Source organism: Mesorhizobium sp. C089B (assembly GCF_030323125.1).
Classification (GTDB): domain Bacteria; phylum Pseudomonadota; class Alphaproteobacteria; order Rhizobiales; family Rhizobiaceae; genus Mesorhizobium.
In genome coordinates this window covers 1,232,875-1,289,008 of record NZ_CP100469.1, presented here as the reverse complement: position 1 = coordinate 1,289,008, position 56,134 = coordinate 1,232,875, and the positions used below count along the sequence as shown (strand labels likewise).

Annotated in this window: 57 protein-coding genes and 3 pseudogenes (2 of these 60 running past the window's edge); 17 read left to right on the top strand and 43 right to left on the bottom strand. The window is 62.3% G+C overall.

Annotated features, from left to right (window positions below):
• From glpK to NLY44_RS06510, 17 genes and pseudogenes are all read right to left on the bottom strand, one after another.
• Positions 1-1,010: the 5' portion of a glycerol kinase GlpK gene (glpK, locus tag NLY44_RS06590; RefSeq protein ID WP_023806044.1), read on the bottom strand. It extends 484 nt beyond the left edge of the window; only the first 1,010 of its 1,494 coding nucleotides appear in the window; its start codon is at positions 1,008-1,010; the stop codon falls past the left edge of the window.
• Between the two features lie 89 nt (positions 1,011-1,099).
• Positions 1,100-2,827: an ABC transporter substrate-binding protein gene (locus NLY44_RS06585; RefSeq protein ID WP_023670978.1), complete on the bottom strand. Its 1,728-nt coding sequence runs from the start codon at positions 2,825-2,827 to the stop codon at positions 1,100-1,102.
• 77 nt (positions 2,828-2,904) lie between these two features.
• Complete coding sequence (locus NLY44_RS06580) at positions 2,905-3,192, bottom strand: DUF2160 domain-containing protein (RefSeq protein ID WP_023693410.1); 288 nt, start codon at positions 3,190-3,192, stop codon at positions 2,905-2,907.
• Positions 3,193-3,259: 67 nt separating this feature from the next.
• A complete protein-coding gene (locus NLY44_RS06575; RefSeq protein WP_023670976.1) occupies positions 3,260-4,174 on the bottom strand; it encodes a carbohydrate ABC transporter permease in 915 nt (304 codons plus the stop codon).
• Between the two features lies 1 nt (position 4,175).
• Entirely contained in the window at positions 4,176-5,042 is an 867-nt protein-coding gene (locus NLY44_RS06570; protein ID WP_023670975.1) for a carbohydrate ABC transporter permease, read from the bottom strand.
• Positions 5,043-6,134: an ABC transporter ATP-binding protein gene (locus NLY44_RS06565; protein ID WP_023730147.1), complete on the bottom strand. Its 1,092-nt coding sequence runs from the start codon at positions 6,132-6,134 to the stop codon at positions 5,043-5,045.
• A 10-nt stretch (positions 6,135-6,144) separates the two neighbouring features.
• On the bottom strand, positions 6,145-7,224 hold the full coding sequence (locus NLY44_RS06560; RefSeq protein WP_023684650.1) for an ABC transporter ATP-binding protein: 1,080 nt from the start codon (positions 7,222-7,224) through the stop codon (positions 6,145-6,147).
• Positions 7,225-7,262: 38 nt separating this feature from the next.
• Positions 7,263-8,783, bottom strand: a complete 1,521-nt coding sequence (gene glpD, locus NLY44_RS06555) for a glycerol-3-phosphate dehydrogenase (protein ID WP_023806043.1) — start codon at positions 8,781-8,783, stop codon at positions 7,263-7,265.
• Positions 8,784-8,900: 117 nt separating this feature from the next.
• A complete protein-coding gene (locus NLY44_RS06550) occupies positions 8,901-9,668 on the bottom strand; it encodes a DeoR/GlpR family DNA-binding transcription regulator (protein WP_023742487.1) in 768 nt (255 codons plus the stop codon).
• Positions 9,669-9,783: 115 nt separating this feature from the next.
• Complete coding sequence (locus NLY44_RS06545; protein ID WP_023693406.1) at positions 9,784-10,230, bottom strand: hypothetical protein; 447 nt, start codon at positions 10,228-10,230, stop codon at positions 9,784-9,786.
• 14 nt (positions 10,231-10,244) lie between these two features.
• Entirely contained in the window at positions 10,245-11,660 is a 1,416-nt protein-coding gene (locus tag NLY44_RS06540) for a pyridoxal phosphate-dependent decarboxylase family protein (protein ID WP_023806042.1), read from the bottom strand.
• 89 nt (positions 11,661-11,749) lie between these two features.
• Positions 11,750-12,481, bottom strand: coding sequence for a proteasome-type protease (locus tag NLY44_RS06535; protein ID WP_023684646.1), 732 nt, complete (start codon positions 12,479-12,481; stop codon positions 11,750-11,752).
• A gap of 32 nt (positions 12,482-12,513) precedes the next feature.
• Positions 12,514-13,307, bottom strand: a pseudogene (locus NLY44_RS06530) (transglutaminase family protein).
• An 85-nt stretch (positions 13,308-13,392) separates the two neighbouring features.
• Positions 13,393-14,334: an alpha-E domain-containing protein gene (locus tag NLY44_RS06525; RefSeq protein WP_023693403.1), complete on the bottom strand. Its 942-nt coding sequence runs from the start codon at positions 14,332-14,334 to the stop codon at positions 13,393-13,395.
• Between the two features lie 133 nt (positions 14,335-14,467).
• On the bottom strand, positions 14,468-15,880 hold the full coding sequence (locus NLY44_RS06520; RefSeq protein WP_023670964.1) for a circularly permuted type 2 ATP-grasp protein: 1,413 nt from the start codon (positions 15,878-15,880) through the stop codon (positions 14,468-14,470).
• A 273-nt stretch (positions 15,881-16,153) separates the two neighbouring features.
• Positions 16,154-16,390 (bottom strand): Lrp/AsnC family transcriptional regulator, encoded by a 237-nt coding sequence (locus tag NLY44_RS06515; RefSeq protein WP_023670963.1) that lies wholly within the window; start codon positions 16,388-16,390, stop codon positions 16,154-16,156.
• Positions 16,391-16,458: 68 nt separating this feature from the next.
• Entirely contained in the window at positions 16,459-17,070 is a 612-nt protein-coding gene (locus NLY44_RS06510; protein WP_023696513.1) for a DsbA family protein, read from the bottom strand.
• Between the two features lie 192 nt (positions 17,071-17,262).
• Between NLY44_RS06510 and NLY44_RS06505 the strand changes: the two genes are divergently transcribed.
• Positions 17,263-17,685: a DUF4864 domain-containing protein gene (locus tag NLY44_RS06505; protein WP_023696512.1), complete on the top strand. Its 423-nt coding sequence runs from the start codon at positions 17,263-17,265 to the stop codon at positions 17,683-17,685.
• Positions 17,686-17,691: 6 nt separating this feature from the next.
• Here the strand turns inward: NLY44_RS06505 and tgt are convergent, their stop codons facing one another.
• The 7 genes from tgt to coaD form a co-directional block, all read right to left on the bottom strand.
• Positions 17,692-18,822: a tRNA guanosine(34) transglycosylase Tgt gene (gene tgt, locus NLY44_RS06500; RefSeq protein ID WP_023696511.1), complete on the bottom strand. Its 1,131-nt coding sequence runs from the start codon at positions 18,820-18,822 to the stop codon at positions 17,692-17,694.
• Complete coding sequence (locus NLY44_RS06495) at positions 18,815-19,084, bottom strand: hypothetical protein (protein ID WP_023684641.1); 270 nt, start codon at positions 19,082-19,084, stop codon at positions 18,815-18,817. Before NLY44_RS06495 ends, tgt begins: the two co-directional genes overlap by 8 nt.
• A complete protein-coding gene (queA, locus tag NLY44_RS06490) occupies positions 19,074-20,162 on the bottom strand; it encodes a tRNA preQ1(34) S-adenosylmethionine ribosyltransferase-isomerase QueA (protein ID WP_023806041.1) in 1,089 nt (362 codons plus the stop codon). Before queA ends, NLY44_RS06495 begins: the two co-directional genes overlap by 11 nt.
• The gene (locus NLY44_RS06485) at positions 20,162-20,611 is read right to left on the bottom strand and encodes a DMT family transporter (protein ID WP_023688623.1); all 450 of its coding nucleotides are present in this window, start codon (positions 20,609-20,611) and stop codon (positions 20,162-20,164) included. The genes queA and NLY44_RS06485 overlap by 1 nt, the downstream gene beginning before the upstream one ends.
• Positions 20,612-20,623: 12 nt before the next feature.
• Positions 20,624-21,136, bottom strand: coding sequence for a peptidylprolyl isomerase (locus tag NLY44_RS06480; protein WP_023696509.1), 513 nt, complete (start codon positions 21,134-21,136; stop codon positions 20,624-20,626).
• A 44-nt stretch (positions 21,137-21,180) separates the two neighbouring features.
• A complete protein-coding gene (locus tag NLY44_RS06475) occupies positions 21,181-21,765 on the bottom strand; it encodes a peptidylprolyl isomerase (RefSeq protein WP_023688625.1) in 585 nt (194 codons plus the stop codon).
• Positions 21,766-21,840: 75 nt separating this feature from the next.
• Complete coding sequence (coaD, locus tag NLY44_RS06470; protein WP_023670954.1) at positions 21,841-22,341, bottom strand: pantetheine-phosphate adenylyltransferase; 501 nt, start codon at positions 22,339-22,341, stop codon at positions 21,841-21,843.
• A gap of 194 nt (positions 22,342-22,535) precedes the next feature.
• On the opposite strand from coaD, the gene NLY44_RS06465 reads away from it, so the two are divergent.
• A complete protein-coding gene (locus NLY44_RS06465; protein ID WP_023670953.1) occupies positions 22,536-22,682 on the top strand; it encodes a hypothetical protein in 147 nt (48 codons plus the stop codon).
• Between the two features lie 56 nt (positions 22,683-22,738).
• Here the strand turns inward: NLY44_RS06465 and gyrA are convergent, their stop codons facing one another.
• Together gyrA and NLY44_RS06455 are read right to left on the bottom strand one after the other, a co-directional pair.
• Positions 22,739-25,528, bottom strand: coding sequence for a DNA gyrase subunit A (gene gyrA, locus NLY44_RS06460; protein ID WP_023688627.1), 2,790 nt, complete (start codon positions 25,526-25,528; stop codon positions 22,739-22,741).
• 223 nt (positions 25,529-25,751) lie between these two features.
• On the bottom strand, positions 25,752-26,603 hold the full coding sequence (locus tag NLY44_RS06455) for a helix-turn-helix transcriptional regulator (protein ID WP_023806040.1): 852 nt from the start codon (positions 26,601-26,603) through the stop codon (positions 25,752-25,754).
• 87 nt (positions 26,604-26,690) lie between these two features.
• Here NLY44_RS06455 and NLY44_RS06450 point away from each other — a divergent pair, with 87 nt between their 5' ends.
• Together NLY44_RS06450 and NLY44_RS06445 are read left to right on the top strand one after the other, a co-directional pair.
• Positions 26,691-27,227, top strand: coding sequence for a hypothetical protein (locus tag NLY44_RS06450; RefSeq protein ID WP_023806039.1), 537 nt, complete (start codon positions 26,691-26,693; stop codon positions 27,225-27,227).
• A gap of 413 nt (positions 27,228-27,640) precedes the next feature.
• Positions 27,641-27,835: pseudogene (locus NLY44_RS06445) on the top strand (MarC family protein); the annotation flags it as partial.
• A gap of 24 nt (positions 27,836-27,859) precedes the next feature.
• Here the strand turns inward: NLY44_RS06445 and NLY44_RS06440 are convergent.
• The 4 genes and pseudogenes from NLY44_RS06440 to NLY44_RS06425 form a co-directional block, all read right to left on the bottom strand.
• Positions 27,860-28,284 (bottom strand): annotated as a pseudogene (locus tag NLY44_RS06440) (OsmC family protein).
• A gap of 23 nt (positions 28,285-28,307) precedes the next feature.
• On the bottom strand, positions 28,308-28,706 hold the full coding sequence (locus NLY44_RS06435) for a DUF2306 domain-containing protein (protein WP_023806036.1): 399 nt from the start codon (positions 28,704-28,706) through the stop codon (positions 28,308-28,310).
• Positions 28,707-28,743: 37 nt separating this feature from the next.
• Positions 28,744-29,280: a single-stranded DNA-binding protein gene (gene ssb, locus NLY44_RS06430; protein WP_023746156.1), complete on the bottom strand. Its 537-nt coding sequence runs from the start codon at positions 29,278-29,280 to the stop codon at positions 28,744-28,746.
• 342 nt (positions 29,281-29,622) lie between these two features.
• Positions 29,623-29,889 carry a hypothetical protein gene (locus NLY44_RS06425; RefSeq protein WP_023806035.1) on the bottom strand — a complete coding sequence of 89 codons (267 nt, stop codon included), beginning with the start codon at positions 29,887-29,889 and terminating at the stop codon, positions 29,623-29,625.
• A 133-nt stretch (positions 29,890-30,022) separates the two neighbouring features.
• On the opposite strand from NLY44_RS06425, the gene NLY44_RS06420 reads away from it, so the two are divergent.
• The 8 genes from NLY44_RS06420 to NLY44_RS06385 all read left to right on the top strand — a co-directional run bounded on the left by NLY44_RS06420 (position 30,023) and on the right by NLY44_RS06385 (position 38,305).
• Positions 30,023-30,337, top strand: coding sequence for an ArsR/SmtB family transcription factor (locus tag NLY44_RS06420; RefSeq protein WP_023670944.1), 315 nt, complete (start codon positions 30,023-30,025; stop codon positions 30,335-30,337).
• Positions 30,334-30,801, top strand: coding sequence for an SRPBCC family protein (locus tag NLY44_RS06415; RefSeq protein ID WP_023696505.1), 468 nt, complete (start codon positions 30,334-30,336; stop codon positions 30,799-30,801). The genes NLY44_RS06420 and NLY44_RS06415 overlap by 4 nt, the downstream gene beginning before the upstream one ends.
• A 29-nt stretch (positions 30,802-30,830) precedes the next feature.
• Complete coding sequence (locus tag NLY44_RS06410; protein ID WP_023806034.1) at positions 30,831-31,439, top strand: ATP-dependent Clp protease proteolytic subunit; 609 nt, start codon at positions 30,831-30,833, stop codon at positions 31,437-31,439.
• Positions 31,440-31,585: 146 nt separating this feature from the next.
• Positions 31,586-31,807 carry a hypothetical protein gene (locus tag NLY44_RS06405; RefSeq protein ID WP_032893286.1) on the top strand — a complete coding sequence of 74 codons (222 nt, stop codon included), beginning with the start codon at positions 31,586-31,588 and terminating at the stop codon, positions 31,805-31,807.
• A gap of 785 nt (positions 31,808-32,592) precedes the next feature.
• Positions 32,593-35,514 carry an excinuclease ABC subunit UvrA gene (gene uvrA, locus NLY44_RS06400; RefSeq protein WP_023736557.1) on the top strand — a complete coding sequence of 974 codons (2,922 nt, stop codon included), beginning with the start codon at positions 32,593-32,595 and terminating at the stop codon, positions 35,512-35,514.
• Between the two features lie 34 nt (positions 35,515-35,548).
• Positions 35,549-36,013 carry a GNAT family N-acetyltransferase gene (locus NLY44_RS06395; protein WP_023806033.1) on the top strand — a complete coding sequence of 155 codons (465 nt, stop codon included), beginning with the start codon at positions 35,549-35,551 and terminating at the stop codon, positions 36,011-36,013.
• A 28-nt stretch (positions 36,014-36,041) separates the two neighbouring features.
• Complete coding sequence (locus NLY44_RS06390) at positions 36,042-36,845, top strand: DUF72 domain-containing protein (RefSeq protein ID WP_023693383.1); 804 nt, start codon at positions 36,042-36,044, stop codon at positions 36,843-36,845.
• Between the two features lie 314 nt (positions 36,846-37,159).
• Entirely contained in the window at positions 37,160-38,305 is a 1,146-nt protein-coding gene (locus NLY44_RS06385; RefSeq protein ID WP_023670937.1) for a GGDEF domain-containing protein, read from the top strand.
• A 91-nt stretch (positions 38,306-38,396) separates the two neighbouring features.
• Here the strand turns inward: NLY44_RS06385 and NLY44_RS06380 are convergent, their stop codons facing one another.
• From NLY44_RS06380 to urtA, 6 genes are all read right to left on the bottom strand, one after another.
• Positions 38,397-38,573, bottom strand: coding sequence for a hypothetical protein (locus NLY44_RS06380; RefSeq protein ID WP_023670936.1), 177 nt, complete (start codon positions 38,571-38,573; stop codon positions 38,397-38,399).
• Positions 38,574-39,104: 531 nt separating this feature from the next.
• Positions 39,105-39,800 carry an urea ABC transporter ATP-binding subunit UrtE gene (gene urtE / locus NLY44_RS06375; RefSeq protein ID WP_023806032.1) on the bottom strand — a complete coding sequence of 232 codons (696 nt, stop codon included), beginning with the start codon at positions 39,798-39,800 and terminating at the stop codon, positions 39,105-39,107.
• Positions 39,801-39,869: 69 nt separating this feature from the next.
• Positions 39,870-40,616, bottom strand: a complete 747-nt coding sequence (gene urtD / locus NLY44_RS06370; protein ID WP_023696501.1) for an urea ABC transporter ATP-binding protein UrtD — start codon at positions 40,614-40,616, stop codon at positions 39,870-39,872.
• Between the two features lie 4 nt (positions 40,617-40,620).
• Complete coding sequence (gene urtC, locus NLY44_RS06365) at positions 40,621-41,853, bottom strand: urea ABC transporter permease subunit UrtC (protein WP_023806031.1); 1,233 nt, start codon at positions 41,851-41,853, stop codon at positions 40,621-40,623.
• The gene (gene urtB / locus NLY44_RS06360) at positions 41,850-43,466 is read right to left on the bottom strand and encodes an urea ABC transporter permease subunit UrtB (RefSeq protein ID WP_023806030.1); all 1,617 of its coding nucleotides are present in this window, start codon (positions 43,464-43,466) and stop codon (positions 41,850-41,852) included. Before urtB ends, urtC begins: the two co-directional genes overlap by 4 nt.
• A gap of 114 nt (positions 43,467-43,580) precedes the next feature.
• A complete protein-coding gene (gene urtA, locus NLY44_RS06355; protein WP_023684621.1) occupies positions 43,581-44,891 on the bottom strand; it encodes an urea ABC transporter substrate-binding protein in 1,311 nt (436 codons plus the stop codon).
• Positions 44,892-45,205: 314 nt separating this feature from the next.
• On the opposite strand from urtA, the gene NLY44_RS06350 reads away from it, so the two are divergent.
• Together NLY44_RS06350 and NLY44_RS06345 are read left to right on the top strand one after the other, a co-directional pair.
• A complete protein-coding gene (locus NLY44_RS06350) occupies positions 45,206-45,601 on the top strand; it encodes a hypothetical protein (protein WP_023706180.1) in 396 nt (131 codons plus the stop codon).
• A 118-nt stretch (positions 45,602-45,719) separates the two neighbouring features.
• A complete protein-coding gene (locus NLY44_RS06345) occupies positions 45,720-47,633 on the top strand; it encodes a PhoX family protein (protein WP_031356138.1) in 1,914 nt (637 codons plus the stop codon).
• 64 nt (positions 47,634-47,697) lie between these two features.
• Here NLY44_RS06345 and NLY44_RS06340 read toward each other — a convergent pair whose 3' ends face one another.
• The 3 genes from NLY44_RS06340 to NLY44_RS06330 form a co-directional block, all read right to left on the bottom strand.
• Positions 47,698-49,269 (bottom strand): GMC family oxidoreductase, encoded by a 1,572-nt coding sequence (locus NLY44_RS06340; RefSeq protein ID WP_023684618.1) that lies wholly within the window; start codon positions 49,267-49,269, stop codon positions 47,698-47,700.
• A gap of 51 nt (positions 49,270-49,320) precedes the next feature.
• On the bottom strand, positions 49,321-49,845 hold the full coding sequence (locus tag NLY44_RS06335; RefSeq protein ID WP_023712396.1) for a twin-arginine translocation pathway signal: 525 nt from the start codon (positions 49,843-49,845) through the stop codon (positions 49,321-49,323).
• 80 nt (positions 49,846-49,925) lie between these two features.
• Positions 49,926-50,321, bottom strand: coding sequence for a VOC family protein (locus NLY44_RS06330; protein ID WP_023684616.1), 396 nt, complete (start codon positions 50,319-50,321; stop codon positions 49,926-49,928).
• Between the two features lie 220 nt (positions 50,322-50,541).
• Here NLY44_RS06330 and NLY44_RS06325 point away from each other — a divergent pair, with 220 nt between their 5' ends.
• Positions 50,542-50,844, top strand: coding sequence for a ribbon-helix-helix domain-containing protein (locus NLY44_RS06325; protein ID WP_023670924.1), 303 nt, complete (start codon positions 50,542-50,544; stop codon positions 50,842-50,844).
• 5 nt (positions 50,845-50,849) lie between these two features.
• On the opposite strand, the gene NLY44_RS06320 is transcribed toward NLY44_RS06325, so the two are convergent.
• On the bottom strand, positions 50,850-51,560 hold the full coding sequence (locus NLY44_RS06320; RefSeq protein WP_023736554.1) for a purine-nucleoside phosphorylase: 711 nt from the start codon (positions 51,558-51,560) through the stop codon (positions 50,850-50,852).
• 84 nt (positions 51,561-51,644) lie between these two features.
• The gene (gene cckA / locus NLY44_RS06315) at positions 51,645-54,215 is read right to left on the bottom strand and encodes a cell cycle histidine kinase CckA (protein WP_023688649.1); all 2,571 of its coding nucleotides are present in this window, start codon (positions 54,213-54,215) and stop codon (positions 51,645-51,647) included.
• A gap of 205 nt (positions 54,216-54,420) precedes the next feature.
• Between cckA and NLY44_RS06310 the strand changes: the two genes are divergently transcribed.
• Positions 54,421-55,137: a flagellar biosynthetic protein FliO gene (locus NLY44_RS06310; RefSeq protein ID WP_023806027.1), complete on the top strand. Its 717-nt coding sequence runs from the start codon at positions 54,421-54,423 to the stop codon at positions 55,135-55,137.
• 175 nt (positions 55,138-55,312) lie between these two features.
• On the opposite strand, the gene dksA is transcribed toward NLY44_RS06310, so the two are convergent.
• Both dksA and NLY44_RS06300 read right to left on the bottom strand, forming a co-directional pair.
• Positions 55,313-55,729, bottom strand: a complete 417-nt coding sequence (gene dksA / locus NLY44_RS06305) for an RNA polymerase-binding protein DksA (RefSeq protein WP_023673491.1) — start codon at positions 55,727-55,729, stop codon at positions 55,313-55,315.
• Between the two features lie 5 nt (positions 55,730-55,734).
• Positions 55,735-55,914 (bottom strand): hypothetical protein, encoded by a 180-nt coding sequence (locus NLY44_RS06300; protein WP_023696495.1) that lies wholly within the window; start codon positions 55,912-55,914, stop codon positions 55,735-55,737.
• A gap of 68 nt (positions 55,915-55,982) precedes the next feature.
• On the opposite strand from NLY44_RS06300, the gene NLY44_RS06295 reads away from it, so the two are divergent.
• Positions 55,983-56,134 carry the beginning of a SixA phosphatase family protein gene (locus NLY44_RS06295; protein WP_023806026.1) on the top strand. 352 nt of this gene lie beyond the right edge of the window, so the window shows 152 of its 504 coding nt (coding positions 1-152); the start codon lies at positions 55,983-55,985; its stop codon lies beyond the right edge, outside the window.

The window sequence follows — 56,134 nt, the reverse complement described above, 5'->3', positions numbered from 1 at the left end:
GTGGGGTCGGCGGTTGCAGCCAAAACGCCGCTATGCTCGGCCTTGCCGATCACCTTGATGCCGTCGCGCAGCCATTGCACGGCGGCACCGGCGATGAAGATCGAGCCTTCCAAGGCATAGGTGGTCTTGCCGTTCAGCCGATAGGCGATGGTGGTCAACAGCCGGTTCTTCGAGCGCACCAGATCGGCGCCGGTGTTGAGCAGCGCAAAGCAGCCGGTGCCATAGGTCGATTTCATCATGCCTGGCTCGAAACAGGCCTGGCCGATGGTCGCTGCGTGCTGATCGCCGGCCACGCCAAGGATTTTGATTTCGGCGCCAAACAGGCTTTTTTCCGTCACGCCGTAGTCGTCGGCGCAATCCTTGACCTCAGGCAGCATCGCCACCGGGATGCGCAGGATGGAGAGCAGCTCGTCGTCCCAGACATTTTTCTCGATGTTATAGACCAGCGTGCGCGAGGCGTTGGTGGCATCCGTCGCATGCACCTTGCCGCCGGTCAGCCGCCAGATCAAAAAACTGTCGATAGTGCCGGCGAGCAGTTCGCCCTTTTCGGCGCGCTTTCTCGCACCGTTTACCTTGTCCAGCATCCAGGCGATCTTGGTGCCGGAGAAATAGGGATCGAGCAGCAGGCCGGTCTTTTTGGTGAACTTTTTCTCCAGGCCGTGTTTTTTCAGCTTCTGGCACAGCGGCGCGGTGCGGCGGTCCTGCCAGACGATGGCATTGTGGATCGGCTTGCCGGTCGCCTTGTCCCAGATGACGACGGTTTCGCGCTGGTTGGTGATGCCGATCGCCGCCACATCCGAGGCCTCGCGGCCGGCGGCCTTCAGCGCGCCTTTGACCGTCGCGACGACGCTTGCCCAGATCTCTTCCGGATCATGCTCCACCCAGCCGGAGGCAGGATAATGCTGCGTGAATTCCTGCTGCTTGCTGCCGGCGACCTTCATCGCGCCGTCGAACAGGATCGCCCTGGTCGATGTCGTACCCTGGTCGATTGCAAGGATGTATCCGGTCATTAGTCCTCCCGGTAGCTCGCCTATACAAACAGGGGAGACGGCAAGATGCCGCCTCCCCGTTCACTATGATCCTGGCGCGTACGCCAAGATTACTTCTGCCAGCTCTTCACCAGTTCGTCGTAGTTGATGGTGATCGGCTTTTCCTTCTCGTTCTCGATCTTCAGCTGAGGCGCGAGATTGCCGTTCTTGACCGCGTCGGCGTTCCAGTAGGCGAGGTCATGCTCTTCGGCCATCTTCGGGCCAATATCGCCCTGGACGCCCGACTTCTCGATGCGGGTCATGACTTTTTCCTGCTCGGCGCAGAGCGAGTCCATGGCTTCCTGCGCCGTCTTGGCGCCGGACGAGGCATCGCCGATCGCCTGCCACCAGAGCTGTGCCAGCTTCGGATAATCGGGCACGTTGGTGCCGGTCGGCGACCACTGAACGCGGGCCGGCGAGCGGTAGAACTCGATCAGACCACCGAGCTTCGGCGCACGTTCGGTGAAGCTCTTGTCGTGGATCGTGCTTTCGCGGATGAAGGTCAAGCCGACATGGCTCTTCTTCACGTCGACCGTCTTCGAGGTCACGAACTGCGCGTAGAGCCAGGCGGCCTTGGCGCGGTCGGTCGGCGTCGACTTCATCAGCGTCCAGGAACCCACGTCCTGATAGCCGAGCTTCATGCCGTCCTTCCAGTAGACGCCATGCGGCGACGGGGCCATGCGCCACTTCGGCGTTCCGTCGTCGTTCAGCACCGCCTTGGCGCCGGCGTCGACCATCGAAGCGGTGAAGGCGGTGTACCAGAATATCTGCTGCGCGACCGCACCCTGTGCCGGCACCGGGCCGGATTCGGAGAAGGTCATGCCCTGGGCTTCGGCCGGAGCGTAGGCCTTCAGCCAGTCGAGGTATTTCTGGATCGAGTAGACGGCAGCCGGGCCGTTGGTGTCGCCGCCGCGCGCCGTGCAGGAGCCGACCGGCTGTGATTTCTCGTTGACCTTGATGCCCCATTCGTCGACCGGCAGGCCGTTCGGCAGGCCCTTGTCGCCGTTGCCGGCCATCGACAGCCAGGCGTCGGTGAAGCGCCAGCCGAGCGACGGGTCCTTCTTGCCGTAGTCCATGTGGCCATAGACCTTCTTGCCATCGATCTCGCGGCCGGTGAAGAACTCGGCGATGTCCTCATAGGCCGACCAGTTCACGGGAACGCCGAGGTCGTAGCCGTATTTCGCCTTGAAGTCGGCCTTGTTCTTCTCGTCGTTGAACCAGTCGTAACGGAACCAGTAGAGGTTGGCGAACTGCTGGTCGGGCAGCTGATAGAGCTTCTTGTCCGGCGCGGTGGTGAAGGAGGTGCCGATAAAATCCTTCAGGTCGAGGTTCGGATTGGTAACGTCCTTGCCCTCGCCCGCCATCCAGTCGGTCAGGTTGCGGACCTGCTGGTAGCGCCAGTGGGTGCCGATCAGGTCGGAATCGTTGACCCAGCCGTCATAAAGGTTCTGGCCGGTCTGCATCTGGGTCTGGATCTTCTCGACGACGTCGCCTTCCTGGATGACGTCATGCGTGATCTTGATGCCGGTGATGGCGGTAAAGGCCGGCGCCAGCACCTGCGATTCATACTGGTGGGTGGCGATGGTTTCGGACACGACCTTGATGTCCATGCCGGCGAAAGGCTTCGCGGCATCGATGAACCACTGCATTTCTGCTTCCTGGCCGGCGCGGTCGAGCGTCGACAGCGGGCCGATTTCCTTGTCCAGAAACGCCTTGGCCTCATCCATTCCGGCGTAGGCGTTGCCTACCCCGAGCAACAGGACAAGGGCAGTTGTTGATGTTAAAAATTGCCGTCGCATAGGTTTCCTCCACATTTAGGTTTCAAGTGCGATCTGGAACGGCCGCCGGCACGCGGTCGATCCAACAGTTTCCCCCTCTATACGTAGCGGAACACGCCGACGGCGTAGACCACGGAGAGAGCGAGAGCCCACCACAGGTTGGATCCGACAAGACCCAGCCAAGCGAGATGGATAAAGGCGCTGCCAAGCAGCGACAGAAAAAGACGGTCGCCGCGCGTCGTCTCGAAGCGCAGGACGCCGACGCGCGGATTGCCGCCCGGCGAGGCAAATTCCCAAAACGCCATGCCGCACAGCAGCAGAAGAATGGTGCCGAAGAACGCCGCCGTCGGCCACGTCCACGCCATCCAGGTGAGGTCGAGATTCATGGTGACACCCTCCCCAGGGCAAAGCCATTGGCGGTGGTGGTGAGGATGAACCCGTGCTTTTGTTTCATCACACCCTCCCCAGGGCGAAGCCCTTGGCGATGTAGTTGCGGACAAACCAGATGACGAGCGCGCCGGGGATCAGCGTCAGCACGCCGGCGGCGGCGAGCAGGCCCCAATCCATGCCGGCGGCCGAAACGGTGCGGGTCATGGTGGCGGCGATGGGCTTGGCGTCAGTGGTGGTCAGCGTGCGGGCGATCAAAAGTTCGACCCATGAGAACATGAAGCAGAAGAAGCAGGCGACACCGATGCCACTGGCGATCAGCGGCATGAATATCCTGACGAAGAAGCGCGGGAAGGAGTAGCCGTCGATATAGGCTGTTTCGTCGATCTCTTTGGGCACGCCCGACATGAAGCCTTCGAGGATCCACACCGCCAGCGGCACGTTGAACAGGCAGTGCGCCAGCGCCACAGCGATGTGGGTGTCGATCAGGCCGAAGGCCGAATAGAGCTGGAAGAATGGCAGCGCGAACACCGCCGGCGGCGCCATGCGGTTGGTCAGCAACCAGAAGAACAGATGCTTGTCGCCGAGGAAGCGGTAGCGCGAAAAGGCGTAGGCCGCCGGCAGCGCCGCAGCCACGGAAATCACCATGTTCATGACAACATAGGTGATCGAGTTGATGTAGCCCGAATACCAGGACGCATCGGTGAAGATAGTGACGTAGTTGGCGATCGTAGGCTGATGCGGATAGAGCGTCAGCGAGGAGACGATCTCGGCATTGGTCTTGAAGCTCATGTTGATGAGCCAGTAGATCGGCAGCAGAAGCACGATGATGTAGATCGTCGGCACGATCCACCACCAGCGCGATTCCTCGCCGCGCTTGCGCATCAGCCGGGCGACCTGATCCTGCGAAAGCGTGCTCGCCAATTTTCCCGAAGCGGTGGTTTCGCTCACTCTGTCGGCTCTTTCGTTGGCGCCGCTCATCTCAGCGCTCCGCGTCGTAGTTGGTCATCACGGTGTAGAACACCCACGACAACAACAGGATGATCAGGAAGTAGACCAGCGACATGGCGGCCGCCGGACCGAGGTCGAACTGGCCGAGCGCGGTCTTGACGAGGTCGATCGACAGGAAGGTCGTCGAGTTGCCGGGGCCGCCGCCGGTGACGACGAAGGGCTCGGTGTAGATCATGAAGCTATCCATGAAGCGCAACAGCACGGCGATCAAAAGCACACGCTGCATCTTCGGCAGCTGGATATAACGGAACACCGCCCAGCGCGAGGCGCCGTCGATCTTGGCCGCCTGGTAGAAGGCATCCGGGATCGAAACCAGGCCGGCATAGCAGAGCAGCACGACAAGGCTGGTCCAGTGCCAGACGTCCATGATGATGATGGTGACCCAGGCGTCGAACGGATCCTGAACGTAATTGTAGTCGATGCCGAGCGCGTTGACGTAGTAGCCGAGCAGGCCGATGTCGTTGCGGCCGAAGACCTGCCAGATGGTGCCGACGACGTTCCACGGAATGAGCAGCGGCAACGACATAAGCACCAGGCAGACCGGCACGCCCCAGCCCTTCTTCGGCATGTTGAGCGCGATGAATATGCCGAGCGGCACTTCGATGGCCAGAATGATGAAGGAGAAGATCAGGTTGCGCACCATCGCTTCCCAGAAGCGGCTGGACGACAGCAGTTCCTCGAACCACTGGGTGCCTGCCCAGAAGAAGACGTTGTTGCCGAAGGTGTCCTGCACCGAATAGTTGACGACCGTCATCAGCGGAATGACGGCCGAGAACGCCACCAGCACCAGCACCGGCAGCACCAGGAACCAGGCCTTGTTGTTCCAGGTCTTTTCCATCTATGCCCCCATCTCGACACGCCCCATCTCAACCAGCCAGGAATCGGCATAGATGTTGATGCCGGCCGGATCGAAGCGAACCTTTGGGTCGGCCGGCACGCTCTCGTCCTCGCCGATGACGGCAGCGATCTCGCGGCCTTCGAGGCTGGCGCGCACCACCTTGTGGCGGCCGAGATCCTCGACCTTGCTGATTTTAACCGCCATGCCGTCACGGCCGAGCCTGACATATTCGGGGCGGATGCCGAGTTCGATGGCGCCGGAGCTCCCAGCGGCGGTCTTTGGCGCGCCGGGCAGCTCGATGCGTTGGCTGCCAATGGTCGCGGTCTTGCCGTCGATCGCCACCGGCATGACGTTCATGCCGGGCGAGCCGATGAAGTAACCGACGAATGTGTGGCGCGGGCGCTCAAACAATTCAGCCGGCGTGCCGATCTGGACGATGCCGCCATCATACATGACGACGACCTGGTCGGCGAAGGTCAGCGCCTCGGTCTGGTCATGGGTGACATAGACCATGGTGTAGCCGAAGCGGCGGTGCAGTTGCTTCAACTGCGATCGCAGCACCCACTTCATGTGCGGATCGATAACCGTCAGCGGTTCGTCGAACAGGATGGCATTGACATCCGAGCGCACCAGGCCGCGGCCGAGCGAGATCTTCTGCTTCTGGTCGGCGGTCAGGCCCCTCGCCTTCTTCTTCGCCCACGACGCCAGGTCGATCATCTCCAGCGTCTCGCGCACCTTGCGGTCGACATCGGCCTCCGGCACGCCGCGATTGCGCAGCGGGAAGGCAAGATTGTCGTAAACGGTCATGGTGTCGTAGATGACCGGGAACTGGAACACCTGCGCGATGTTGCGCTCCTGCGTCGACAGATTGGTGACGTCCTTGCCGTTGAACAACAACTCACCGTGCGAGGGGTGCAGAAGTCCCGAAATGATGTTGAGCAGCGTGGTCTTGCCGCAACCCGAGGGCCCAAGCAGCGCATAGGCGCCGCCATCCTCGAATGTGTGGTGCACTTCCCGCAGCGCAAAATCGGCATCCTTCTGCGGATTGGGCAGGTAGGAGTGCCTGACATGGTTGACGTCGATGCGCGCCATCTCTTCCCCCTCAGGCCGCAAGCTTCGGCGCGGCGACGGCGCTGCCGTTGCTGTCGAAGACCATGATGTGGCGCGGATCGATAAACACCTCGATCTCGGCGTCCGGCTCGAAATCCCGGATGCCGTGGGTCAGCATGACCCAGCGCGCATCGGCAAAATCGAGGTGGATGAAGCTTTCCGAGCCGGTGATCTCGGTGATCGTCACCTTGGCGCGCACCGGCACCGCGGCAGCGTTGGGCCGCTCCAGCGACAGATGATGCGGCTGAAAGCCGATCGTGTAATTGGCGTCGGCAATGCCGGCGAGTTCGGCCGGCACCGGCAGCTTGACGCCGCCCTCGAGCAGGAAATCCGGGCCCTTCTTGGCCAGCACGATGGTGTTGAGCGGCGGATCGGCAAAGGTTTTCGCCGTCACCAGGTCGATCGGCTTGCGGAAGACGTCGATGGTCGGCCCGAATTGGGTGATCCGCCCCTCGGACAGCGTCGCCGTATTGCCGCCGAGCAGCAAGGCTTCATGCGGCTCAGTCGTGGCGTAGACGAAAATGGTGCCGGCGGCGGCAAATATCTTGGGCAGTTCGGCGCGCAGCTCCTCGCGCAATTTGTAGTCGAGATTGGCGAGCGGCTCGTCGAGCAGCACCAGGCTGGCATTCTTGACGATGGCGCGGGCCAGCGCCGTACGCTGCTGCTGTCCGCCGGACAGGCTGAGCGGCGTGCGGTCGAGATAGGGTGTGAGCTTCAGAAGCCCTGCCGCGTTGCGGACTTCCTTGTCGATCTTGGCCTGGTCGGTGCCGGCGACGCGCAACGGCGAGGCGATGTTCTCGTAGACGGTCATCGCGGGGTAGTTGATGAACTGCTGATAGACCATGGCGATCTTGCGCTGCTGCACCGGCATGCCGGTGACATTCTGGCCGTCGAACCAGACTGAACCGGTGGTCGGCACGTCGAGCCCGGCCATCAGCCGCATCAGGCTGGTCTTGCCCGACAGTGTCGGCCCGAGCAAAACGTTGAGCGAGCCGTGCTGAAGCGTCAGCGACACGTCGCGGATATGCTCCACCGCGCCGACCATCTTCGTCACGTTTCTCAGTTCCAGCATGATGCCTCCTCCCAGGCTTTGTGCATCAATCGCCTTCCCTATTCCGCTGCCGCGACATGGCGCCGGCTGATGCCGCGCATGAATTCGTCAAGCGCCGAGGCCTGTTCGCGGCTGAGATGCAGACCGCGCTTGGTGCGACGCCACAATACATCTTCGGCGGTCAGCGCCCATTCGTTTTCGCTGAGGTAGCGTACCTCGGCCTCATAGAGATCGGCGCCGAAATTGCGGCCGAGATCGGCGTTCGACTTGGCGAGGCCGAGCAGCACTTGCGCGCGCGTGCCGTAAAGCCTGGTCAACCGACGCGCCAGGCGCTGGTCGAGGAAAGGATAGGCGCTCTTCAGCTTCGCCACCTGGGCGTCGAAACCGGTGGCCGGGAAATCGCCGCCTGGCAAGGGCGCGTTCGCCGTCCACGGCTTGCCGCGCTTGCCGAGAAAACCTTCGATCTTTTCCAGCATTGATTCCGACAGCCGGCGGTAGGTGGTGATCTTGCCGCCGAAAGCGTTGACGATCGGCGCCTTGCCCTCGCCGCCATCGGCTTTTAGCACATAGTCGCGGGTCGCTTCCTGCGCCTTCGAAGCACCGTCGTCATAGAGCGGGCGCACGGCAGAATAGGTCCAGACGATATCGGGACGCGTCACGGCTTCAGCAAAATATTCGCTCGCCGCCGCGCAGAGATAGTCGATCTCGGTGTCGCTGATCTTCACGTCATGCGGATCGCCGGGATAGTCGCGATCGGTGGTGCCGATCAGCGTAAATTCTTCCTCGTAAGGGATGGCGAAGATGATGCGCCCGTCCTTGTTCTGGAAGAAGTAGGCGCGCGGATCATCGAATTTCTTTTTGATGACGATATGACTGCCCTGCACCAGGCGCACATTGTGCACGTCGTTCTGGCCCACGGTGGTCGACAGGACGTGGTCGACCCACGGACCGGCGGCATTGACCAGCAGCCGGGCCTTGACCTCGTCGGCATCTCCCGTCCGCACGTCTTCCACGCGGATCGCCCATAGATCGCCTTCGCGCCGCGCCCCGACGACTTTCGTGCGGGTGCGGATGGTGGCGCCGCGGTCGGCGGCGTCACGCGCGTTCAACACCACCAGCCGGGCATCGTTGACCCAGCCGTCCGAGTACTCGAAGGCCTTGTGAAACAGCGGCTTCAGCGGCTTGCCCGCCAGATCCTTGGACATGTCCAGTGTTCGGGTCGCCGGCAGCAATTTGCGGCCACCAATATGATCGTAGAGGAACAGGCCGAGCCGGATCAGCCAGGCCGGGCGGAGGCCCTTGGCATAGGGCAGCACGAAGCGCATCGGCCAGATGATGTGCGGCGCGTTCTTCCACAGAACCTCGCGCTCCATCAGCGCCTCGCGCACAAGCCGGAACTCGTAGAATTCGAGATAGCGCAGGCCGCCATGGATCAGCTTGGTCGAACCGGAGGAGGTTCCGCTGGCGAGGTCGTTCATCTCGGCCAGAAACACCGAAAAGCCCCGCCCAACGGCGTCGCGGGCGATGCCGCAGCCATTGATGCCGCCACCGATGACGAAGATGTCATGGATTGCGTCCACAAAGCCCTCCCGCGATTTCGCATTGCAGCATTTTTAGGTTTTTACGAAACCGTAGTGGGATTATTTCGAAATAAGAACGAATGTCAAACGAAATATCACGGGGCCGTGATGGCGCCGCTATCCGAGCGACGTTTCAATCAATTGCACCTCGGCCTCTTCGCAGATCCGGCGCACCGACGGGATGTCGCAACGGTCGGTGATGAAGGTGTTGACTTGCGAGAGATGGCCGATGCGAACCGGCGCGGTGCGTTCGAACTTGGTCTGGTCGGAGACCAGGATGACATGCCTGGCATTGGCAATAATGGCTTGCGCCACTTTCACTTCGCGAAAGTCGAAATCGAGCAACGCGCCGTCATGGTCGATGGCCGAGGCGCCGATCACCGCATAGTCGACCTTGAACTGCCTGATGAAATCGACCGCGGCCTCGCCGACAACGCCGCCGTCGGAGCCACGCACGACGCCGCCGGCGATTACCACCTCGATCGAAGGATAGATGCGCATCCTGTTGGCAACATTGATATTATTGGTGATGACCATCAGCCCGGTATGGTCGAGCAGCGCCTTGCTGACCGACTCGGTCGTGGTGCCGATATTGATGAACAGGGAGGCGTTGTCGGGTATCAGCCTGGCCGCTGCGCGGCCGATGGCCTCCTTCTCGTCGGCGGCAATCTTGCGGCGCGCCTCATACTCCATGTTCTCGATGCCGGACGGGAACAGGGCCCCGCCATGGATGCGCGTCAGCAGCCGCTGGTCGCAGAGATCGTTGAGGTCCTTGCGGATGGTCTGTGGCGTCACGTTGAAATGCGTGGCGAGGTCATCGACCAGCACACGGCCATGGTCCTTCGCCATCTGGATGATTTCGGCATGGCGCGGCGACAAATACACTGAGAACCTCCCGTTTTCGTTTTTCTTGTTTGTAGCTGAAAACGAAAGCAATGAAAAGGGAGACGCCGGCTAATGAAATATCGATGATTGCAAAGGCGAACCGGGCAGATACGGCTCAGACCCGCTCCGCCACCTTGCGGGTGACAGCCGCGACTTTACCTGGCGAGCGGATCATCAGGAAATTGCCGGACCAGTATCCGGGGATTCGCCAAGTGCCTTTGATCTCGGTTGCATCACCGTTGATGATGCCGCTGTAGTGAATCGGGTGCGCCTTCAATTCGGCCTTGTCGTATGTCTTGGTAAAGGAGACGGCGTTGCCCTCTCGCTGCCCCTGCAGGCTTGCGTATCTTGCCGTGCTGGTCGCCGCCGGTTCGTGGGTCATCCCCGTCAAGCTGGTTGCCGTCTCGATCAGCGTTGCAACGAAGGAAACCGGCGGCAGTTCGCGCGGATAGAAATAGCGCCCGCTCCAGACGCCCGTCAGATTCTGGCTAACCCCTTCGGCCCTTCCGGCCATATGCTTGCTCGCAAGTCCTTGCTGGCTTGCCCCGGCGGCGGCAACCACCCGGGCAATCCCTGTCAGTCCTTCGGGGATCTTGCACACTCGCAGATGACAGTGAAGGCGGTATCGACATCGGCCGCGGTTGTCTCGAACTGGCCTGCCTGGAAGCGGATGGCGACCCGCCCATCGACACGCGTCTGCGTCAGGTAGATACGGCCGTCATTGTTGATGGCGTCGACCAGACGCAGATTGTGCTCGTCGCAGTCAGCGCCGGATGCGGCGCGATGCCGGAACGAGAACAGCGACAGCATCGGCTGGCTGGCGAGCTCGAAATCCTCCTCCTCGGCCAGGCGCGCTGCTATGCCTTCGCTCCAGGCGACGTGACTGCGGATCATGGTGCGCAGCGCCTCGAGGCCATGGGCGCGCAGCAGGAACCACAGCTTCAGCGCCCGGAAGCGACGGCCGAGAGGCACCGACCATTCGGAGTAGTTGATGATGCCGTCATGGCCGCGAGTTTTCAGATAGTCCGGCTTGATCGCCAGCGTGCGCACGAGATCCTCCGGCTGGCGGACGAACTGGATCGAGCAGTCGAATTGCGCGCCCAGCCATTTGTGCGGGTTGAAGACGATCGAGTCCGCGCCCTCGACACCGGTCCAGAAATGCCGGTATTCCGGACAGATCATCGCCGATCCGGCCCAGGCGGCGTCGATATGCAGATAGAGCCCCTGGCGTTTGGCCACCGCGGCCACTTCAGCGATGTCGTCGGTGCCGCCGGTGCTGGTGCCGCCGACGCACGCGATGATGCCGGCCGGCAATAGGCCGGCCGCGCGGTCGGCAACAATCGCCGCTTCCAAAGCCGCGGTATCCATGGCGCGGTAGGTGCCGGCGACGGGAATGCGGACGAGGTTTTCCTCGCCAATGCCGGCGACCCAGATGGCGCGGTCGATCGAGGTGTGCACCTGGTCGGAGGAATAGACGCGCAGCCTGCCCTGCCCGGAAAGACCCTTCTTGTTGCCCTGCCAGTCGAGCGTGCGCTCGCGCATGGTCAACACGGCGGCCAGCGTCGCCGATGATGCGGAGTCCTGGATCACGCCGGAAAAGCCTTCGGGCAGGCCGAGCGCCTGGCGCATCCAGTCGACGATGCGCGTCTCAAGCTCTGTCGCCGCCGGCGAAGTCTGCCACAGCATGCACTGCGCGGCCATCGCAGAGACCAGATATTCGGCAACCACCGAGACGGGTGCTGCATTGGCCGGGAAATAAGCAAAGAAACGCGGATGCTGCCAATGCGTCATGCCGGGCACGATCTTGGCTTCGAAATCGGCGAAGATCGTCTCCATCGATTCCGCGGCCTCCGGCGGAGAAGCTTCGATGCTCCTGAAGATCTCGCCCGGCGCTATGGCAGGTCGCACGGGCCGATCGCGAAGGCCGGCGCGGTAATCAGCGCCCCAGTCGGCGGCGCGCCTCGACCAGTCGCGGAATTGCTCGTTGTCCATGGATCCTCCCGACGCGCCGATCAGCCAGCCGTTTGAATTTTGATTAACATGTTAAATAGAGACAGGCAACCGCGACGAAGGTTCCCGCGCTACCCCGGAAAATCCGGCAGGCTGGCAAAGGCCGTCTTCAACGCGTTCGACCAGCCTTCGGAAATAGCACGATAATATCGATCGTCTTGGCCGATGCGCTTTTTCAAACCCACCGTGAACGTGTCCTCCTCCAGGAACAGCAGGTCGAGAGGCAGGCCGACGGACAGGTTCGATTTCAGCGTCGAATCGAACGATACCAGCAAGAGCTTGACCGTTTCAGCCAGGCTCATCGTCCTTTCATAGGCACGGATGATGATCGGCTTGCCGTATTTGGTCTCGCCGATCTGGAAGAACGGCGTGTCGTCGGTCGATTCGATGAAATTGCCCTCGGGATAGATCATGAACAGCCGTGGCGGGCTGCCCTTGATCTGGCCGCCGAGGATGAAGGAGGCGTTGAAATAGGAATCCGCCTTTTCGCCGGCAGGCGACGAGCTGGCGATGACTTCCTTGACGGTGTCGCCGACCAGCCGCACCGTCTGGTACATGGATGGGGTCTCGAGCAGCGTCGCGTGGCGTTCCGCCACAGCTTTGGTGCGCTCGTCGAGCAGGCTGACCACGGCCTGCGTTGTAGCCAGATTGCCGGCCGACATCAGCACGATGACGCGCTCGCCTGGCTCTTCCCAGACATGCATCTTCTTGAAAGTGGAGATCGAATCCATCCCGGCATTGGTGCGCGTGTCCGACATGAACACGAGCCCACGATCGATCTTGAGGCCGACGCAATAAGTCATGGAATCTCTTCAGGCAGCAATCTTGCCGGAGACTACTGCTCTACCGTGACGGTGACTGCAAGCTGTTCCTCCGCCTGTCCCAGTCGAATTCCCGATACCGGCGAGGCGTCGCGATAATCACGGCCGGTGGCTACCCTGACATAGCGTTCATCGGGGAAATGCCGTTGGCGGCATCGAAGGCGACCCAGCCGAGACCCTGAACATGGGCTTCGGCCCAGGCATGGCTCGCCGCCTGCTCGATGGCCGCATCCATCATCAGATAGCCACTGACATAGCGGGCCGGAAAACCCATGACGCGGGCTGCGGTGACAAAGATGTGGCTGTGATCCTGGCAAACGCCGGTCTTCAGCGCCAATGCCTCTTCCGCCGGGGTCGTCACACTGGTGGTGCCCGGCGTGTAGGCGACGCGCTCGACGATCAGCGCCATCAGCCGATGCAGCCTTTCGATGTCGGTACCTTTGCCGACCGCCGCGGCAAGCTCGCTTATGCCCTCGCCGGGGATGGTCAAAGCTGTCTCCTGGCTGAACAGCCACAGCGGCGCAAAGCCGTGATGCGGACCCGAGACGCCCGCTGTGTCGCGCGTGACAACCTCGCCGGAGGCCTCGACGGTGATGAAGTCGCGCTCGCCCTCGACGCTCAACAGCCTGTTATCGTTGCCGAAATGGTCGTTAAAGCGGACTTCCTCGCGCGCGCCCTCGATCTTCAGCGCCCAGGACAGCACGGTCTGCGTCGGGCCACTGACCGGTAACAGGCGTAGCCGCTGCAACAGATAGTGCACCGGCGCGTCGTAGCGGTATTCGGTACGGTGGGTGATCTTGAGCCGCATGCCTATTTTCCGTTTGTAAGCATGATCTTATCCGAAAACCGGGTCTCACTTGTCGCTAGCGCGGCCCTCCGGTTCGCGATCATGCTCAATTGAACCGGTAATCTTGTGCGATCTCTTCGCCAAGCTTGGTGTTGTCTTGAATGAACCTGGCCAGGAATTCGTGCAGGCCGGCGTCGAATATGTCCTTGATCGACCCTGCCTGCAGCATCGCCTGTGTCCTGTCGACGGTGGCGTGGCAGGCATGACGGTCGCCATAGTCGTCGCCCAGGAACTTCAGATGCTCGGCGAGAAAACGATAACAGAAGGTCAGCGAACGCGGCATGCGCACATTGAGGATCAGATAGTCGGCAATATTGGTCGGTTTGTAGTCGGCCTCATAGACCCAGCGATAGGAACGGTGCGCCGACACCGAGCGCAGGATCGATTCCCATTGGTAGTTGTCGAGGCTCGAGCCGACCCAGGAGATCGACGGCAGCAGCACGTAGTATTTCACGTCGAGGATGCGTGCCGTGTTGTCGGCCCGCTCGACATAGGTGCCGAGCTGCGAGAAGTCGAAGATCTCGTTGCGCAGCATCGTGCCGTAGAACGAGCCGCGGATCAGCGCCGTCTCGCGTTTGATGGCGTCGAGCACACTCGGCAGGTCGCGCTCGTCGATCGGCTTTGCCAGCATGCGCTTCAGGGCCATCCAGGCTTCGTTGATGCTCTCCCAGGTCTCGCGCGTCAGCGCGGTGCGCACCATGCGGGCATTGTTGCGAGCGGTCTCGATCGCCGACATCGTGCTCGACGGGTTCGAGGTGTCGCGCAGCAGGAAGTCGGCGACATTGGCGGCGGTATAGTCCTTGTATTTCTGCGTGAAGGTGACGTCGGAGCCGGCGCTGAGCAGCACCGAATTCCACTCTTCCGACGCGCTCTGGGTGCGGGTCAGCGCCATGCGAAGGCCGGCATCGACCAGACGCGCCATGTTTTCCGCCCGCTCGATATAGCGGTTCATCCAGTAGAGCCCGTTGGCGGTGCGGCCGAGAAGCATGTGAAGTGGCCCTTCGGGGCTAGTGAGTAGGGAATAGTGAGTAGGGATTAGTAAGCATTTGAATCTCTGTGGAATATGGCATTTCTTGTCCCTCTACTGCCTACTGCCTACTGCCTACTGCCCTATTCCCTACCTAATCGTCCAACACCCACGTATCCTTCGTGCCGCCGCCTTGCGAGGAATTCACGACCAACGACCCCTCCTTCAGCGCCACCCGCGTCAAGCCGCCGGGAACGATCTGGATTCGGTCGGAGACCAGAACATAGGGCCTGAGATCGACATGGCGCGGCGACAGGCCTTTTTCGGTCAGGATCGGGCAAGTCGACAGCGCCAGCGTCGGCTGGGCGATGTAGTTGGAGGGCTTCGCCTGCAGCTTCTTGGCGAAATCCTGGCATTCCTTCTTGGTCGCAGCCGGGCCGACCAGCATGCCGTAGCCGCCGGAGCCGTGCACTTCCTTGATGACCAGCTCATGGATGTGTTCGAGCACGTATTTCAGGCTGTCGGGCTCCGAGCAGCGCCAGGTCGGGATGTTGCCGAGGATGGCCTTGCGGCCGGTGTAGAACTCGACGATGTCGGGCATGTAGGAATAAATCGCCTTGTCGTCGGCGATGCCGGTTCCCGGCGCGTTGGCGATGGTGATGTTGCCGGCGCGGTAGACGTCCATGATGCCGGGCACGCCAAGGGCCGAGTCCGGCCGGAAGGTCAGCGGATCGAGGAAGGAATCGTCGACGCGCCGGTAAAGCACGTCGATCTGCTTGTAGCCTTCGGTCGTGCGCATGGCGACGTGGCCGTCTACAACGCGCAGATCCTGGCCTTCGACCAACTGCACGCCCATCTGGTCGGCGAGGAAGGCATGTTCGAAATAGGCGGAGTTGAAGCTGCCCGGCGTCAGCACGGCAATGGTCGGTGCACCCTTGGTGCTTTGCGGCCGCACTGCCGCCAGCGACTGGCGCAGCAATTGCGGATAATTCTCCACCGGCCGCACCTTGATCTGCTGGAACAGCTCGGGAAAGAGCTGCATCATCGTCTCGCGGTTCTCCAGCATGTAGGAGACCCCCGACGGCGTGCGCGCATTGTCCTCCAGCACGTAGAACTCGTTCTCCGAGATGCGGACGATATCGACGCCGATAATGTGGGTGTAGACGCCGGCCGGTGGCCGCACTCCGATCATTTCCGGCAGGAACGCCTCGTTCCTGGCGATCAGCTCCCTCGGCACGCGGCCGGCGCGCAGGATTTCCTGGCGGTGGTAAATGTCGTCGAGGAAAGCGTTCAGCGCCTGCACGCGCTGCTCGATGCCTTGCGTCAGCCTTCGCCATTCATTGCCGGAGATGATGCGCGGCACGATGTCGAAGGGGATCAGCCGCTCGGAGGCTTCCTGCTCGCCATAGACGGCGAAGGTAATGCCGGTCTTGCGGAAGACGCGCTCGGCGTCCTGCATCTTTTCGGTAAGCCTGGCCGGGTCCTGCTCCTTCAGCCAGCGGTCGTAAGCCGTATACGGTTGTCTAAGCCCGGAAACTTCCGGAAGCATTTCATCGAACGCTGCCAATCGCATACTCCCCTGTGACGCCATTTCACTGGCGTCGCGGGAGAAAATCAAGCGCAATCGGTGATTTGGAGGATATCGGCGATCAGTATGTTTCGACTGCCCAAAATTCGGGCAGTCGGAACGGGACCTTAATCAGGCTCTGCCTTGTCGCCGGGCAAGTGCCTGATGCGGCCATAGCAGTTCACCGTTTCATGGCAACGGCGACCTGCCATGGCTTTTTGCTTCGACGCAATTCCGGACGGAAAACCGCTTCACACTTTTCCTGGAATTGCTTTAGAAAGCGCGGAAAGTGACGACCGTGAAGGTGTCCTTGATTCCGGGAATAATCTGCACCTTCTCGTTGACGAAGTGGCCGACATCTTCCTCGTCGTCGACATAGAATTTGGCAAGCAGGTCGTAATTGCCGGCGGTCGAGTAGATTTCCGAGGCGATTTCGGCATCGGCGAGCGCGCTGGCGACCTCGTAGGACTTGCCCAGATCGCACTTTATCTGCATGAAAAACGTCTTCATTGCCGGTCCCGATCAAGCTTCAGCACACAAGCGGCCCTTGTGGCAGACTGCCGCCCGGCTTTCAAGCATCAGGCCGAGCGCGCCTTGGCGACGGCTTGTCTCAGTTCGGACACCGGCATGCCGCGCCGATACAAGTTGCCGCCGATGACCAGGGCTGGCGTGCCGCGCAGCTTGAACGCCGCCGCCTGGACTTCGGTGCGGACAAGGGCAGCGTCGATATCGGGTTCACGGATGGCGAGGTCGGCACGCACCATCGCCACATCGACACCGACGGAAGAAAGGATGTCGTTGGTGCGGCGTTCCGAAAGGCCGCGCTGGTTGGTCATCAGCGCATCGACCGCCGCGCCATAGTGTTCGCCGCTCAGCAGCGTCACCCGCGCCGCGTCGCGCGACACGTCGCCGAAGATCGGCCAGTCCTTCATCACAAGCCGGACGCCGTTGTCCTCTTCCATCAACTTCTTCAGCTCGACGAAGACGAGCTTGCAGATCGGGCACTGATAGTCGACGAATTCGGCGATGGTGACGTCGCCATCGGGGTTGCCGAGCGCTGGAATGGCGGGATCGAAGGCGACTTCCGTGACGGTCGGCCCGGTGCTTGCCCAGGCGGGCAAGGGAGCCAAAACTGCGAGGCTTGCCGCGCCCTTCAGCAAAAGGCGCCGGTCGATCGGCTGCTTGAACATGGTTGTCCCCTGGTTGCGCGAACGGGTCCCCACCCGTCCCTACGATGCGCGCCCCGCGTTAAAGGAGGCTTAAGCATGATCATGTGGCACTTGCGTGGCGAATATTGCGGTTGCTGAAACCGTGAGGCTCCGCAAAGCGTATGGTATGATGCGTCCCGGGACAGGTTTTGTTGGGGACAATGGAGACAGGCCATGCGCCGCACCGCATTCGCAGTCGTTTCATTGCTGTTCGCGTTGTTCGTGTCGGCAGCCCTTGCCGGCGACGCCGAAGTCAAGGCCGGCCAGGCCGTCATCGATGGTCAGTTGAAGGCGCTCATCGCCAATGATGGCGCCAAGGCGTACAGTTTCGCCGCTCCAAATGTGAAGCGCGTCTTTCCGACCGTCGACACCTTCATGAACATGGTGACCAACGGCTATCCGCCGGTGCGCCAGCCGCAGAGCTATTCCTTCGGCAAGGTCGAGCAGATGGGGCCAACTTCGCTAATCCAGCAAGTGCTGATCGTTGGGCCCGACGGCAAGGACTATGAGGCGGTCTACACGCTGGAACAGCAGCCCGACGGCAGCTTTCAAATCACCGGCTGCAGCTTGCGCGCAGCGAATTCGCTCAGCACCTAGATGTGCTTATAGCACCGGAATATCGCCCCTCGCCCATCCCTCTGAAATGTCTGATGTGCGCGCCTCGAAGGCCTTTGCCTCGATCGCGGCGCGAATGTCCTGCATCAGCTTCTGATAGTAAGACAGGTTGTTCCAGGTCAGAAGCATCGCGCCCAGCGCCTCCTGCGAGCGCACGAGATGATGCAGATAGGCGCGTGAATAGTCGCGTGCCGCCGGGCAGTCACTCTCCTCGTCCAGCGGCCGCGGATCGTCCGCATGGCGGGCATTCCTGAGATTGACCTTGCCACGCCTGGTATAGGCCAGGCCATGGCGGCCGGCGCGGGTCGGCATCACGCAGTCGAACATGTCGATGCCGCGCGCCACCGATTTCACGATGTCGTCCGGCGTGCCGACGCCCATGAGATATCGAGGCTTGTTGTCAGGCAATTCCGGACAGGTGATCTCCAGCATATTCAGCATCACCGCTTGCGGCTCGCCGACGGCCAGGCCGCCGACAGCATAGCCCTTCAGCTCCATCGCGCTCAGCGCCTGCGCCGAGCGCACCCTGAGTGCTGCGTTGTCGCCACCCTGGACGATGCCGAACATGGCCTTGCCGGGCTGGTCGCCGAACGCTGTCTTGCAGCGCTCGGCCCAGCGCAGCGACAGCTCCATCGCGCGCTCGATCTCCTTGAGGTCGGCCGGCAGCGCTGTGCATTCGTCGAGCTGCATCTGGATGTCGGAATCGAGCAGGCCCTGGATCTCGATCGAGCGCTCCGGCGACATCTCGTAGGCAGCGCCGTCAATGTGCGAGCGAAAGGTGACGCCCTTCTCGGTCAATTTTCTGAGCTTCGACAGCGACATGACCTGAAAACCGCCACTGTCGGTCAGGATCGGCTGCGGCCAGCGGGCGAATTCATGCAACCCACCAAGCCGCGCCACGCGCTCGGCGCCGGGGCGCAGCATCAGATGATAGGTATTGCCCAGGATGATGTCGGCGCCGACGCCGCGCACCTGGTCCATATACATGGCCTTGACCGTGCCGCCGGTGCCGACCGGCATGAAGGCCGGCGTGCGGATTTCGCCGCGCGGCATGGTGATGGAACCGCGCCGCGCCTTGCCGTCGGTGGCGAGGATCTTGAAGGTGAATGTCTCAGCCATTGAATTCCTTGTCATGGACAGGCGCGCCTGGCGCCTGCCTGTCGAGCGACTGGCGGTATTGGATGCAGCCGCGCATGAATTTCGGCCATGGCGGCACGGCAATCGATGGATCGGTCTTTTCCGGCAGCAGGTCCCACAGGTTGGGATGATGCCAGCATAAATCATGGCCGGTAGAATCTCGGTGCTGGCGAATGCCGGCACGCAATTTCTTCACTTCGGCGATCAGGCTTTCGCGATCAAAGGCCTGCAGGTCATCGTCCATCGCTCATCTCCGCTCGATAAAGCAGGCTTGCATCTCCGTAGGAATAGAATCTGTAATCGTTCCCGATGGCATGAGCATAGGCCGCACGCATCGTATCTAGGCCGCTGAAGGCCGAAACCAGCATGAACAGCGTCGAACGCGGCAGATGGAAATTGGTCATCAGCAGGTCGGCGGTCTTGAACCGATAGCCCGGCGTGATGAAGATGTCGGTCGGGCCGGACCAGGCGGTCAGCGAGCCATCAGGCCGTGCCGCGCTCTCCAGCAGGCGCAGCGAGGTCGTGCCGACAGCGATGATGCGCCCGCCCCGCGCCTTGGCGCCATTCAGAGCGTCGGCTGTTGCTTCGCTGACCGAGCCGGTCTCGGCATGCATCTTGTGGTCAGCGGTGTCGTCCGCCTTGACCGGCAGGAAGGTGCCGGCGCCGACATGCAAGGTGACGAAGCGGCGTTCGATGCCTTTAGCGTCGAGTGCTGCAAACAGTTCCGGCGTGAAATGCAGGCCGGCGGTGGGCGCTGCCACAGCACCTTCCTCTTTGGCATAGATGGTCTGGTAGTCGGTCAGGTCGCGCGCGTCGTCGTCGCGCTTCGACGCGATATAGGGCGGCAGCGGGATGTGGCCGACGGCATGCAGCGCCTCGTCGAGAAACGGCCCCGACAGGTCGAAGCCGAGCAACGCCTCGCCGGCATCGCCCTTCTCGATCACCGTGGCATCGAGCTGGCCGAGGAAACAGGAATTGCCGTCATGGCCGAAATGGATGCGGTCGCCGGCGGCGATGCGCTTGCCCGGCCGCATGAAGGCCAGCCAGCGGTCCGGCGCCATGCGCATATGCAGCGTGGCGTCCACCTGCGCCTGCGCTTCGCCGCGCCGCCTTATGCCTCTCAACTGGGCAGGAATGACCTTGGTGTCGTTGAAGACCAGCACGTCGCCGGCGTTGAGCAAGGACGGCAGGTCGCCAACCGCGCGGTCCGAAAGACCCTCGCCCGGCCTGACCACCAGCATTTTTGCGCTGTCGCGCGGCTCGGCCGGGCGCAGCGCGATGCGCTCCTCCGGCAGGTCGAAGTCGAAGAGATCGACGCGCATCAGTAGAGCCGGACGAGCAGTGCTCCGGCCAAGAGCAGCACCGCGCCGGCGATGCGGCCGAGCGAAATCTCGCGCACCGCCACGCCGAGGAAGCCGACCCGATCGATCAGCATGCCGGCGAAGAGCTGGCCGGCAACCAGGAACGCCATCAGCGCGGCTGCACCGATGCGCGGCGTAAGAATGGTCGACAGGGTGACATAGAAACCGCCGAGCATGCCGCCGGCGATGAACAGCCAAGGCGCAGGCGCCTTCCAGTCGAGCGAGATGTCCTGCAGCCGCACAACGGCAATGGAGATGATACCAAGCACGATCGCGCCCGACAGGAACGAAAACGCAGCAGCCGCGACCGGGAGCCCCAGGCCGCGCGCCAGCTGCGAGTTGATCGGCGCCTGAATGGCGATGAAGGCGCCGGACAGGATGCCGAGCAGCGACCAGACCACGCCCATCATCGTCGTTTGTCCTTACTTGACGTCGGCCGCGACCTTCAGCGACACGATCTTGTCGGGATCGACGACCGGCTCGCCGCGCTTGATCTTGTCGACATTGTCCATGCCTTCGATGACCTGGCCCCAGACCGTGTACTGGCGGTTGAGGAAGGCGGCATCGTCGAAGCAGATGAAGAACTGCGAATTGGCGGAGTTCGGGTTCTGCGAACGTGCCATCGAGCAGGTACCGCGGCCATGGTTGGCGTTGGAGAATTCAGCCTTCAGGTCCGGCTTTTCCGAGCCGCCCATGCCCGCACGCGACGGCGCGAAGGTCGGCTTCGACGAATTGCCGAACTTCACGTCGCCGGTCTGCGCCATGAAGCCTTCGATGACGCGGTGGAAGACCACGCCATCATAGGCGCCTTCACGCGCCAGTTCCTTGATGCGGGCGACGTGGCCGGGAGCCAAATCGGGAAACAGTTCGATGACGACCTTGCCCTTGGTCGTTTCCAGGATGAGCGCGTTTTCGCGGTCCTTGATCTCAGCCATGTCGGATATCCTTTTATCTCAGAAAAACAGATTGATTTGATAGGTTACTTGTCGGCGGCGATGCGTACCTTGATCATGCGGTCGGGCTCGCTGACCGTGCCGTTGTCGGCCTCGTCACCCTTCTTGATCTTGTCCACCAGTTCGATGCCGCTGACGACATTGCCGACGATGGTGTACTGGCCATCGAGGTTCGGAGCCGGCGCGAACATGATGAAGAACTGCGAATTGGCGGAGTTCGGGTCCTGCGAACGGGCCATACCGAGCGTGCCGCGCTTGAAATGTTCGCTCTGCGAGAATTCGGCCGGCAGGTCGGGCAGGTCTGAACCGCCGGTGCCGACGGCCTCGGGGCTGAACCCCTTCTTCATGTTGCCGAACTTGACGTCGCCGGTCTGCGCCATAAAGCCGTTGATGACCCGGTGGAATGCGACATCGTTATAAGCGCCTTCACGCACCAGCTTCTTGATCTGCGCGACATGCTTGGGTGCCAGGTCGGGGCGTAGCGCGATGGTGACGTCGCCGTTCTTCAAGGTGATGATCATGGTGTTTTCCGGTTCGGCGGCGAAGGCCGAAACGGATGCGGTCAGACCGGCAAGCACGACGAGGAACGAGGCGAGCTTTTTCAGCTGCATAAGGGATCTCCGAAGGTCTTTGTTAGGGTGCATGTCGTTGCCCCAAAACCGGCATCCACTTTTGGGCGACATGCACTATTTCGCGAATTTGGCGGTGAGCGCGCCGGCAACGGCGGCCGGTACGAAGGGACGGATGTCTCCGCCCATCGAGGCTATCTGGCGCACAAGTGTGGCGGTAATGGTGCGTACCGATGGACTGGCGGGCAGAAAAACCGTCTGCAGTTCCGGCGCCATGGTCTCGTTCATGCCGGCCATCTGCATCTCGTAATCGAGATCGGTGCCGTCGCGCAGGCCTCGGATCATGATCGAGGCGCCATGCTTGCGGGCCGCGTCGATGACCAGCCCGTCAAAGGCGACGACCTTGATACGGTCGCCGTCGCGGCCAAATTCGGCCTTGGTCGCGGCCTCGATCAGCTTCACCCGTTCGTCGAAGGAAAACAGCGGCGTCTTGCCGGGATGGGTGCCGATCGCCGCATATACCGTGTCGGCGACAGCCAGCGATGCCTTCAGCACATCGAGATGGCCGTTGGTCAGCGGGTCGAAGGAGCCGGCATAAAGGGCGATGCGATCGGTCATGGGAGGTGCTTCTAGCGGGGCATTGGGCGGAAGGCAAATGCGATTGGGAACATCTGCGTGAACCTTTTCGCAGACATGAACGACAGATGAATGCCTTGATCACGAAGACTTCACGCCGCGTTCGCTAGTTTGCACTTCGGAAGATGAAACCAAAACCCGATCTAACCGTTGGATAGGCGCAGGAGAACACGCACATGCTGATCTACATGCTCGCCACCGCAATGACCGTCGCCATGCTGATCGCCACCGCATTCGGATTGCATAGCGAGGCAGAGCGCGTCCGTGTCCGCACAAAGCGGTTCGAAGGTTTCGGCGCTCGCTGGCCCCACCGTCGCCCCTGATTTATTGCTACTTTCTTGTTTGCGCCGGCCCATCGGGCCGGCGTTGTTGCTCAAACCTATTCGGTGCTGTCCGGTACGGCATCTCCGGCGCCGGCCTCAATGACACCCTCTTCGACATCCTCGTCGGCCTGCGGCTCCGAAATCCGTTCGACCGAAACCACCTTCTCGCCTTCGGCGGTGTTGAAGATGGTCACGCCCTTGGTGGCGCGGCTGGCGAAACGGATACCGTTGACCGGCACCCGGATGACCGTGCCGCCATCCGAAACCAGCATGATCTGGTCGTCATTGCCGACCGGGAAAGTCGCCACCAGCTGGCCGATCTCGGCCACCTTCGACACGTCGGTGGCGCGGATGCCTTTGCCGCCGCGTCCGGTCAGGCGGAAATCGTAGGATGACGAGCGCTTGCCGTAGCCATATTCGGTCACCGTCAGCACATACTGCTCATGCGCCTTGAGCTCTTCGTAACGGCTGTCGGAAAGCTCGGTCTCCTCGCCAATCTCCTCATTGGTGAGTGCAATCTCTTCTTCCTCGCCGGTCACCTCGGCGGCAAGCCGCCGCTCCAGTGCTGCCCGCTTGAGGTAGGCGGAGCGTTCCGCCGGTGAAGCATCGACATGCTCGATCACCGACATGGAGATGATGCGGTCGGTCTCGGCCATGCTTATGCCGCGCACGCCGACCGAATTGCGGCTCTGGAAGACGCGCACATCGCCAACGCGGAAGCGGATGCACTGGCCGGAGCTGGCGGTCAAAAGCACATCGTCATTGTCTGTGCAGGTCTCGACGCCGAGGATCTCGTCGCCCTCCTCCTCCAGCTTCATGGCGATCTTGCCGTTGCGGTTGACCTGGACGAATTCGGACAGCTTGTTGCGGCGCACGGTGCCGCGCGTGGTGGCGAACATGACGTCGAGTTCGCCCCAGCTGGTCTCGTCCTCGGGCAGCGGCATGATGGTGGTGATGCGCTCGCCCTGCTCCAGCGGCAGCATGTTGATCAGCGCCTTGCCGCGCGACTGCGGATTGCCGATTGGCAGCCGCCAGACCTTTTCCTTGTAGACGATGCCGCGCGAGGAGAAGAACAGCACCGGCGTATGCGTATTGGCCACAAACAGCCGGGTGACGAAATCCTCTTCCTTGGTCGACATACCGGAGCGGCCCTTGCCGCCGCGGCGTTGCGCCCGGTAGAGCGACAGCGGCACGCGCTTGATGTAGCCGGAATGGCTGACGGTGACGACCATGTCCTCGCGCTGGATCAGGTCCTCGTCTTCCATGTCGGCGCCGCCGTCGGTGAGCTCGGTGCGGCGCGGCGTGCCGAACTCGTCGCGCACGGCGGCAAGCTCGTCCTTGACGATCTGTTGGATGCGGGCGCGGGACGACAGAATGTCGAGGTAATCCTTGATCTCGTCGCCGATGGTGTTCAGCTCGTCGGCGATTTCGTCACGGCCGAGCGCGGTCAGGCGCTGCAGGCGCAGTTCGAGGATTGCGCGCGCCTGTTCCTCGGAGAGGTTGTAGGTGCCATCCTCATTGATGCGATGGCGCGGATCGTCGATAAGCAGAATCAATGACTCCACGTCCCCGGAGGGCCAGCGCCGCTCCATCAACTGCTCGCGCGCCGTCTGCGGATCGGGCGCGGTGCGGATCAGCTTGATCACTTCGTCGATGTTGGCGACGGCGATGGCAAGGCCGACCAGCACGTGGGCGCGGTCGCGCGCCTTGCGCAGCAGGAATTTCGTGCGCCGGCTAATCACCTCTTCGCGGAAGCCGACAAACGCCTTCAGCATGTCGGTCAGGTTCATCACTTCCGGCTTGCCGCCGTTCAGCGCCACCATATTGGCGCCGAAGGAGGTCTGCAGCGGCGTGAAGCGATAAAGCTGGTTGAGAATGACGTCGGCGACGGCGTCGCGCTTCAGCTCGATGACGACGCGGTAGCCCTGGCGGTCGCTTTCGTCGCGAATGTCGGAAATGCCTTCGATGCGCTTGTCGCGCACCAGTTCGGCCATCTTCTCGATCATCGAGGCCTTGTTCACCTGGTACGGGACTTCCGTGATGATGATCGATTCACGGTCGTTTCCGCGCTGTTCGACATTGACCTTGCCGCGCATGACGATAGAGCCACGGCCAGTCGCATAGGCGCTGTAGATGCCGGAACGGCCGAGCACGATGCCGCCGGTCGGGAAATCGGGACCCGGAATGATCTCCATCAGCGCCGGCAAATCGATCGCCGGATTGTCGATGATGGCGATGGCGCCGTTGCAGATCTCGGCCAGATTATGCGGCGGAATATTGGTGGCCATGCCGACCGCAATGCCGCCGGAACCGTTGACCAGAAGGTTTGGGAAGCGAGCCGGCAGCACCTTCGGCTCGGTGTCGGAGGCGTCATAAGTCTCCTGGAAATCGACGGTTTCCTTGTCGATGTCCTCCAAGAGTTCATGCGCGACCTTGGTCAGCCGCGATTCGGTGTAGCGCATCGCCGCCGGCGGATCGCCGTCGATGGAGCCGAAATTACCCTGCCCGTCGATCAGCGGAACGCGCAGCGACCAGTCCTGCGCCATGCGCACCAAGGCGTCGTAGATCGAGGCGTCGCCATGCGGATGGTATTTACCCATCACGTCGGCGACCGGGCGGGCCGACTTCACATATTTGCGGTTCCAGTGGTAACCGCTCTCATGCGCCGCATAGAGAATGCGGCGGTGAACCGGCTTCAGGCCGTCGCGTACATCGGGCAGCGCACGGCTGACGATGACGCTCATGGCATAAGAGAGGTAGGAGCTCTGCATCTCCTCGATGATGGAGATGGGCTCGATGCCGGTAGGGCCGCCGTCGGCGCCGCGCGGGGGTTTTTGGTCGGTCAAATCGGATCACAATCTAATCAGGAATCACTGACCGCTTATATAGGAAGCACGGCCGAAACTCCAATATTCGTGGTGCTTTTCCAATGAGGATTTCAGTGGTAAATTCAAATGGATACCTCTGATTGCGACGATTTGGCCATAACGCATTCGCCGCCGCCAGGGGCAAAAGCCTGCGAAGGACAGTTTTCCAAGCCAAGAGCTTATCTGGAGGCAGACAGACGCGTCAGCGGGTAGCCACCCGCCGGGCGCGATAGTGGCCAGGCGTCTCACCCATGACGCGCCGGAAACGGCGGTTGAACGTCGACAAATCGTTGAAACCGGCCTCGAAGGCGATTGCCGAGATGGCATCGCCTGACATGCGCAGCCGCACCGCCGCGCGGTGCAGCCGGGTTCTCAGCAGAAACTGATAGGGCGTCATGCCGGCGACCTGCCGGAAGGTGCGCAGGAAATGGTACGGGCTGGTCGCCGTCGCGCAGGCAAGCTCGGAAAGCGAGACCGGCCTGTCGGCATTGAGCTCGATCTGCCGCACCGCCTCGGCAACCCGTTTCTGGTCGCGGCGGCTCGGCGGTCGAACGCCAGGCACCGCATCGCTGGCCACAGGCAGTGCTGCGCCGGCAACTGCCAGTGCTGCGCCCGCAATTCGCAGGCCAAGCTCTTCAAAGGCGTCGATGTCGACCATCTCGCGCGCCGCTTCCGCCTCGGCCAGCAGCGATGCCAGCGCCGGCAAGGGCGGCATATGCGGCACGCCGAAGGCGAGCTTGCTCGCGCCGGGCACGTCGCTGGCGATGCGGTCGAGATAGGCCGGAGCGAAGTGGAAGGACAGGCAACGGTCGCCGGCGCCATGCTCATGCCCGCATTCATAGCAGGCGCCGACATTGCCGAGCAGGATCGCGCCCGGCGCCAGCATGGCGGCGCCTTGCCTTGTGCGGTAGCGGAAGGTGCCGCTGGTGACAGCGGCAACGCAGAAGGTGTCGTGCGCCTCCTCGAACGGGCGGTCGCCGGCGCCGGCCGTGCACAGCACGTCACAGACATACCAATCCTGCCCCGATGCCAGGTTTTGTTCGCTCGTCGTCATGGCTTGAAAGATAGCAATTTTTCCCAAGCGCGACACCCGGTCGGGGCCTATCGCTTGCAGCCTCCTGACATAACGAAGGCAGCAAGTATGATCGGTACATCCTCCTTTGCCGAAGCGCTCCACAGCGACGGCCCCAACCCCGGCCTGGCTGAAAAGCTTGATCTCTACGGCCGCTTCGTCGGCGCCTGGACATTCGATGCCACGCGCCATCTCGAGGACGGCACGGTTCTCACCGGACGCGGCGAGGTGCATTTCGGCTGGGTCCTGGAAGGCAGGGCGATCCAGGATGTATGGATCCTGCCCGCGCGGGATGCCGGCCCCTCGCCTTCTCTCGGCAAATGGACTTTCTATGGCACAACGCTGCGGGCCTATGATCCCGGCTCGGATGCCTGGCACATCTTCTGGAGCGACCCGCGCAACCAATACTACAGCCGCCAGCTTGGTCGCGCCGAAGGCGACACGATTGTGCAGGTCGGCGCCGACGGCACTGGTTCCTCGGTCCGCTGGAGCTTTTCGCGCATCACCAAGGACAGCTTCCGCTGGCTCGGCGAGCGTTCGCACGACGATGGCAAGACATGGCGTCTCGAAGTCGAGTTCCTGGCGCGCCGCGTCGCCCAGGACTGATGACGCAACATATTGCAAAAAGGTGAAAAAACATGCTTGACCATGTCTGGATCGGCGTCCGCGACACCAATTTTTCGAAGCCTTCTACGATGCCGCGCTAAAGCCGCTCGGTTATTCTGCCTCGGCCAGTCGCCAGGCTCACTGGGTTATGGTGCGCAAGCCGTCGCGCTGTGGGTGAACGACGCGGAGCGGCCAGTGCCATCGGACGAGAAGTCCGGTCTGCATTTCTGCTTTGCCGCGCCGACGAGGCAGAGTGTCGTCGCCTTCCATGCCGCCGCCTTGCGTGCAGGCGGCAGCGACAATGGCGCGCCGGGCCTGCGCGCCGTCAGACGGTTCCCACCGGCCAGGCTTTGCTCTACCACTATCGTGGCGCAGGGGTCCGGCCCGGCGGGAGGGGTCAGCGATGCCGAGTTTCGACAGCGGCGCTGGTCGGCATCATCTTCGTCTGTCTTGCCATCACCTATCTGGTGTTCGTGCTGTCGGAGCGCATCGACCGCATCCTCGGCCAGACCGGCCGCTCGATCCTGACCCGCCTGCTCGGCGTCATCCTGGCCGCGCTTGCGGTTCAGTTCGTCGCGGATGGCATCAAGGCGCTTATGGCGGGGTGAACGGCAGCCCCTGCTCCCTGCTCCCTACTCCACCGCCGTATCGACGACCTCGAAATCGTGGGTGATGACAGCCGCCTTGGCCAGCATGGCCGAGGCCGAGCAGTATTTCTCGATCGACAGGTTGATGGCGCGCTGGACCTTGTCGCGCGACAGCGCGTGGCCCGTGACGATGAAATGCATGTGGATGCGGGTGAAGACTTTGGGGTCGGTTTCGGCCCGGTCGGCGTCGAGTTCTACAACACAGTCCTCGATCGCCTCGCGGCCTTTTTCGAGGATGTGGACGACATCATAGGCCGAGCAGCCGCCGGTGCCGATCAGCACCAGCTCCATCGGGCTCGGACCTGGCGTCTTGCCTTCCGGCCCGGGGCGGTCCCCAGCACCAGTTTGTGGCCGCTGCCGGACTCGCCGACGAAGGTGCGCTCCTCGACCCATTTAATCCGTGCTTTCACGGCAATCTTCCTTTCAGAAAGCGTCACTGGCCGAAGACGACCGTGTGCATGATCCGCCCCGGCAGCAGCGTGAACACGCCGGCGCCGATCAGGGCGAAAACATACAGCGATATCATGACCCTGCGATGTTTGGCGACCCGATGCATATGCGCGTGCCAGACCGCAAGCGGCACGGCGATCAACACTAAAATCGACAAGAGATGGATCGGGCTGAACGGACCGACGAGGCGTATCTGCTGGATCCAGAAACTGGAGATGGCGACGACCAGCATCAGCGCCGCCCAGGCATAGCCGACGACACGATGACGCGTCGTGCCTTTCGGCAGCGCCAGTTGCGTAGCGCCAACGGCCAGCGCGGCAAGGGCCGCGAAGGCGTGCCATGGAATGGGAGGGCGCGCCGATAGAAGCGGTCCGAGCGACATCGCACCCTCTCCTCAGATATCGCTGACTATTGTCAGCTCAGAACGGGATTTCGTCGTCCAGTTCGCGCGACGAGCCGCCGCCACCGCCGCCCTTGGAACCGCCGCCACCGCTGTTGCCGCCGCGGTTGAAGCTCTCATTGGGGCCAGACTGGCCGAAATCCGAGCCACGGCTCGCGCTGCCGCCGCCGGCGGCATAGTTGCCGACCTGACCGCCGCCCTCGCCGCGAGAATCGAGCATCTGCAGCTCGCCGCGGAATTTCTGCAGCACGACTTCGGTCGTATACTTGTCGGCGCCGGTCTGATCCTGCCATTTGCGTGTCTGCAGCTGGCCTTCGACGTAAACCTTCATGCCCTTCTTCAGGTACTGCTCGGCGACCTTGGCGATCTGGTCATTGAAAATGACCACGTTGTGCCATTCGGTCTTTTCCTTGCGCTCGCCGGAGTTCTTGTCGCGCCAGCTTTCCGACGTGGCGATGCGGATGTTGACGACCGGATCACCGGAATTCAGGCGGCGGATTTCAGGGTCCGCGCCGAGGTTACCGACCAGAATGACCTTGTTGACGCTACCCGCCATGACACTTCTCCGCGCTCATCCGAACAAATTTCAAGTCGTTCACCTTACAGGCCGCGGACAATCCTGGCTTGCCGCGGCTGGCTTTTCCCACAAGGTTTTTGTTCCCTTTTCGTTCCTATACTGTTAACCAGGGATTGTCAAGGAATGGCAGCAATCGCCGACGCGGGCGCGTGGATTTAGCTGACACGCAGCGGCGAGAAGCGGTGTCGTCAGCGCCGTTTTTTCACTGGTCGCAACGGACCGAAAAAGCCGCTCCACTCCATGCCCATGGCATGGGCGCGCTGTGCGATCACGGTTGGGGCCGACATCAGCCCGACTGCAAGTTCAGATTTCAGAGCCGGGTCATTCAGCAATTTCCCGATCGCGCCCGTGCCACCAGACCTGAGCGACGAGCGCCGCTACCACCGCGATCAGGCCCCAGGTCCCCAATCCTTCGCCGAAGATGTAAATCCCGTATGGCGGCGATAGCGCCGTACCCAACTTGGCCAACAAGATCACGGCCACGAAACCGATGACGGCGATGGCGCCTATACCGAGGACGAGGCGGCGATAGAGCCTCAGAGCCTCGTTGAGGTTCTCGGCGGACGAAAGATCGACGTTGGAATTCATAAATACTACTCCTGCCTCGCGATGATCGGCCCATCTTGTTCCCCGTGGATTAGAGGCCCGGCAGGATCCAATCAATACCGGGCATTCAAAACACCCCTTGCCAAATCGATAAGTATCGACTTATGCTTTTGCCATGATCGAAGCAGAGATTTTTCGCGCCCTGGCCGACCCGACGCGACGCGCCGTCTACGAGCGGCTGACTTCCGGCGAGATGAGCGTGTCGGAGTTGCGCACTGGCATGAGCGTGTCGCAGCCGGCGGTGTCGCAGCACCTTGCCGTGCTGCGCGGCGCAGGCCTGGTCAGCGAAAGACGCGCCGGCCGCAACGCCTACTATCGCGCCGATCCGCAAGGGCTCGAGCCGCTGCTCGGCTGGATCGAACGCTATCGCGCATTCTGGCCGGAGCGCATCGAAAGACTGAAGGCCGTTTTGAAGGACATGGACCAATGACCGACGAAAAGCAGACGCAGACCGCCAAGGATGCCCTCGCCTTCGAATGCGATCTGCCGGACGCACCGGAAAAAGTGTGGCGGGCACTGACCGTGCCGGACCTCTTGGCGGAATGGATGATGCCGAACGACATCAATCCGGAAACCGGCAGCCGCTTTGCCTTTGCCGGGCCTGAGAAGCCGATCGAGTGCGAAGTGCTCGATGCCGAACCGGGGCGCCTGCTGCGCTATTCCTGGCGCGAGCGTTCCGGCGACGCCAACCGCGAGGAGCTGGAGAGCATCGTCACCTTCACACTCGCCCGCACCGTTTCCGGCGGCACGCATCTGCGCATCGTCCATGACGGGTTTGTCCTGACGCCTGCGGTCGCGATGGCCGGCGCCGGCTGCCGGCTCTGGCTGCGCGCATACAAGCCCAAACCGCCTGTCGCCGCCAACGCGCCACGCCTGTTGCTGCGCGCTGCCTGACCCGGAAAAATCAAAACGGAGACAATGAGATGAGCGGCTTTGCCAATCTGGTGCCGATGGTGATCGAGCAATCGAGCCGCGGCGAACGTGCCTTCGACATTTTCTCGCGGCTGCTGCGCGAGCGCATCATCTTCGTGAATGGCGAGATCAATGACGGCATGTCGGCGCTGGTCTGCGCCCAGCTCCTGTCGCTGGAATCGGACAATCCCGACAGGGAGATCTCGCTCTACATCAACTCGCCGGGCGGCGTGGTGACCAGCGGCTTCGCCATCTACGACACGATGCAATATGTCAGCTGCCCGGTGTCGACCGTGTGCATGGGCTTTGCCGCGTCGATGGCCTCCTTCCTGCTGATGGCGGGAACGCCGGGGCGGCGCATCGCGCTGCCCAATGCCAGCATCGTGCTGCACCAGCCTCTGGGCGGCTTCCAGGGCCAGGCCTCCGACATCCAGCGCCATGCCGAAGGCATTTTGCGCACCAAGCGGCACATGGCCGACCTCTACGCTCACCATTGCGGCCGCACCCACGAAGAGGTCGAACGCACGCTTGACCGCGATTTCTTCATGACCGCGAAGGAGGCCAAGGACTGGGGCCTCGTCGACCACGTCTTCGACACTCGCAAGCAGGCAGCGGCTTGATCACCGTATCGAATGCAGGCCGGTGTTCCCTCAATTTCAACGCCGCTGGTCTGGCCTCGCCTTGAGCGCGGCACTATAGTCTTGCCATGCGCTACCACCTGAACAGACTGACCATAGCCATTGCCATCACGGCGGCGACATCGAGCATGGCCTTTGCCGGGGGCAGCACCAGCACGTCGCGGAAAGGCGCCCTGCCCGGCGTGACCGGCGACTACCGCATCGCCAAGCCCGCGCCGCGGCCGGAGCCGGACGACGCGCTGCCTGCCGGCGAGAACGGCACGTTCAAGATCGGCGACACCGATGTCAAGATTTCCGGCAGCATCACTGTCGATGTCGGCACGGGTGGGATCAAGCCGCCGCGCCGGTAGCCCCTTCTCCCAGCTACTATACGGGAGAGAAAGCCTGCGTCGACGACTTCCTCGCAAACGAACAGCCCCGCCGTTGCTTCCGCAAACGGTCGGGGCTTTTTTTGGATTTCAAATCCAAACTGCCGGTAGTGTTATACCGACTTTGATTTCGGATGCTTCGCGGCATTCAGCCGACGATCCGACTAGCCGTCTCTGATTTTTGTGGGATTCGGCAGGTCACGGTTTGTCTGGTGGTTTGTTGGACTGACGCGATGCGTTCGTTGGGACGCATACACTCCAATGCCTTGAAACTACCTGGCACTTATGCCCGCCGCGGCTCCACTAGCAGGTGGAGCCTCAAGGGACTATCCGGTGGCGTCATGCTCCGCTCCTATGTCCGTTGCGACTGGTGTCAATCCGAAGCACAAATCGCAAAAACCTGCGGCGTCTCGCAGGCCGCTATGGGCGGCGAGGCCATCAAAGACGGCCGGCTCCGTTGACTCCGGCAGAGTGCGCCCCTGATTCGACGACGTCAACCTTGAATAGCCGGTTACGGAAAATGTGATCGTCGGGAGCTTACGTCAGGGTCAGTTTCTGAAACACCCTTGTCAGTTTCTGCACACAGCTTTGTCAGGAGCGTGTTCGGTCTTTGTTCTTTCCGCTTGCCCGTTCGCGCGAAAGACGGTTAAACGGCTTTGGTCGAGAAGTGTGGCGTCTCTCGACTTGGCGGCAAAAATACCTACATAGGGAATGGCCGGGAAAACCCGCCGATCCCACTGACACCAGACCTGAGGCGGCGACCGGCGATGGCCGACCATAAATACCTTTCCATTCGCGGGGCACGCGAACACAACCTAAAGAATGTCGATCTCGACCTGCCGCGTGACAGCCTGATCGTCATGACCGGCCTGTCGGGCTCCGGCAAATCGTCGCTTGCTTTCGACACCATCTATGCCGAGGGCCAGCGCCGTTACGTCGAGAGCCTGTCGGCTTATGCGCGCCAGTTCCTCGAAATGATGCAGAAGCCGGATGTCGACCAGATCGACGGCCTGTCGCCGGCCATCTCGATCGAGCAGAAGACCACGTCGAAGAACCCGCGTTCGACGGTCGGCACCGTCACCGAGATCTACGACTACATGCGCTTGCTGTTCGCGCGCGTCGGCATCCCCTATTCGCCGGCGACCGGCCTGCCGATCGAGAGCCAGACGGTTTCACAGATGGTCGACCGGGTGCTGGCGGTCGAGGAAGGCACGCGCCTTTTCCTGCTGGCGCCGATCGTGCGCGGCCGCAAGGGCGAGTATCGCAAGGAACTGCTGGAGCTGCAGAAGAAGGGCTTTCAGCGCGTCAAGGTCGACGGCGTCTTCTATGAGATCGCCGATGTGCCGGCGTTGGACAAGAAGTACAAGCACGACATCGACGTCGTCGTCGACCGCATCGTCGTGCGCGGCGACCTGGCGACACGGCTTGCCGATTCCATCGAAACGGCGCTGAAGCTCGCCGAAGGGCTGGCGGTGGCCGAGTTCGCCGACCGGCCGCTCGACGCCAGCCAGACCGGCGAGGACTCGGTCAACAAATCGAAGAACGAGACGCATGAGCGCATCCTGTTCTCGGAAAAATTCGCCTGCCCGGTTTCCGGCTTCACCATTCCGGAGATCGAGCCCAGGCTGTTCTCGTTCAACAACCCGTTCGGCGCCTGCCCGACCTGCGACGGCCTCGGCAATCAGCGCGCCATCGACGCCAGCCTGATCGTGCCGGACGAAAACGTCTCGCTGCGCGACGGCGCCGTCAGCCCGTGGGCGAAATCGACCTCGCCCTATTATGCGCAGACGCTGGAAGCGCTGGGCAAGGCATACGGCTTCAAGCTCGGCGACAAGTTCAAAGACCTGACCGAAGAGGCCAAGGAAGCCGTCCTGCGCGGCACCGGCGAGCGCGAGGTCACCTTCCAATATGATGACGGCCTGCGCTCCTACAAGACCACCAAGACGTTCGAGGGCGTCATTCCCAATCTCGAACGGCGGTGGAAGGAAACCGAATCCGCCTGGATGCGCGAGGAGATCGAGCGCTTCATGTCGGCGACGCCCTGCCCGGTCTGCAAGGGATACCGGCTGAAGCCGGAAGCGCTGGCGGTGAAGATCGCCGGCAAGCATATCGGCGAAGTCACAGAGCTGTCGATCCGCAAGGCCGACCAGTGGTTCACCGAACTGCCGCCACATCTCAACGACCAGCAGAACGAGATCGCGGTGCGCGTTCTCAAGGAAATCCGTGACCGCCTGCGCTTCCTCAACGATGTCGGCCTCGACTATCTGACGCTGTCGCGCAATTCCGGCACGCTGTCGGGCGGCGAGAGCCAGCGCATAAGGCTGGCGTCGCAGATCGGCTCCGGCCTCACCGGCGTGCTCTATGTGCTGGACGAGCCGTCGATCGGCCTGCACCAGCGCGACAATGCCCGCCTGCTCGACACGCTCAAGCATCTGCGCGACATCGGCAACACGGTGATCGTCGTCGAGCATGACGAGGACGCCATCCTGCATGCCGATTATGTCGTAGACATGGGTCCGGCCGCCGGCATTCATGGCGGCGAGATCATCGCCCAGGGCACGCCGCAGCAGGTGATGGCCAATCCCAACTCGATCACCGGTAAATATCTGTCGGGCGCGCTCGAAGTCGCCACGCCCGGTGTCAGGCGCGAGGCCAAGAAGAACCGCCGGCTGAAGATCGTCGGCGCGCGCGGCAACAATCTCAAGAACGTCACTGCCGAAATCCCGCTCGGCACCTTCACCGCCGTCACCGGCGTGTCTGGCGGCGGCAAATCGACCTTCCTGATCGAGACTTTGTTCAAGGCGGCGTCGCGCCGCATCATGGGCTCGCGCGAGCATCCGGCCGATCACGACCGCATCGAGGGCCTCGAATTCCTCGACAAGGTCATCGACATCGACCAGTCGCCGATCGGCCGCACACCGCGTTCGAACCCGGCCACCTACACCGGCGCCTTCACACCGATCCGCGACTGGTTCGCCGGGTTGCCCGAGGCCAAGGCCCGCGGCTATCAGCCGGGCCGCTTCTCCTTCAACGTGAAGGGCGGCCGCTGCGAGGCCTGCCAGGGCGACGGCGTCATCAAGATCGAGATGCACTTCCTGCCCGACGTCTACGTCACGTGCGACGTCTGCCACGGCAAGCGCTACAACCGCGAGACGCTGGATGTCGTGTTCAAGGGCAAGTCGATCGCGGACGTCCTGGACATGACGGTCGAGGAAGGCGTCGATTTCTTTGCCGCCGTGCCCGGGGTGCGCGACAAGCTGGAGACGCTGAAGCAGGTCGGCCTCGGCTACATCCATATCGGCCAGCAGGCGACGACGCTGTCGGGCGGCGAGGCGCAGCGCATCAAGCTCGCCAAGGAATTGTCGCGCAAGGCGACCGGCAAGACGCTCTACATCCTCGACGAGCCGACCACCGGCCTGCACTTCCACGACGTCGCCAAGTTGCTGGAAGTGCTTCACGAACTGGTCGACCAGGGCAACACGGTGGTGGTCATCGAGCACAATCTCGAAGTCATCAAGACCGCCGACTGGGTGCTCGACCTCGGCCCCGAAGGCGGCGATGGCGGTGGCGAACTGGTGGCACAGGGCACACCGGAAGCCATCGTGCGCGAAAAGCGCAGCTACACCGGCCAGTTCCTGAAGGAGCTTTTGGAGCGGCGGCCCGGAGGCAAGCGCGAAGCGGCGGAGTAACTGACAGACCGGTCGGGCGCCTGGAGAGCTTTGAATGACAGTCCGACAGGCGCTTGCCGGTGATCTCGACGCAGTCGTCTCGCTGACGCAGACCGCCTATGAGCACTACACGCCCTTGTTAGGCGCGCCGCCGCTCCCAGTCACCGAGGACTATGCGCCACGCATCGAGCGTGGCGAGGTCTGGCTCTTGGAGAGCGGCGCGGAACTCGCCGGGCTGATCGTTATTGAGCGCCATCCCGATCATGCGATGATCTTCAGCGTCGCGGTCTCCCCCGCTTTCCAGGGCAGGAAACTCGGCACCGCGCTGCTCGACTTCGCCCAGGAACAGGCGCGGCTATGGGGTGTGCCGGAGGTGCGGCTCTACACCAATTCGCGCATGGAGCGGAACATCGAGATCTATACGGCCTATGGCTTCCACGAAATGGGCCGCCGAGCCAATCCCCACCGTCCCGGATGGACCGCGGTCGACATGATCAAACCGGTTGGAAAAATAGCCTGACCGCATTTTTAGAACTGGGAGGAAGACGATGATCAGCCAAGGAACAATCCGCGCCGGGATGGGCGGCTGGACTTTCGAACCCTGGGATACGTCCTTCTACCCGGACAAGCTTTCCAAGGCCAAACAGCTGAGTTACGCCACCCGCCAGGTACCGAGCATCGAGGTCAACGGCACCTACTATTCCAGCTTCAAGGAGCCGACCTTCGTCAAATGGGCGGGCGAGGCGCCGGACGGTTTCGTCTATTCGCTGAAGGGCAATCGCTTCGTCACCAACCGCCGCGTGCTTGGCGAAGCCGGCGAGTCCATGACGCGCTTCCTCGGCTCCGGCATTGCCGCGCTGGGCGACAAGCTGGGCCCGATCCTGTGGCAGTTCGCGCCGACGAAAAAGTTCGACGCCGACGATTTCGAGGCCTTCCTGAAGCTGCTGCCGGAAAAGCAGGATGGCGTGGCGCTGCGCCATGCGCTGGAAGTGCGCAACGACAGTTTCAGCGTGCCGGAATTTGTGGGCCTGGCGCGCAAATACAAGGCGGCAATCGTCTATGCCGACCATGCCAAATATCCTGGTATCGCCGACATCACCGGCGATTTTATCTATGCGCGGCTGCAGACCGGCAGCGACGACAATCCGGATTGCTATACGCCGAATGGCCTGGACGAATGGGCAGCGCGGGTGAAGACCTGGGCGCAAGGCAAGCAGCCGGCCGATCTGCGGCGCGCCGATCCGACTTTCGACGCGCCGGTGAAACCGCGCGATGTGTTCGTCTACTTCATCACCGAGGGCAAGGTGCGCGCGCCGTTCGGCGCCATGGCGCTGATGAAGCGGGTGAGCTGATCGGTTAAAGCGCGTCGCGCTGAAACGGATTCATACGCCGCGATTTAAGTCTTTGTCTTGATGCATGCCGTTGTCCCAGAACCGCGGCACACTTCTGGGCGACATGCATTAGGAGCAATTCCAGGAAAAGTGTGGAACGGTTTTCCCGGGAAAGCGGTCAGCGCTTTCCCTTGAAAAGGGTTTCAACCCAGAATTGCTACGATGAACCGAAGCGTGATAGCTTATGCGCATCGTAACCTTATCGATACCTCCATCCTGCATAATCCGGTGCGGGTCCTTTCTAGAGGCCGGCCGCCGCGCGCAAGGACGAGGGCATGTCGCTCGACTACAGTTCCCTTCTGTTGGCTGTCGGGTTTTCCGCCGCTTGCCTCGGCCTGACGCTGTTCGGCATTTGGCTTACCGCGCGCTCGGAAAAATTCCTGCTGACCTGGGCGGTCAGCGTGCTTCTGATCGTCGCCGACGTCTTCGCCTACCAGGCCTATATCGACGCGCCCGGACGCCTGCTCGGCCTCGCCAGCTTCACGTTCCTGCTGCTCGGCTTCGCGACCATGCTGGGCGCGGCCCATCAGTTCACGACCGGCCGCTCGCCATTGCCGCGCATAGCTGTCGGCGCCGGCGTCTCGCTGGCAGTCGCCTTGCCGCCGATGGCGCTTGGCTATGACGGGCTGGGCTTCATGCTGGAGAATGCCTTCGCCGCGCTGCTTTTGTTTGCGACGGCCTATGAATACTGGAAGGGTCGTACGGAATTCCCGGCCCCGATCCTCGGCATTGCAGGGCTCTACACCGCCACCGCAATTTCCTTCGTGCTGTGCTCCGGTGCACTTGTCTGGGATGGCAGGCTGGTGCTTGGCCATGCGCCGAGCAACTGGGCCGAGGATTTCAGCCTCATCGTCGTCATCGCCTGCATGACCGGCATCGGCGCGCTCTCGCTGGCGCTTAACCAGGGACGCCTGGCGCAGCATCATCGCCGCGAAGCGCTGACCGATCCGCTGACCGGACTGCTCAACCGGCGCGCTTTGTTCGACCTGCACGGCAAAACACCGGTCCGGTCCTTCACCGCCGTGATCGTGTTCGACCTCGACGGCTTCAAGGCCATAAATGACGAGTTCGGCCATGCCACCGGCGACGAGGTGCTGAAACTATTCGCCAAGGATTTGACCGCCAATCTCCAGCCAGGCGATGTCGCCGCGCGCATGGGCGGAGAGGAATTTGCATTGGTGCTCGATCGCACCTTGCCTGAAAAGGTGGAATTCATAGCAGAGCGCATCCGGGCCAGTTTTGCCATGCGCCGGATCGATACCGAGACCCGCCTGCTCTCCTGCACGGTCAGCGCCGGCTACGCCTTCGGCAGCGAGGGCGGCACCAAATTCGACAAGGTGCTCAGCGCCGCCGACAAGGCGCTTTACGGCGCCAAGCGCGGCGGCCGCAATCGTGTGCTCGCCTTCCGGCGCGCCGGGTAGGCTGGCTGATATTCAGCGGGCCTGAACCTCACCACACGTAAAACAACAACCTAAAGCGCGTCGCATGAGGCCGTTCAGGCGCGAGGCGTTTTTAGGCCGCTATGACGATCTCGTTGTAAGTGTCGAGGTCGACGTAGAAAACCTTGGTGATTTCGCCGATCAGCTCATCCTGCTGGTAGCCTTGCGAGCGCAGAATGTTGATGGCGGTAATGATGTCGACACGCTCTGTCAGCCGTCGTTTCTGGTGGTCCTCGACGAACCGTTCCATAGCCCTATTCTCCTGGCAAGATTATCTGAACGCATTGACCGACAATCAGAACTGCGAGGGAAGCTAGGGTGGCTTGCTTGCGTGGAACTTGCAGGCTGAGCCAGCATATTCCCTCGATCTGCTACAGAACCAGACTGATACGGAAGCGGCCGACTCACCGAGGCCTAGGAAAGACTAGCATGCAGTATTCGGCGTGCCAGAGTGTGGCGGCCTCGGACGAAAGTCCGACGCAACGGGTGCGGACCTTCGCGACTTCATCATCCTTGGGCGTAGCGACGCGAAGCGGAGCGAAGACCCAGGGATCCATGCCGGGATGAAGAAGCGTCATTAACGGTGCAGAATGTGGAATGCCAATGTGCCGCAGAAGCGATCTTGTTCTGCATCGCGGCACTCTTTGGCTGATGTCGCGGCATGGATTCTAGGGTCTGCGCGCGTCGCTCCGCTCCTTGGCTCCGCCCTAGAATGACGAAGTGATTGTGGGCATTTCAGCCAATCTTCGACGTGTACGATCCGTGCAGCCGTCGACCTGCGTTAAACCGTCAGAAACTTCCTGACGTCCGCCCGGTCGAGATCTTCGGCCGGGCCGGTGTGGACGATCTGGCCGCGGTCCATGATGTTGACCTCGTCGGCGAGCTCGCGGCAGAAATCGAGATATTGCTCGACCAGAAGCACCGCAATGCCGGCCTGATCGCGCAAATAGTGGATGGCGCGGCCGATGTCCTTGATGATCGAGGGCTGGATGCCTTCGGTCGGCTCGTCGAGCACCAGCAGTTTCGGCCGCATGACGAGCGCCCGGCCGATGGCGAGCTGCTGCTGCTGGCCGCCTGAGAGATCGCCGCCGCGCCGCCCCAGCATCTGCTTCAGCACCGGAAACAGTTCGAAGACATGCGCCGGCACGTTGCGGTCGGCGCGCTTCAACGGCGCAAAGCCGGACTCCAGGTTTTCGCGCACCGTCAGCAGCGGAAAGATCTCCCTGCCCTGCGGTACGAATGCGATGCCCGACCGGGCGCGATCATACGCCGCGCTCCGGTCGAGCGCCTTCCCCTCGAAGGCAACGCTTCCGCTCGTCAGCCGGTGGTGGCCGACGATCGATCTCATCAAACTGGTCTTGCCGACGCCGTTGCGGCCGAGCACGCAGGTGATCTTGCCGGCACCCGCCGTCAGCGACACACCGCGCAACGCCTGAGCAGCGCCGTAATGGAGCGTGGCGATGGAAACTTCGAGCATGTCAGCGCCTTCTCCAGAAGCGGAGGAACGAAAAGTCGAAGCGATGGAATTGCACCCGCCAGACCATGCTCATCTCCCGAGATAAACTTCGACGACCCGCTCGTCGGCCGAGACGAAATCGAGCGAGCCTTCCGACAGCACCGAGCCCTCATGCAGGCAGGTGACCTTGACGCCGAGTTCGCGCACGAAATGCATGTCGTGCTCGACGACGATGACCGAATGGTCGCGCGCTATGTCCTTGAGCAGCCGCGCGGTTTCCTCGGTCTCGGCATCGGTCATCCCTGCGACCGGCTCGTCAACCAAAAGCAGCTTCGGGTCCTGCGCCAGCAGCATGCCGATCTCCAGCCACTGTTTCTGGCCATGGCTGAGATTGGCTGCCAGATCGTGGCGCTTGTCGCCCAGCCGGATGATGCCGAGGATGTCGTCGATCTGTCTGGCTTCGGCGGCCGAGCGGCGATGGAACAGCGCCGGAAAGATCGAGCGCGGGCCCTTCAGCGCCAGCATCAGATTGTCTTCGACGCTGTGGCTTTCGAAGACGGTCGGCTTCTGGAATTTGCGGCCGATGCCCATCATGGCGATCTCCGCCTCGTCGTGCCGGGTCAGATCGACCTGGCCGTCGAAGAACACTTCGCCCTCGTCGGGCCGGGTCTTGCCGGTGACGATGTCCATCATCGTCGTCTTGCCGGCGCCGTTGGGACCGATGATGGCGCGCATCTCGCCCTTGTCGAGCACCAGCGACAGATTGTTGATGGCGCGGAAACCGTCGAAGGAGACCGAGACGCCGTCGAGATAGAGGATGGTGTTGGACTTCGACATCGCTCTATTCCGCCGGCTGCGGTTCAGGCCCGGACGCGGACCAGGCACCGGGCGTTGTTGCTGCGCTGCGCACGATCTTCAATGGCGGCGCGGCATCAGGGTCTGTGCCCGCTTCCTCTGCAATCACTGCAGCCCGCATCGCCCGAGCGTTACCGGGCCAGGAATCCCACATGCCGACGATGCCCTTGGGCAGGAACAGGGTTACGGCGACGAACAGGCCGCCGAGCGCAAACAGCCAGAACTCCGGCAGCAGGCCGGTGAACCAGGATTTGCCGGCATTGACCAGCAGCGCGCCGACGATCGGGCCGACAATGGTGCCGCGCCCACCGACGGCTGCCCAGATCACGACTTCGATGGAATTGGACGGCTCGAATTCGCCGGGATTGATGATGCCGACCTGCGGCACATAGAGCGCGCCGGCGATGCCGGCCATGACCGCCGAGACGGTGAAGGCAAACAGCTTCACGTTCTCCGCCCGCCAGCCGAGAAAGCGGGTGCGGCTCTCGGCGTCGCGCACCGCCATCAGCAGCTTGCCGTATTTGGAGCCGACGATCGCCCAGGTGATGAAGACGGCGAGCGCGAGTATGATGGCGCTGGCGGCAAACAGGGCCGAGCGGGTGGCGTCGGCCTGCACGTTGAAGCCCAGAATATCCTTGAAATCGGTCAAGCCGTTGTTGCCGCCGAAACCCATGTCGTTGCGGAAGAAGGCAAGCAGCAGCGCGTAGGTCATCGCCTGGGTGATGATGGAGAGATAGACGCCGGTGACGCGGCTGCGGAAGGCGAACCAGCCGAAGACGAAGGCGAGCAGGCCGGGCACCGCCAGCACCATGATGGCGGCGAACCAGAAATGGTCGAAACCGGTCCAGAACCAGGGCAATTCCTTGTAGTTCAGGAACACCATGAAATCGGGCAGGATCGGATTGCCATAGACGCCGCGCGAGCCGATCTGGCGCATGAGGTACATGCCCATCGCATAGCCGCCGAGGGCAAAGAAGGCGCCATGGCCGAGCGAGAGGATGCCACAATAGCCCCAGACGAGATCGAGCGCCAAGGCAAGCAATGCATAGCAGAGGTACTTGCCCGTCAACGCAACGATGTAGGACGGAATATAGAACGCGCTTTGCGGCGACACTGCGAGGTTGAGCAGCGGCACGATAAGGGCGGCCGCCAGCAGGATGAAAATGGTGATGGCGATGCGACGGTCGGCACCCGCGGCGAAGAAGCGTCCCGTGATCATGTTTCCACCGCCCTGCCCTTGAGTGCGAACAGGCCGCGCGGACGCTTCTGGATGAACAGGATGATCAGCACCAGCACGACGATCTTGCCGAGCACGGCGCCGGCATAGGGTTCGAGAACCTTGTTGACGATGCCGAGCGAGAAGGCGCCGACCAGAGTGCCCCAGAGATTGCCGACGCCGCCGAAGACCACGACCATGAAGCTGTCGATGATGTAGCCGCGGCCGAGATTGGGCGAGACATTGTCGATCTGGCTGAGCGCGACGCCGGCAATGCCGGCAATGCCGGAGCCGAGCGCAAAGGTCAGCGCATCGACCCAAGGCGTCCTGATGCCCATCGAGGCGGCCATGCGGCGGTTGGCGGTGACGGCGCGCATCTGAAGGCCCCAGGGCGTGCGCTTCATAACAAAGAGCAGCACGCCGAAGACGGTGAGCGCGAAGACCAGGATCCAGAGGCGGTTCCAGGTGACGGCGAGTTGGCCGACATCGAACGATCCCGACATCCAGGAGGGGTTGCCGACCTCCTGGTTGGTCGGTCCGAAGATCGAGCGCACCGCCTGCTGCAGGACAAGCGAGACGCCCCAGGTTGCGAGCAGCGTTTCCAGCGGCCGGCCGTAGAGGAAACGGATGACGCCGCGCTCGATGATCAGGCCGACGGAAGCGGCAACCAGGAAGGCGAGCGGCAGCGCGATCACCAGCGACCAGTCGAACAGGCCGGGGAATGAGGTTCGGATCACCTGTTGGACGACGAAGGTGGTGTAGGCGCCGAGCATCACCATCTCGCCATGCGCCATGTTGATGACGCCCATGACGCCGAAGGTGATGGCGAGGCCGATGGCGGCCAGCAGCAGCACCGAGCCAAGCGAGATGCCGTACCATATGTTCTGGCCGGCATCCCACAGCGCCAGGCTCGAATTGATGCTGGCGATTGCCGCCGTCGCGGCATCCTTGACCGCGCCTTGCGCATTGGCCTGGACCGCGGTGAGCAGCGAGACCGCGTCGCGGTCGCCGCGCGCGCCGATCAGGGCAATGGCGGCAAGCTTGTCGGCCTCCGGCTTATCGGAGACCAGCACCGATGCCGCGCGCGCCTGTTCGAACAATGCCTTGACCTTGGCGTCGGTCTCGGCGGCGATGGCTGCATCGAGCGGCTCGATATTGGCGGCATCGGGGGTCTTGAACATGGTGTCGGCGGCGGCGATGCGGACAGAAGGATCTTTCGCGCGCAACGTCAGCGTTCCCAGCGCATCTCGGATGACACGGCGCAGCGTGTTGTTGACCTTGATCTTGGTGATGTCGGCCTTGGCGGCGTCGCCGGCTTTCTCGCCGCTCAGCGGGTCGAGCAGCGTGACGCTGTCGGCGGCCTCACTGCCGACGAAGACGGCTGAATCGGCTTTACGAATGTAGAGATTGCCTTCGGCGAGGGCTGCAAGCGGCCGTTCAACCAGCGGATCGCCGGTGGCGGCAAGTTCGCGCACAACAGCCTCAGTGGCGGCAAAGCCCGTGCCCGTGGCGAATTTGGCGACGATGGCGCGCAGATCGGCTTCGGCTGCGTTCGACGGCAATAGGCTTGCCACCAGGAACACCAGCATGAGGCCGAGAGTGCGCAACAGGATCATCCGTTCAGATACTTTCCGGGAGGGTGGAATTTGGCGTCCGGGCGGGCTGAAGCGCCCGGATGCTTGGCGGTACCGATCGTGGACGCGTCCACGATCGGTCAGTCCCGGGAGGGATCAGTTCGTGCCCTTGCCGCCGCATTTGCCGGTGGCAACGTTGAAGTTGCCGCAGGACAGAGGCGCGCGCCAATCCGAAATCAGGTCCTTGGAATCGGGCAGATAGTCGGACCATTCGTCGCCCATCACGAGGCCGGGCGTCTGCGACACGGTCTCGAACTGGCCGTCGGCCTGGATCTCGCCGATCAGCACCGGCTTGGTGATGTGATGGTTCGGCATCATGGTCGAATAGCCGCCGGTGAGGTTCGGCACGGACACGCCGACCATGGCGTCGATGACCTTGTCGGGATCGGTGGTGCCGGCCTTTTCGACCGCCTTCACCCACATGTTGAAGCCGATATAGTGAGCTTCCATCGGGTCGTTGGTGGTGCGCTTGTCATTCTTGATGAACTTGTGCCAGTCGGCGATGAACTTCTTGTTTTCGGGTGTGTCGACGCTCTCGAAATAGTTCCAGGCAGCGAGATGGCCGACCAGCGGCGCGGTATCGAGACCGGCCAGTTCTTCCTCACCGACCGAAAAGGCCATGACCGGGATGTCCTCGGCCTTGATGCCCTGGTTGCCGAGTTCCTTGTAGAACGGAACGTTGGCGTCGCCATTGACGGTCGAGACGACGGCGGTCTTCTTGCCGGCCGAGCCGAATTTCTTGATTGCGGAGACTTCGGTCTGCCAGTCGGAGAAGCCGAACGGCGTGTAGTTGACCATGATGTCTTCGGCGGCGACGCCCTTGGCCTTCAGATAGGCCTCGAGGATTTTGTTGGTGGTTCGGGGATAGACGTAGTCGGTGCCTTCCAGCACCCAGCGCTTCACCGAGCCACCGTCCTCGCTCATGAGATAATCGACGGCAGGAATCGCCTGCTGGTTCGGGGCGGCGCCGGTGTAGAACACGTTGCGCTCGCTTTCCTCGCCCTCATACTGGACGGGGTAGAACAGGATGTTGTCGAGTTCCGAGAACACCGGCAACACCGATTTGCGCGACACCGAGGTCCAGCAGCCGAACACGGCGGCGACCTTGTCCTTCGAGATCAGCTCGCGCGCCTTTTCGGCAAAGAGCGGCCAGTTGGAGGCCGGATCGACAACGACCGCCTCGAGCTTCTTGCCGAGCAGACCGCCCTTGGCATTCTGCTCTTCGATGAGCATCAGCATGGCGTCTTTCAGCGTCGTCTCCGAAATCGCCATGGTCCCCGATAGCGAATGCAGAATGCCGACCTTGATCGTGTCTTCGGCGGCCTTGGCCGGAGACGACATCGACAGGCCGGCGGCGATCACGCCCGCCGAAAACATTTTTGTTATTGTGGAGAAATTACCCCTCATACCGAAGACTCCCAAGCTGTTTGATTGCACCGCGACAATGCAAAGCAACTGCCGTGCCAAACGCGAAGGCGCCGCTCATAAAGATGTAATAGCCGAGCGTTATCAGCCGGTTGGTATATTAGCCTGGAGAGACAACAAAGGCAGCCGGTAAAAATTGATTGAGGCAAATTTGCGCAGCGCACACGACTTATGCCTAATTTTCGCCCAATTGAGACAAATGCCTAGTTTTTGATCTCCGGCCGTGGTTTCCGGGCGAACAATGTTGCGGCACCGCGCAAAAATAGGGCAAGCTCGCCCTTCAAAAGAGAGACGTCATGACATCTCGCATCTCACGCATTTCCGGCATCCTGCTGCTGATGGCAACGAGCGGCGCCGCGCGCGCCGATTTCAGCGAGGGCAAGCTTCCGGACGGCACCTATCATTGCGAGGTCTACCTGCTCGGCGCCTTCCTCAACCTCGGCGACATCACCATCAAGGGCAATGTCTATACCGGCCCGGTGACATTCGGCACCGCGACGCAAGGCTACAACTATCAGATGAATGCCAATGGCGAGATAACCTGGCTCGGGCCGCTGGGCGGCTATACCACCGGTGGCAACTCCGTCTCCATGACACAGGCAACACTGGACGGCGAGACCGCCCCGTCATTCGACATCATTCTGAAGCAGCCCGACGGCGCCTTCACCGCCTCGACCTGCACCAAGGGCTGAGCGATGCGTAGTGCCGCGCCCAGTTGCGGCAAAACCTTCCTCTTATGTCATGTGAATGTTGCCTAAGCAGACTAGGGGCAACGGTGCGCCGTAACATCCACCCTGAGAGGCAGACACCATGGCCAATGCACCGTCTTCATCCTCCCCCGTCATCCGCGAAATCATTGCCGAGCGCGTCTCGCGCCGGTCTCTTTTGAAAGGCAGCCTCGCCTCCGGCGCGCTGATTGCCGGCGGCAGCTTTGTCGGCTCCTTGTTTGCCGGCGAAACGCATGCCGCCGCAGCGCAGTCGACGCTCGGCTTTCCCGAGCTCAAACGGGTCTACGGCAAGACCCATGCCGCCGCCGAAGGCTATGAGACGACCATCGTCGCGCGCTGGGGCGACCCGCTTGCAGCCGGCCTCGCCGAATTCGACGGCAACAAGGTCGCGGCGGAGGAACAGGAAAAGCGCTTCGGCTACAATTGCGACTACATCGCCTTCATGCCGCTGCCCAAGGGCACGGTGAATTCCGATCATGGCCTGCTCTGCGTCAACAACGAATACATCTCGCCCAATGTGATGTTTCCGGGGATGACCGAGGGCGATGCCGGCAAGACGATGACCAAGGAACAGGTCGATCTCGGGATGGCCGCGATGGGCCATTCGATCGTCGAGGTGCAATTGAAGGACGGCAAGTGGGCAAGCGTGGCGGACAGCCCGCTCAACCGCCGCATCACCGCCAACACCGAAATGACCGTTTCCGGACCGGTTGCCGGCCATGCGCTGATGAAAACTTCGGCCGACCCGACTGGCACGAAAGTGCTCGGCACCAGCTATAATTGCAGCGGCGGTTTCACCCCCTGGGGTACGGTGCTGACCTGCGAGGAAGGCGTGTCCGACATTTTCGGCGGCGACCCGAAAAAGGCGCCGACTGCCGACCTGCTCGACCGTTACGGCTTCGACGGCTCCGACATCTATGGCCGCGGCCGCTTCCATGACCGCTTCAACCTCGACAAGGAACCGAACGAGGCCAACCGCTTCGACTGGGTGATCGAGATCGACCCTTACGATCCTCAGTCCAGGCCGGTGAAGCGCACGGCACTTGGCCGCATGTCGCATGAGGCCTCGACCGTGGTCCTCAACAAGGACGGCCGCGTTGTCGTCTATATGGGTGACGACGACTATTTCGAATATATGTACCGCTTCGTCTCGGCCAAGGCCTATGACAAGGCCAACCCGGCCTCCGGCGCCGATCTGCTCGACCATGGCGTGCTGTCGGTCGCCCGCTTCGATGCCGATGGCTCGATGACGTGGCTGCCGTTGGTGCACGGCCAGGGCAAGCTTACCGTCGAGAACGGTTTTGCCGACCAGGCCGAGGTGCTGTTGAAGACGCGGTTTGCGGCAGATGCGCTCGGCGCCACGCCGATGGACCGGCCCGAGGACATCGAGACCAATCCGGTGACCGGCCGCGTCTATGCGGTGATGACCAAGAACAAGAAGCGCGACCAGTCAAAGGTCAATCCGGCCAACACGCGGCCGGAAAATCTCTGGGGCCATATTGTCGAACTGATCCCGCCCGGCGGCCGCGGCGCGGACGCCGACCACACGGCCGAAAACTATGCCTGGGACCTGTTCGTGCTCTGCGGCAATCCCAGGGATGCCAAGGTCGGCGCCACCTTCCATCCGGATACGTCGGACAATGGCTGGTTCGTCTGCCCCGACAACATCACCTTCGATCCGGCCGGGCGGCTGTGGGTGGCGACGGACGGCGCCAATGATTTCGACCTGCCGGACGGCGTCTATGGCGTCGACACCGAAGGTGCGGCGCGCGGCCTGCCGAAGCTGCTGTTCACCTGCCCGCACGGCGCCGAAGCGACCGGCCCGTGCTTCACGCCGGACGGCTCGACTTTGTTCCTGTCGGTGCAGCACCCTGCGGAAGATGCCGAGACGCTCGACAAGGCGCAGACGCTATGGCCCGATTTCAAAGACGGCCAGTTGCCGCGACCTTCCGTCGTCGCCATCCGCCGCAGGGACGGACAGCCGGTCGGCGCATAGTGAGTCCTAGTGAAAAAGGCGGAACGCGCCATGCGCGTTCCGCGTAGCGATCCGGGAGGACGGCTCAGATCGTCTTGGCCGACATTTGCGAAGCGATGTATTCGGCCTGGCGGATAGCCAGCGACACGATCGTCAGCGTCGGATTTTCAGCCGCACCGGTCGTGAACTGGCTGCCGTCCGACACGAACAGGTTCTTGATGTCGTGCGCCTGGCCGTGCTTGTTGACGACGCCGTCTTCCGCCTTTTCGCTCATCCGGTTGGTGCCGAGATTGTGGGTTGAGGGATAGGGCGGCGTCGGGAAGGAGCGCGTCGCGCCGACCGCATCGTAAAGCGCTGTGGCCTGCTTGTAGGCATGGTTGCGCATCGCCGTGTCGTTGGGATGATCATCGAAATGCACGTCGGCGATCGGCATGCCGTGCGCGTCCTTCTCGTCCTTGTGCAGCGTGACGCGGTTTTCCGCGCGCGGCATGTCCTCGCCGACGATCCACAGGCCAGCCATGTGATCATAGTGGTCGAGCGCGGTGGTGAAGGAACGGCCCCAGCCGCCGGGATTGAGGAAGGCGGCCATGAAGGGCAAGCCGAGCGACAGCGTCTCGAATTCATAGCCGCCGACAAAGCCGCGTGAGGGATCGTGCCGCGCCTCGTCGCGGATAATGCCGGCCATGGTGGTGCCGCGATACATTCGCACCGGTTGGTCGAAAATGGCGTAGACCGAACCGGTGGTGTGGCGCATGTAGTTCTTGCCGACCTGCCCCGACGAATTGGCAAGCCCTTGCGGAAACTTCGCTGACTCGGAGTTCAGCAGCAGGCGCGGGCTTTCGATCGAGTTGCCGGCGACGGCAACGATGCGGGCCTTCTGCTCCTGCAGCTTGCCGTCCTTGTCGGCATAGACGACGCCGGTCACTTTTCCGCTAGCGTCATGGTTGATCTTGATCGCCATGGCGTTTGGCCGGACCTCGAGATGGCCGGTCGCCTCACCCTTGGGAATCTCGGTGTAGAGCGTCGACCATTTGGCGCCCCATTTGCAGCCCTGGAAGCAGAAGCCGGTCTGTTGGCAGGAGTTGCGGTCGTCCCGCTCGACCGAATTGATTGCCATGTTGCCGGTATGACATTCCTTATAGCCGAGCTTGTCGGCGCCGGCCTTGAGCACCTTGAAGTTGTTGTTGCCGGGCAGCCGCGGCCAGCCATTGGTGCCGGTGACGCCCATCTTGGCTTCCGCCTTGGCGTAGTAAGGCTCCATCTCGGCCAATGTGACCGGCCAGTCCAGCAGGTTGGCGCCTTCCAGCTTGCCGTAGGTCGAGAGCGTCTTGAACTCATGCTCCTGGAAGCGCAGCGAGGCGCCGGCCCAGTGCGTGGTCGAGCCGCCGACCGATTTGACGATCCAGGCCGGCAAATTGGGGAAATCCTTCGACACCCGCCAGTCGCCTGAGGTTGTGCGCTTGTCCGTCCAGGCGAGTTGGCTGAAGGAACCCCACTCGTCATTGATGAAATCCTCGTATTCGTGGCGCGCGCCGGCCTCGAGGATGACGACATCGACGCCTTTCTGGGCGAGTTCGTTGCCGAGCGTGCCGCCGCCGGCGCCGGAGCCGATGATCACGACCACGCCGTCGTTGTTGAGATCAAATGAAGCTGCCATGGTTTCCTCCCATGAATTCCTGTTTGCCGGGTTTCAGAACGACGGAAGGGCTCAGAGCCACTCTATGTCGTCGAAACCGCGCGCGATGTAGCCGCCCTTGGAGTAGGATTCGCCCTCGTAGCCGAAGATCGGCCACACCTCCTGCTGGTTGTAGAGGCTGACGACGAGGCCGCCGCGGATGGACTGGAAGAACGGCGTCGCCTCGATCTGCTGTAGCACGGCAACGCGCTGCTCCTCCCAGCCGAGGCCGCGATAGCCGCCCTCGCCCGACTTCTTGTCGAGGTCGGCGATGCCGTCTTCGATCATCGCCTTGTAGGCAGCGTCCTTGCCGGCCTGCTCGTCATGCCCTTTTACGGCGATGGCGTAGTATTTGTCGGGCACCTGATCGTGCGGATAGATGTCGCGCGCCATCTGGATCAGCGTCGCCATGGTTTCGGGCTTGAGCGCCGATGTCTCGAGCCCCCAGGCATTTTCAGGGCTGATGACGGCGCTGCCGGAAATGACGAGCAACGCGCCGATGCCGCCGCGTTTGAGAAGTTCACGACGTGAGAGCCTCGCGTCATAGATCGTGACCATTTGTTCCTCCCTGCTTGCTGTTTGCGCCCTTGAACAGCGCCGTTGCTGGCGCCGCGCGGCTGAATGCGGCTGATAATCCCCTACTGGAAGCGCCCTCCACGCTGCAGAACCTCGATCTTGTAGCCGTCGGGGTCCTCGATGAAGAAAAAGCGGGCGATCAGCGATCCGTCGCGGTTGAATTCGACGATCTTCTTGGGGTTGAGGCCGAGCGCGCCGATCCGGTCGTGTTCGCTGTCGAGATCGGACACCGAGACCGCCAGATGGCCGTAACCGTCGCCAAGCCCATAAGGCTCGGTGCGGCCCTTGTTCACGGTGAGTTCGAGCTCGAACCCCGTTTCGGCGTTGGCAAGGTAAATCAGCGTGAATGTCTCGAAATCCAGCCTGTCGGCGACGTCGAGCCCGAAAGCGTTTCTGTAGAAATCGACGGATCTGGCCTCTTGGAGAACCCGGATCATGGAATGGATTGCCTTCGCCAAATCAGTCTCCGCCGCTGCATGTTGGAGGCGATTATGGGCGACACGCGCGAAAGGTGGTGGCAGCCGGTTACCACGGCTAAATTTGCAATCGCTGCTATGCCTGCGCCTAAAGACGAAAGTCCGATTGCCGATTCGGCCCACAAGGCCGAACATGCAGGGACAACCACAACTTGAAGGCGCGACACGCTGCGCCCAAAACCAACAATATCGGGAGGTAAGGATGTGCAGGGTTTTTGCCGGGCAGGATCCGGAAGGCTATCGACAGATCAACCGGTCGATCCGCATCGACGGTCACTCTACGAGTATCCAGCTTGAAGGAACGTTCTGGGCGCTGCTTGACGAAATTGCCGACAGCCAGGGCCTGACGACGCCGAAGTTCATCTCAAAACTCTATGACGAGGCGATCGAGATCAACGGCGCCATTCCCAACTTCGCGTCGATGCTGCGTACCACCTGCGCGCTCTATCTGCGCGGTCACCGGCCAGACATGGATGAGCTGACGCCGAAGCGCGAAGCGGCCTGAGGAAGCTAGCCTTCCGCCGCAACGTCGAGCCCGAGCCGCGCCATATCGGTGAACAGCGCCTGACGTTCGGAATAGGCAGTCTGTTCGCCGGTCACGATGTTGTCGACGACGGTCAGCAGCGACAGCGCGCGGGCGCCGAAATGCGCCGCGATTCGGTAGAGTGCGCTGGTTTCCATATCGACAGCGAGAGCGCCAAGCGCCTGCGCTTCGGCAAAGCGGTCGCGCCCTTCAGGGTGGTAGAAGACATCGCTGCAGATGGTCAGCCCGGCCTGGTGGTCGATGCCGAGCTGGGCGGCGCAGGCCAAAGCGTGGGCGAACAGGCCGGGATCGGGCCCGGCGGCAGCATCGTAGAGGCCGAAGACCTGGCCGCTTTGGTCGCTTTCGGCGCGCACCGACTGCGAGATCACCAAGGAGCGCAGCGGCACGCGGGGTGTCAGGCCGCCGCAGGTACCTGTGCGGATCAGCGTTTTGACGCCGTGAACATCCAGGAGTTCATGCACATAGACCAGGAAAGACGGGACACCGATGCCGGTGGCCTGGATGCTGATGGGACGGCCGCGATAGAGACCAGTGAAGCCGAGTGCGCCCCGGCGGCGGTTGACGCAGCGCGGTGCCTCAAGAAATGTCTTTGCCATCCACTCGGCGCGTTGCGGATCGCCCGGTAACAGCACCGTTGCGGCATAGTCGCCCCTGGCAGCCTCGTTGTGCGGCGTCACGACATGCTCCCCAATACCCGCCGCCCGTTTCGCCTGCAATCATGGCAGCGTCACGTCATTGCGCAAGCTTTGAATTAGGGCGCCCTAAGACTCCAACACATCCTTGACCACGGTGGCCAGCTGCTTGAGGGAGAACGGCTTCGGCAGGAAGCCGAATTGCGCGTCCGGCGGCAGGTTTCTGGCGAAAGCGTCTTCCGCATAGCCGGACACGAAGACGAACTTGATGTCGGGCTGGCGCTTGCGCAGTTCGCCGAGCAGCGTCGGTCCGTCCATTTCCGGCATCACCACGTCGGACACGACGATATCGACTTTGCCGCCGAGCGCCTCGAAGACTTCCAGCGCCTCGACGCCCGAGGAGGCCTCATGGACGGTATAGCCGCGCGAGGTCAGCGCCCGCGAGCCGCCCATGCGCACGGCGTCTTCGTCCTCGACGAGGAGCACAGTGGCCGAGCCCGACAGGTCCTTGGCGCTGTCGGCGGCTTTCACCGGCGCAGCCGGCGCCTCGCTGACGTCGCCGGGCTTCTTCGCCTCCACGATATGGCGCGGCAGGAAGATGCGGAAGGTCGAACCCTTGCCGACTTCGGAATCGCAGAAGATGAAACCGCCGGTCTGCTTGATGATGCCATAGACCATCGACAGGCCAAGGCCGGTGCCTTTGCCGACTTCCTTGGTGGTGAAGAACGGCTCAAAAATCTTCTTCAGCACGTCCGGCGCAATGCCCGAGCCGCTATCCTCGACCTCGACCACGACATAGTCGGCAGGCGTGAGCTCGCGGTAGGAGAAGCTCTTGCATTGTTCGGCGGTGACGTTGCGGGTGCGCACGGTGAGGTCGCCGCCGGCCGGCATGGCGTCGCGCGCGTTGACGGCCAGGTTGACCACCACCTGCTCGAACTGGCCGATATCGACCTTGACCGGCCACAAATCGCGGCCGTGGTCGACCTTCAGCTTGATCTCGTTGCCAACCAGGCGGGCAAGCAGCATCCGGAGATCGGCAAGCACGTCGGTCAGGTTCAGCACTTCCGGCCGCAATGTCTGCTTGCGCGAGAAGGCGAGCAACTGCCGCACCAGCGAGGCCGCCCGGTTGGCATTCTGCTTGATGTTCATGATGTCGGGGAAGGACGGGTCCGACGGCCGGTGATTGGTCAGCAAAAGATCCGACGCCATGATGATGGCGGTCAGCACATTGTTGAAGTCGTGGGCGATGCCGCCGGCGAGCTGTCCGACCGCCTGCATCTTCTGGCTCTGCGCCATCTGGCCCTCGAGCGCCTTCTGCTCGGTGGTCTCGACGGCATAGACGATGGCCGATTCCTCGGCGCCCTCGCCGGTGCCGTCGGCGACGGCGTTGACGTAGAAGCGGATGTGACGCTCCTCATTGCCTGGCAGCAGCGTGTCGATCGGCTCGATGTCGGCCTGCCTCAGCCGCGCCTTTTCGAACGCGGCGGCAAAGGCCGGCCGGTCGCGCTCATGGATCACGGTGTCCAGCCGCACGCGGCGGTCAACCGCGTCGCCGTCGACGACGGAGGAAAACAGCGACAGGAACGGCGCGTTGGTGCGCAGGATGCGGCCGCCATTGTCGACGGCAGCAATGGCCATCGGCGTCGAATTGAAGAAACGGGTGAAGCGCACTTCCGAAGCCCGAAGGTCGGCCGATGCGTCCTCGCCCTGGGTGCGGTTGAGCACAATGGTGCGGGTCGGACCGTTGGTCCCCTCGCGGCTGGCCGAGACCCGATGCATGAAGCGCACCGGCACCGCCTCGCCGGTTGTCGTCGTCAGATCGAGATCGATGACGGCGTTGCGGGTGGTGCCGGGATCGGCCTTGACCGAGCGCACCAGCGCCATGCCGTCGCCGGCGACGATTTCCGGGAGTGTCACGGCGCCAGGGGTGAAGCTCGCCAGATCGATGCCCAGCCATTCGGCGAGCGTGGCGTTGATGTAGGTGACACGGCCTTCCTGGTCGGCCGAGAAGAAACCGGCCGGCGCATGGTCGAGATGGTCGATAGCCTTTTGCAGGTCGAGGAAGAAACGCTCCTGCTCGGCCCGTTCCTGCGAGATGTCGGCGAGTTGCCAGGCAAGCATCGGCAGGCGCTGACCGGGAACGCTGAAGGTCCGGGCCCGCGCCCGGTACCAGCGCGCGCCGGGTTCGGCGCCCGGCCTGATCGACTGTGCCAGCCGGAACTCACCGTCGCCGGCCTGGCCATCGCGCAAGCCCGAGGCCAGCCGGTATATGGTCACCGAAGCTTCGGGGACATCGGAAAGCAGGCCTTCGACCGTCTTCAGATCGGCGGCCGACGCAGCACCGGTCATCTCGGCGTAGGCCCGGTTGGCGTAGACGACGCGGCCCTTGGTGTCGGTGACGATCAGGCCCTGCGACATCGAATCGACGAAGGCCTTCGACAGTTCGTCCCCGGTCGAACGCGGCGCGATCTGCACGAAGCCGATGGCCGTGGCGAACAGGAAGCCGACGCCGATCATGGCAAGCACGCCCAGCATGCCGAGCAGGAACGGATCGCCAAGACGCTCGCGGAAAATGCCGAAAACGATCGCGGCCCCAGTCAGGACGATGATGAACACGATGAGCCGGGTAACCGCGCCTGGCCGCGTGTTCTGATCGACGATCGGTACCGGATAGAAATCGCCTCGCGTTTCCCTGGCCATATGCCCCCTGCTCGTGAGTTGTCCGACACCGCCCCCGGCCGGTTGAATCACATTCTCCTAATCCGGAAAAGGCCTTGGCGGCAAATGTCGGATAAAAATGACGCGTCGGTGTTTTCAAGCTGTTCACGAAGCGTGAAGGCAACTTGCGGTGGCTGGCCGCAACGGTCTAGTGTCCCTCCACTTCAAAAGCCGATTGGGGGCACCGATGCAGTGGCTGGATAATGTGGCGGGTCCCGGATATGCCGCAGCGCTGCTGTGGACGTTTGCCGCGCTTGTCCTGCTGGTCATCGTGCTCATCATCATCAGGCTGGTCCGCAACCTGACCTTCGGCACCTTCGTTGCCGGCGGCAGGAACCGCAAGACACGGCTGGCGGTCATGGACGCGACGGCGGTCGACAGCCACCGCCGGCTGGTGCTCATCCGTCGCGACGACATCGAACACCTGCTTTTGATCGGCGGCCCGACCGACGTCGTCGTCGAGCGCGATATCAGACTTGCAGCGCCACGCCGTCCGGCATTGACCGGCGATGGCGGTGTTGGCCAGCAGCAACAGGCGCCGCGGCCGCGCGCAGCACAACCCGCTCCCACCGCGCCCGCAAGGCAGGCGCCACCGCCGCAACCGGTAAGGGCTGCTCCAGCCGCCGTTCCGCCGCGCCAGGCCGCACCGGCGCCAAAACCGGCTCAAATCTACCAGGCGAGCAATGTGACACCGCTGCCGGCCTATGGCTCCGCCGCCAATACTGCCCGGCAGGCCCCGCCACCGAAGCATGAGTCCATCGACGATACCCTGATGCGGGAGCTCGAGGTCTCGCTCGACGATTCGCACTCCAAACCGGCAAGCAAGCCGGCTGCGAAGGCACCGCAGTCTCTCGACGACGAGATGACCAAGCTGCTCGGCGAACTCGCCAGCCAGAAACGATAAAGCCCGGCGAACCGTCACATCTTGCCGATTCCCGATCGAACGCCGCTTAAGCGTGTCGTCCGTTTCAGCGCGACGCGCTTTAACTTGGGGGCGGACTAAACCCTTCGGCCAAAAACAGAAATGGCCGGGAAACCCGGCCATTTCTGATGAAACAGTCCTGCCTGACGGCAGCGGCTCAATCGTCGCGATAGACCTTCTCGCGGCGTTCGTGGCGCTCCTGCGCTTCGATCGACAAGGTCGCGATCGGACGCGCATCCAGCCGCTTCAGCGCGATCGGCTCGCCGGTTTCCTCGCAATAGCCGTATGTGCCTTCATCGATGCGCTGCAGCGCCGAATCGATCTTTGAAATGAGCTTGCGCTGGCGGTCGCGGGCCCGAAGCTCGATGGCGCGGTCGGTTTCCGAGGAAGCGCGATCGGCGAGATCGGGATGGTTGGCGTTTTCCTGCTGCAGGATTTCGAGGGTTTCGCGCGCTTCGCGCAGTATGTCGGTCTTCCAGGTGACGAGCTTCAGGCGAAAGTAGGATTTCTGCCGTTCGTTCATGAACGGCTCGTCTTCAGAGGGTACGTAATTGGCTGTAACGATATCGTTCATTCGACTCACCCAACAACCCCAAATTTGGCGCCTATATATTCGCGCAGAGAAGGCTGCACAAGCGTAATCCGCGCGCGTTTCACGCAATTGTTAATGCCGCGCGGGCGATCCTCAGCAAAGCCTTCCATAGCAAGGGCGCGGGCGAATTCGCACATGATTCGCTGCGCTTGGGCGTCGCCGCCCATTGTGCCTCAGGCCTTTCTCGTGGCTAATCCAGTTGTGTCATTGGTGGGCAGCACACCATTGGGGTCCGGTGAGCAGACTGTATCTGTTGAGGCATGCGAAGGCTGGCTGGGCCCTTCCCGGCGTGCGCGACTTCGATCGCCCGCTCGACGCATCCGGCATTGCCGATGCCGAAATGATGGGGACTGCGATGCGTGCCCGCAACTACATCCCCGATATCAC

Bases quoted from the DNA above. Each gene is read 5' to 3' on its own strand.
- NLY44_RS06390 (WP_023693383.1), top strand. From the start codon at position 36,042: ATGATCAGCCAAGGAACAATCCGCGCCGGGATGGGCGGCTGGACTTTC.
- NLY44_RS06340 (WP_023684618.1), bottom strand. From the start codon at position 49,269: ATGGCAGCTTCATTTGATCTCAACAACGACGGCGTGGTCGTGATCATC.
- NLY44_RS06350 (WP_023706180.1), top strand. From the start codon at position 45,206: ATGACATCTCGCATCTCACGCATTTCCGGCATCCTGCTGCTGATGGCA.
- NLY44_RS06510 (WP_023696513.1), bottom strand. From the start codon at position 17,070: ATGTTCAAGCAGCCGATCGACCGGCGCCTTTTGCTGAAGGGCGCGGCA.
- NLY44_RS06585 (WP_023670978.1), bottom strand. From the start codon at position 2,827: ATGCGACGGCAATTTTTAACATCAACAACTGCCCTTGTCCTGTTGCTC.
- urtB (WP_023806030.1), bottom strand. From the start codon at position 43,466: ATGATCCTGTTGCGCACTCTCGGCCTCATGCTGGTGTTCCTGGTGGCA.
- dksA (WP_023673491.1), bottom strand. From the start codon at position 55,729: ATGAACGATATCGTTACAGCCAATTACGTACCCTCTGAAGACGAGCCG.
- NLY44_RS06570 (WP_023670975.1), bottom strand. From the start codon at position 5,042: ATGGAAAAGACCTGGAACAACAAGGCCTGGTTCCTGGTGCTGCCGGTG.
- NLY44_RS06405 (WP_032893286.1), top strand. From the start codon at position 31,586: ATGGCCTTTGCCGGGGGCAGCACCAGCACGTCGCGGAAAGGCGCCCTG.
- NLY44_RS06525 (WP_023693403.1), bottom strand. From the start codon at position 14,334: ATGCTTCTCGGCCGCACCGCCAACGGGCTCTACTGGATGAACCGCTAT.
- NLY44_RS06415 (WP_023696505.1), top strand. From the start codon at position 30,334: ATGACCGACGAAAAGCAGACGCAGACCGCCAAGGATGCCCTCGCCTTC.
- uvrA (WP_023736557.1), top strand. From the start codon at position 32,593: ATGGCCGACCATAAATACCTTTCCATTCGCGGGGCACGCGAACACAAC.
- NLY44_RS06480 (WP_023696509.1), bottom strand. From the start codon at position 21,136: ATGGCTGAGATCAAGGACCGCGAAAACGCGCTCATCCTGGAAACGACC.
- NLY44_RS06420 (WP_023670944.1), top strand. From the start codon at position 30,023: ATGATCGAAGCAGAGATTTTTCGCGCCCTGGCCGACCCGACGCGACGC.
- NLY44_RS06435 (WP_023806036.1), bottom strand. From the start codon at position 28,706: ATGTCGCTCGGACCGCTTCTATCGGCGCGCCCTCCCATTCCATGGCAC.
- NLY44_RS06385 (WP_023670937.1), top strand. From the start codon at position 37,160: ATGTCGCTCGACTACAGTTCCCTTCTGTTGGCTGTCGGGTTTTCCGCC.
- NLY44_RS06540 (WP_023806042.1), bottom strand. From the start codon at position 11,660: ATGGACAACGAGCAATTCCGCGACTGGTCGAGGCGCGCCGCCGACTGG.
- NLY44_RS06310 (WP_023806027.1), top strand. From the start codon at position 54,421: ATGCAGTGGCTGGATAATGTGGCGGGTCCCGGATATGCCGCAGCGCTG.
- NLY44_RS06485 (WP_023688623.1), bottom strand. From the start codon at position 20,611: ATGATGGGCGTGGTCTGGTCGCTGCTCGGCATCCTGTCCGGCGCCTTC.
- NLY44_RS06475 (WP_023688625.1), bottom strand. From the start codon at position 21,765: ATGCAGCTGAAAAAGCTCGCCTCGTTCCTCGTCGTGCTTGCCGGTCTG.
- NLY44_RS06410 (WP_023806034.1), top strand. From the start codon at position 30,831: ATGAGCGGCTTTGCCAATCTGGTGCCGATGGTGATCGAGCAATCGAGC.
- NLY44_RS06495 (WP_023684641.1), bottom strand. From the start codon at position 19,084: ATGGACGATGACCTGCAGGCCTTTGATCGCGAAAGCCTGATCGCCGAA.
- NLY44_RS06335 (WP_023712396.1), bottom strand. From the start codon at position 49,845: ATGGTCACGATCTATGACGCGAGGCTCTCACGTCGTGAACTTCTCAAA.
- cckA (WP_023688649.1), bottom strand. From the start codon at position 54,215: ATGGCCAGGGAAACGCGAGGCGATTTCTATCCGGTACCGATCGTCGAT.
- urtC (WP_023806031.1), bottom strand. From the start codon at position 41,853: ATGATCACGGGACGCTTCTTCGCCGCGGGTGCCGACCGTCGCATCGCC.
- NLY44_RS06395 (WP_023806033.1), top strand. From the start codon at position 35,549: ATGACAGTCCGACAGGCGCTTGCCGGTGATCTCGACGCAGTCGTCTCG.
- NLY44_RS06580 (WP_023693410.1), bottom strand. From the start codon at position 3,192: ATGAATCTCGACCTCACCTGGATGGCGTGGACGTGGCCGACGGCGGCG.
- NLY44_RS06535 (WP_023684646.1), bottom strand. From the start codon at position 12,481: ATGACTTATTGCGTCGGCCTCAAGATCGATCGTGGGCTCGTGTTCATG.
- NLY44_RS06505 (WP_023696512.1), top strand. From the start codon at position 17,263: ATGCGCCGCACCGCATTCGCAGTCGTTTCATTGCTGTTCGCGTTGTTC.
- NLY44_RS06565 (WP_023730147.1), bottom strand. From the start codon at position 6,134: ATGGCGCGCATCGACGTCAACCATGTCAGGCACTCCTACCTGCCCAAT.
- NLY44_RS06300 (WP_023696495.1), bottom strand. From the start codon at position 55,914: ATGGGCGGCGACGCCCAAGCGCAGCGAATCATGTGCGAATTCGCCCGC.
- tgt (WP_023696511.1), bottom strand. From the start codon at position 18,822: ATGGCTGAGACATTCACCTTCAAGATCCTCGCCACCGACGGCAAGGCG.
- NLY44_RS06380 (WP_023670936.1), bottom strand. From the start codon at position 38,573: ATGGAACGGTTCGTCGAGGACCACCAGAAACGACGGCTGACAGAGCGT.
- NLY44_RS06425 (WP_023806035.1), bottom strand. From the start codon at position 29,889: ATGAATTCCAACGTCGATCTTTCGTCCGCCGAGAACCTCAACGAGGCT.
- NLY44_RS06325 (WP_023670924.1), top strand. From the start codon at position 50,542: ATGTGCAGGGTTTTTGCCGGGCAGGATCCGGAAGGCTATCGACAGATC.
- NLY44_RS06450 (WP_023806039.1), top strand. From the start codon at position 26,691: ATGATCGGTACATCCTCCTTTGCCGAAGCGCTCCACAGCGACGGCCCC.
- queA (WP_023806041.1), bottom strand. From the start codon at position 20,162: ATGCGCGTCGATCTCTTCGACTTCGACCTGCCGGAGGAGCGCATCGCG.
- coaD (WP_023670954.1), bottom strand. From the start codon at position 22,341: ATGACCGATCGCATCGCCCTTTATGCCGGCTCCTTCGACCCGCTGACC.
- NLY44_RS06515 (WP_023670963.1), bottom strand. From the start codon at position 16,390: ATGAAGACGTTTTTCATGCAGATAAAGTGCGATCTGGGCAAGTCCTAC.
- urtA (WP_023684621.1), bottom strand. From the start codon at position 44,891: ATGAGGGGTAATTTCTCCACAATAACAAAAATGTTTTCGGCGGGCGTG.
- NLY44_RS06455 (WP_023806040.1), bottom strand. From the start codon at position 26,603: ATGACGACGAGCGAACAAAACCTGGCATCGGGGCAGGATTGGTATGTC.
- urtD (WP_023696501.1), bottom strand. From the start codon at position 40,616: ATGTCGAAGTCCAACACCATCCTCTATCTCGACGGCGTCTCGGTCTCC.
- NLY44_RS06560 (WP_023684650.1), bottom strand. From the start codon at position 7,224: ATGCTGGAACTGAGAAACGTGACGAAGATGGTCGGCGCGGTGGAGCAT.
- ssb (WP_023746156.1), bottom strand. From the start codon at position 29,280: ATGGCGGGTAGCGTCAACAAGGTCATTCTGGTCGGTAACCTCGGCGCG.
- urtE (WP_023806032.1), bottom strand. From the start codon at position 39,800: ATGCTCGAAGTTTCCATCGCCACGCTCCATTACGGCGCTGCTCAGGCG.
- NLY44_RS06345 (WP_031356138.1), top strand. From the start codon at position 45,720: ATGGCCAATGCACCGTCTTCATCCTCCCCCGTCATCCGCGAAATCATT.
- NLY44_RS06575 (WP_023670976.1), bottom strand. From the start codon at position 4,174: ATGAGCGGCGCCAACGAAAGAGCCGACAGAGTGAGCGAAACCACCGCT.
- NLY44_RS06465 (WP_023670953.1), top strand. From the start codon at position 22,536: ATGCTGATCTACATGCTCGCCACCGCAATGACCGTCGCCATGCTGATC.